We start from the raw sequence: 56,211 nt of genomic DNA, 5'->3' as shown, positions 1-56,211 counted from the left end.
TACTGCCCTTCCATATCCGCAAGGACGATGCGGTCGCACGCATCCGCCAGTTCGTCGACAAGCGCCGGATGTTCGCGCTGAAGGCCTTCAAGGACGAATTCACCCCGGAAAACGTGGTCGGCGTGTTCCTGCCGTACATGATCGTCGACAGCAATGTCAGCGCAGCCGTGGCCGGCCGGGGCGAGATCCAGACCCGGCAGTACACGGTCGGCACCGAGAAGAACAAGCGCACCGTCTACGATGCCGATGTCTACCAGGTCGAACGCCAGGTCGATTTCACCGTCGATGACCTGCCGCTGGAATCCTCGGCCGAGCGCGGCAACCTGGACACCCGCGCCAACACCAACAACATCATCAATACCATCCTGCCCTTCGACACCAAGAATGCAGTGAAGTGGAACGCCTCGTACCTGGCCGGCTTCACTTCGGAGAAGCGCAACCTGGATGTGGAGAAGCTGCGCCCGCGGCTGGAGGACCAGCTGCTGTCGATCGCCCGTTCGCAGGTGGAAGATTCGGTGAAGCGCTACAACCGCGGCGTGCGCTGGGAGCAGGAGCAGCTGGAAGTGCATGGCACCCGCTGGGTGTCGATGTACCTGCCGGTCTGGCTGTACTCGTACCATCAGCCCGGGAAGAACGGCGGCATGCTGCACTACATCGCAGTGAACGGCCGCACCGGCGAAACCATGGGCAGCGTGCCCGTGCAGCAATGGAAGATGCTGCTGGCGGCACTGGCCACCGGCACCGTCATTGAAGCCCTCGCAATTGCATTCCTGGTGGCATCGACATGAGCGACGACAGTGGCCTCTGGCTGTTGGCGGCAGGTCCGGCCGGCGCAACCGCGCTGTACTGGGCGCTGTACCGCTACTACCGCAACACCGACAAATCGCACTCGTTCGAGCACGAGACCGAGATCGAGGCCAAGCCGATCACCGGCTCGGACCAGAAGGTGGACCGGATCACCGGCACCGAGGAGAGGCGCATTCGCGGTGACAACGTGTATGAGTACCGCAAACGCGTTGTGCGGGTGAAACCCGACCCGTAGCGCCAGTCCGTGTGTGGCTGATCGACAACGCAGCAACGACGACGGTGAACGGCTTCAGCCGGGCAAAGGTGTACGCGCCCGCGACTGTGGCCTGCTTCGCAGATCAGCCTGTGTGCCATGCCTATACTACGGCCGCTTCCAGACAGGCCGAGCGTGCGCCTGCCTGTGGTGCGGCGGGGCTGGATAGCCCCGCCGGGCCGGCCGCCCAGCGGCCGCCGGCCCTGCCAGTGATTTGTAACCCGATGCGGTTCATCCAATCACCAGGGGGAAAGGACATGCGCTACTCACGTCGTGATTTTCTTGCCACCACTGCCAGCGCGTCGTTGGCGTCGCTGGTCGCGCCCGGCGCCTGGGCCAGCAGCGCCACACCGGCCGGCACGGCAGTGCAGGCACGCTACCATCGCTACAACGTCACAACGCCCGAGGGCCAGCGCATGCTGGCCAGCTACGCGCGCGGCATCAAGGCGATGCTGGCGCTGCCGGCGGACGACCCACGCAACTGGTTCCGCAATGCCTTTGTGCACCTGATGGATTGCCCGCACGGCAACTGGTGGTTCTATGTCTGGCACCGCGGCTATGTCGGTTACTTCGAGCAGACCATCCGCACGCTCAGTGGCGACCCCCAGTTCGCCATGCCCTATTGGGACTGGACCGAGTTGCCCAGGATCCCGCCGGCGATGTTCGATGGAGTGCTGACGCCGACCGACAGCGCCTATGCGCCCTATACGCGCAACCTGGCGGTCTTCACCGGTTTCATGCGCCCCGCACTGCAGCGCTACTGGGACCAGCTCGACGCCGGCCAGCGCGGCCAGTTGAAGTTCCGAGGTTACCTGACGGCGGACGATGTCTGGAACGATGTGACCGGCTACAGCGCCAAGGAACAGACTGGCATCTCGGGCAACGCGGCCTATGCCATCACCTGCGGCGCCCGCTACCTTTGGCGTGAGAATCCCGGCTTTGATGCCAAGACCGCCTCGGCCGTCTCGCCCGACACCATACGTGCCGGGCTGTCGCCCATCGATTTCTACAATGCCGATGTGAGCCGCAGCTTCACCAGCTCCCGCACCGCATCGCATGTGGTCCAGCCCGACGGCGCCACCAGGTTCTCGGTGCTGGAAGGGTTCCCGCACAACAAGGTGCACAACTGCATCGGTGGCGTCGGTGCGGTCGATCCAGGCCCCTACGGCAACATGACCAACTTCCTGTCGCCGCTGGACCCGATCTTCTATCTGCACCACGCCAACATGGACCGCCTCTGGGATGTATGGACGCAACAGCAGCGATCGCGGGGGCGACCGATCATGCCAACCGATCCCAACGAGCAGCGCCAGTTCATGAACGAGCCGTTCCGCTTCTTCGTCAACGCCCAGGGCAGATACGTTGGTGCGCGGCCAGCAAGTGAGTTCTTCTCCACAGCGGCGTTCGACTACGACTACGTCTACGCCCGCCGCACCGAACTGCTGGAAGCCACGGCACCGCCGGCCGCCGAAGGTACAGTGCGCCTGGTGCGAGGCACCCCGGCCGACGGCGCCGTCCGCGTCGCGGTTCCCAACGAAGCGGTGCGTGCGCATCTGGCCACCTCGGCGCCGCGCCAGCTGATTGCCGAAGTCACCCTCGAACGCCCCCGTGGATTGAACAATACCCGCGAGTTCGACGTGCTGATCAACGCGCCGGCCGGCACGGCGTCGGTCACCGCGGACAGCCCGTACTACGCAGGCACGGTGTCGTTCTTTGGTCCCAGCATGGCGGGGATGGACCACAGTCATCCCACCACGTTCGCCGTGCCTCTGCCTCCGCGACTCGGCGCGCTGCAGGCGTTGAGCGCCAGCACGGGAGGATCGACGACATTGGAGATCCGCCTTGTCGCGTCTTCCGGCCAGGCACCGCAGGCGCTCCCGGTGCTGGATGCCTCGATCCTGGTCTCGCCCCGCTAGAACACGCATCGATGCAGGGCAGGTGTCGCCCTCCGGCACCTGCCCGATCGGGTCTGGCAGCCCGCTCACTCACGCGCAGACCCGCCAGGCTCGGCGGCGCTGCTCGCCCCCGTCATGTCGCAGATTCTGCGACGCTGATCATGGTTTGGATTCATCCGGGGATGACATCCGGGCCCCTTCTCACACGGCCTCTGCGGCGGCTTCACCTGGCCCTCGGCAGACTCGGCCCGTTCCCTGCCCTCGCCTGAAACGCGCCATGGACGAAGCCGAACGACTGCTTGAGCTCGATCGCCTGCATCTGCTCGATACGCCGCCGGAGCCCGTGTTCGACGCCATCGTGGCCGCCGCTCGTGCCGCCACCGGCATGACCATGGGCTTGATTTCGGTGGTGGCCGACGAGCGCCAGTGGTTCAAGGCCAACATCGGGCTGGAGGGCGTCAGCGAAACCTCGCGCGAGATCTCCTTCTGCACGCACGCCATCCAGCAGGACGCGCTGTTCGAGATTGCGGACGCGCGCCAGGATCCGCGTTTCGCCGACAACCCACTGGTCACCGCTGGGCCGCGCATCCGCCACTACGCCGGCATTTCGCTCGGCTCTGCGCACGGCGCGCGCATCGGCACGCTGTGCCTGCTCGACCCGATGCCGGGCGTACTGTCGCCTTCGCAGCGCGAGCTGATGGTGCACCTGGCCCGGGTCACCACCCAGGTGCTGGAGCAGCGCAGCACCCTGATGGCCCAGGTCGGCCAGGCCAAGGCCCTGCATCGTGAACTGAAGCGCAGCGAGGACTTCCTGGAACGCACCAACCGCGCAGCACGGGTGGGCGGCTGGGAGCTGGACCTGGTCAGCCAGGAAGTCCGTTGGACCCGGGAAACCAAGCAGATCCACGGTGTCCGCGGCAACTTCCAGCCCACGCTGGAAAGCGCGTTGTCGTTCTATCGCGAGGACAGCCGCAGCATCATCCGCACCGCGGTGCAGCGCTGCATCGACGAGGGTACATCGTGGGAGGTACAACTGCCGATGACCACTGCCGACGACCGCGCCATCTGGACCCGGGTGGTCGGTGGCCGGCAGCAGGTGGACGGGCGGCCGCGACTGGTGGGCGCGATCCAGGACATCACCGAGGAGCGCGCCGCGCTGGATGCCCTGGAGGCCAGTGAAACGCGCTACCGGCGTCTGTTCCACTACAGCCTTGGGCTGATCTGCACGCATACGCTGGAGGGGGTGCTGACCTCGGTGAACCCGGCCGCGGTACAGTCGCTGGGGTTCGACGAGAGCCAGATGCTCGGGCGCAGCCTGTGCGACCTGATGCCCGCGGAGAAGCGCCCCGCGTTCCAGGCCTATCTCGCACGCATTGCCGTCAACCATACCGATGCCGGCGTGATCGAGCTGATCGCTGCCGATGGGACCCACCATTTCTGGGCGTACCACAACGTACTCGACAGCGAAGCCAATCCTCCCTATGTGCTTGGCCACGCACAGGACGTGACGGCGCTGCGCATGCAGGAACAGCAGCTGCGCGAAATGTCGTACAGGGATCCGCTCACCAAGAGTTACAACCGTCGGTTCCTGCCCCGCCTCGACGAGCTGGCCGACCAGCCGTGGGCCTGCCTGATGTTCGACCTCGATCACTTCAAGCAGATCAACGACAGCCAGGGCCATGCGCGCGGGGATACCGTGCTGGTGGAGTTCGCCGCCTTCCTGCGCGCGCCGCTCGGCCCCGCCGAAAGCGTGGTCCGCATGGGCGGCGACGAATTCATGGTGGTGCTGACCGCACCGGAACCGGGTCGGCTGGCCGCGCTCGAGCAGTGGTACGTACAGCAGGCGGCAAAGTCTCCCACCCCGTTCTCGCTCGGCGCAACCCATCACACACCCGGCGAGTCGGTCGCCGAGACGCTGCAGCGCGCCGACAGCCGCCTCTACAGCGAACGGGCGCGCGTGCGGAAGCATCCACGGGCACCGGGCTGACACCGCCCGCATCGCTCGGCGCTGCCTGTATCTGCGTCACCCGCACAGCGCTATGCTCGGCAGCGGCCACCACCGGCCTTCCTGGGAAACGGGCATGACCCGCAGCGCCTGCTTCGTCCTGCTGCTGTTGCTGCTTCCTTCAGTCGGCTCGCCGACACCGCCGCCGGCCCCCGTTGAAGCGCGGGTCCCCTTCGCACCGACGCCCTTTGTCGGCAGCGACGGCCTGCGCCATATGGCCTATGAACTGCACATCACCAACTACTACGGCGACACCGGCGCGCTGCAGCCGCAATCGTTGCAGGTGTTCGGCGACGATGCCGAAACCCCGCTGCTGAGCCTGGATGGCCCTGCCCTGCGCGACTGGGTACGGCCATCGCCTTCAGCGGAGAGCGCTCTCTCCATTGCGGCGGGAAAACGCATGGTGGTGTTCCTGTGGCTGTCACTACCGGCCACCGACACTGTGCCGCACGTTCTTCGCCACCGCATGCTTCTGGGCACCGAGCAGCACGGCAGCGTGGAACTGGATGGCGCCCACAGTGCGGTCAACGCGGCGCCGGTGATGGCGCTCGGTCCGCCCCTGCAAGGCGGTCGATGGCTGGCCCATGAAGGGCCCGGCGCGGCGCAGTCACACCACTGGGGCAGCCTGGTGGCGGTGAATGGTGATCTGACCATTCCGCAGCGCTTCGCGCTCGACCTGGTCGGCGTCGACGAACGTGGGCGCGCCGTGCGTGCAGCGGCCAGGGATCTGCAGCACACCCGTCATACCGACTGGATCGGCTATGCGGCGCCGGTGCTGGCCGTCGCCGACGGTGTCGTGCGTGCGGTCCGTGATGGGCAACCCGAGCATCCGCCGCTGACCGCCCAGCCTGAGCCCGGCTCACTGACGGCCGATGGCCTGTTCGGCAATTACGTTGTCCTGGAACTCTCGCCGGGCGTGTTTGCCAGCTACGCCCATCTGCGCACCGGCAGCATCAAGGTGAAACCCGGGCAAGCGGTCCAGCGTGGACAGACGCTGGCCCAGCTTGGCCAGTCGGGCAACTCCGCCGCCCCTCACCTGCACTTCCAGCTGTCCAACAAGGCCACGTTCGAAGGCGCCGAGGGTATTCCCTATGCCTTCCAGCGCTTCGACGATTTCGGGCCTGAAAGCGAAGCGCAGCTGTTCGGCCAGGGAGACATCTGGAAACCCGGCGTGGCCGTGCCGCGTGCGGATCAGCTGCCGCTCAACGACATCGTCATTGCCTTCCCGCCGCCAACAACGTCCCTGTAGAGCCGAGCCCACGCTCGGCTTATCGCGCGCAGCGCAGGGCGCTTCGTGGCCTGGCCGCAAAGCAGCCGAGCATGGGCTCGGCGCTACAGTTTCCGCAGTGCCGGTACCCTACTCCGCCGCCAGCGCCTGGATCGGGTCCAGCTGCGCCGCACTACGCGCGGGGAAGTAGCCGAAGCCCAGTCCGATGGCCGAGGAACACGCCAGCGCCGCCAGCACTGGCCCAGCACTGAACCGGAACGGCACCCCAAGCGACAGCAGGCTGGACAAGGCACCCACGGCGAAGGCGAGAAGCACGCCCAGCACGCCGCCGAACAGGCAGATCAACACGGCCTCGATCAGGAACTGGCGCAGGATATCGCCCTGCCGCGCGCCAACCGCGAGCCGCACGCCAATCTCGCGCACCCGCTCCTTTACCGATACCAGCATGATGTTCATCACCCCCACGCCCCCCACTACCAGCGCGACTGCGGCAATGGCAGACACCAGCGCGGCCATCGTCTGGCTGGACTTCATCACCGCCTTGCGGATCTGGTCGGCGTTGTAGATGAAGAAATCGCGCCGGCCATGCAGGCGCTGAAGCGATGCGGCCAGCGACGCCTCGGCGGCCTGGGTCGGCACGTTGTCGCGCACGCGTACGGTGATGCTCTCCAGGCGTTGGCTGCCCAGCAGCCGCGACGCAGCGGAGGTATAGGGCACGTAGACCGTCGGCGTGGCGCCGCCGGCGAAGCCGCTGGCACCCACCACGCCAATGACGTCCACCGGCATGCCGCCCAACAGCACCGTGCTGCCGATCGGGTCACCGGTGAACAGGGCCTTGGCCGCCTTCTGGTCCAGCACGCCGACCGCACGATGCGCCTGCACTTCCGCATCGGTGAAGAAGCGCCCGGCCGTCAGCCGCAGCCCGCGCACGCGCGGCAGATCGGCACCTACGCCCAATACCTGGGTATTGGCGCGACGGCTGCCCTGCAGCGCCGCCACCGATCCAGCAAGGTTGGGGCTGACGCTGTCGACATAGCCCAGTGCCGCCAGATGATCCGCGTCACCCACGACCAGTGACTCGATTTCCGCCGAACGTGGGTCGCCGAAGTCGGCGCCGGGATAAATTTCCAGAGTGCTCGCACCCAGTTCGTTGATCTGTGACTCGACCTGGGCCTGTGCCCCCTTGCCCAGTGCAACCACCGTGACCACCGCAGCCACGCCGATGATGATGCCAAGCATGGTCAACAGCGTACGCAGGCGGTGGGCCAGCATCGAGCGGGCCGCCATCCGTGCGGCTTCGCGTACCGCATCCCGCCGCGCCCGACGTTCACTGGACACGGACCCAGCACCGGCGCACGCGGCCGCGGCTACCGCTGGCGGCTGGCGGCCGCGCTCCATGCGGTCGGCGACCACACGGCCATCGGCGATCTCGATGACCCGTGCGGCATTGGCGGCAATCGCCGCATCATGCGTCACCAGGATCACGGTGTGACCCTGTGCGTGCAGTCGCTTCAGTTCGGCCATCACCTGCTGGCCACTGGCATGATCGAGTGCGCCGGTCGGCTCGTCGGCCAGCACGATGGCACCGCCATTCATCAATGAGCGTGCGATCGACACGCGCTGCTGCTGGCCACCGGACAGCTGGCTGGGCCGATGGCCGGTACGCTCGCCCAGGCCCAGGGTGTCCAGCAGGGCCTGCGCGCGCGCAGTGCGCGCGTCCACGCCCACGCCGGCATACACCGCCGGCAGCGCCACGTTTTCGGTCGCGCTGAGGTTCTCCATCAGGTTGTAGCGCTGGAAAATGAAACCGAAATGCTCGCGACGCAACCGGGCCAGTGCGTCCGGCGCCATCTGTTCGGTCGCCTCGCCGTTCACCCGGTAGCTGCCATCGGTCGGGCGGTCCAGGCAGCCGAGGATGTTCATCAGCGTTGACTTGCCCGAACCCGACGGGCCGATGATGGCGATGAATTCGCCCGCGTCGATGCGCAGCGAGACATCCTTCAGCACCACCACCTCGCCGGCGGCCGAGCGATAGGCGCGGGAAACCCCGCGCAGTTCAAGCAGAGCGTCGGCCATGCTCACATTCCCAGCAGGCTGGTCGGTTCGGCCTCTGCGCCGCTCGGCGCCTGGCCAATCACCACATTCTCACCTTCCCGCAGTCCCGACAGGATCTGCACGGCGGTTGCGGTGCGCAGGCCGGTGGTGACTGCGCGCTCGCGGGCACGGCCTTTGCCGTCGACCACCTGCACGGTCGCGTGGTTTCCGTCCTTGCCAGCGGACTCGGCCAGGGCGCTCAGCGGCACCTGCAGTGCATGGGCGACGTGCGCCAGCTGCAGGGTCACCTTCACCGTCATCGAGGGCTTCAGCGTGAGGCCGGGATTGGCGACGTCGAACAGGCCCGCGTAGTACACCGCCTTCGGTGTTTGGGCTGACCCACCTGCACTGCCGGTGGCGGCATCGGCAATCGACGACGGCGCCGGTTCCAGTTGCTGCAGATGCGATTCAAAGCGGCGCCCGCCCGGCCCCAGCGTCGAGAACCACAGCGGTTGCCCCGGCGCCACCAGCTCGACGTCAGCCTCGGCGATCTCGGCGCGCACAGTCATCGTGTCCATCTGCGCCAGCATCACGATGGTCGGCGTGGTCTGCATGGAGTTCAGGGTCTGCCCGGCCTTGGTGACGATTGCCACGATGTAGCCATCGCTGGGCGAGACAATGCGGGTGTAACCCAGGTTGATCCGCGCGGTTTCCACCTGGGTCAGCGCCTGGTCGATCTGTGCCTGCAGGGCGGCCACCTCGGAACGTGCGGTATCGCGTGCAACACGCGCGGTCTCGAAGCCCTCCTGCGACACCAGGCGCGAGGCCACCAACTGCGACTGCCGCTCGAACGCACGGCCGGCCTGCGCGTAGCGCGCCACGCTGGCCGCATGCTGGGCGCGCAGCGTGTTGGTGGCCGCCTCGGCACTGCGCAGCGCGATGCGCTGCGGTTGCGAGTCGACCTCGGCGATCAGGTCGCCGGCCCGCACGCGCTGGCCCAGCACCACATGCAACCGCTTGACCTGCCCGGACACCTGCGCGCCCACCGCCACCAGCTCCTTGGGATTGACCCTGCCGACCGCCTGCACGGTCTTCTCCAGGTCCGCCACGGTTGCCGGCGCCGTGATCAAGGCAGCGTCATCGCCACCGGCAAACAACCACCCGCCCGCGACGGCGGCCAGGGTGGCCGCGGCGGTGGCAATGATCCAGATCCTGCGAGTGCTCATCGAAACGCCCGGCTGCATGCGCTCACCCGGTGTGAGCGCCAGGCGTGCAGTCTGGTCGTCGCGGGTGGACGTTTCTTGGAGCCACTGTGGAGATTGCATGGAGACGTGTCGGCCGTTCAGGCACACGGCCCGCGCCTGAACGCCGTGGCGCGCATCCACCGAATCTCGACACAATCTCGACCAAGTCTCCATCATCGGTCGCTAGCCTCGTCGGCCTCGCCGACTGCCTGCTCACCGTGTCCCGTCCCTGTCCTGACCTGCCACCGATCGACGTACGCCGTGCCTACCTGGCGTGGTGCACGCCTTCGCCGTGGCTGATCGCGTTGGTGCTGGCAGCCACGACGGTGTGGATGCTGGCCAGCCGCTCGCTGGCTTCGCCACTGCTGGCGGGATTCGGCGCAGCCGCCTGGGTGGCCTTCCACAGCGATGGACCCGGCCACGCGGGCCGCGCCGGGACACCCTTGTCGCTGGTCTTGATCGGCCTGGCGGCATGGACCGCAACACATCCCGGCACCGGCATCGGGCTGCGCGTGCTGCTCGCCCTGACCGCTGCCGCGGTCGCTGTGCTGCTCGGCCTTCGCCTGCGCGCCATCACCGCGATGGCGGCGCGGCTGCAGGCCCGTGTTGACGCGACCCCGATGGCAGCGCGCTGGAGCAAGCTCCCGGCCGCGGTATCCACCCTGATGCTGCAGCTGCTGCGTAGCGCGGCCCCGCTCGAACCGCACCTGCAACGGGCACTGGTACTGGCCACCCTGGCCTGGGCCGCCAACGAGGAGGCGCTCGACATGGAACACCGACGATGACGCAGTCCCAGCCTCTCCCCTTCTTTCCTGCTCCTGCATCGAAGCCGCATCACGCAATGAAACACGATCTCCGCACCCGCCCAGCGCCGCTGGTCCTGATCGCCGAGGATGAGGGCGAAATCGCCGACATCCTCGGTGCCTACCTGGCCCGTTCCGGCCTGCGCTGTGCCCGTGCCGCAGATGGCGAGGCCGCACTCGCCAGCCACCGCCAGCTGCGCCCGGACCTGGTCCTGCTGGACGTGCAGATGCCGAAGCTGGATGGCTGGCAGGTCCTGAGTGAACTGCGCCGCCGCGGCAGCACGCCGGTGATCATGCTCACTGCGCTCGACCAGGACGTGGACAAGCTCACCGGCCTGCGCGTCGGCGCCGACGACTACGTGGCCAAGCCGTTCAATCCGGCCGAGATCGTGGCGCGCATCCAGGCGGTGCTGCGCCGCAGTGCCAGGACCGTGGCCGACGCCCCCAACGGTCTGATCCGGCAGGGACCGTTCGAGATCGACCTGCGCAGCCACGAGGTGACGGTGCGCGCCGGCGAACGGGTGCATGCCTTGAACTTCACCCTCACCGAATTCCGGCTGCTGGTGCACATGGCGCGCGCGCCACGCCAGGTGCACGCGCGCGTGGACCTGCTGCAGGCCTGCCTGCCCGAAGGCGATGCGCAGGAACGCACCGTTGACAGCCACGTCAGCAAACTGCGGCGCAAGCTGGAGGACGTCGGCGTGATCGGCATTCCCGCCACCATCCGCGGCGTCGGCTACCGTTTCCTGGACTGAATGATGACCTCGAAAGGAAAGAGCATCGGCCGCCAGATCACGCTGTCCATCACGGTGGCCTCGTTGTGTTCCACGGTGCTGTCGATCAGCGGTTTCTACCTGTTCTACTACCTGATGGAAGTGTTCTACCCGCGCTGGTATGACGAGCCGGAGACGATCATGCCATCCGGCCTGGAATGGCTGTGGATCGGATTGACCGCCACCGTCGTCGTCATCTTCGCCACGCTGGTCGCTTCGCGCCTGACCCGGCGCATCATCACCCCGTTGAACTCGGTGGCCGAAAGCCTGCGCCGGGTAGCCGGTGGCGATCTGGACGCGCGGGCGCGTGGTGGCGACACCTCGATGACCGAGGCTGCCGCGCTGGTCAGCGACTTCAATTCCATGGCCGAACGGCTCAGCCGCATGTCCGAGAACCGGGTGTTCTGGAATGCCGCGATTGCACATGAACTGCGAACGCCGATGACCATCCTGCGCGGCCGGCTGCAGGGCATCGCCGAGGGCGTGTTCGAGCCGGGGCCGGAGCAGTTCAACAGCATGCTCACCCAGCTGGAAGGCCTGACCCGCATCATCGAGGACCTGCGCGTGGTCAGCCTTGCCGAGAGCGGACATCTGGACCTGCGCCTGCAACGCAGCGACGTCCGCGTACAGGTCGCGGCGGTGGTGGAGGCCATGTCCGCAGCGTTGACTGAAAGCGGCTTCTCGATAACGTTCGACGCGCGGCCTGCGCTGGCCGACTGCGATCCCGCACGGATCCGCCAGGCTGTGTTGGCGCTGCTGGAGAACGCGCGTCGTCATGCCACCCCCTGCCCGCTGCAGGTGCATGTCACGCTGGCCGAGGGTCACTGCACCGTGGCCGTGGAAGATGGCGGTCCGGGCGTGGCGGATGAACTGCGCGACAGCATCTTCGAGGCCTTCCAGCGCACCGATGTCTCACGCTCACGGCAGAGTGGTGGTTCAGGATTGGGCCTTGCCGTCGTCCGCGCAATCGCCGTGGCCCATCACGGAACGGCGCTGTGCCGGGCCACCGAGCGTGGCGGCAGTTCGTTCGAGATCCGCTGGCCGGTGCATGCCCGCCGCTGACACGCTTCGGCGGACATGCCGGCGCACTCCCGCCTCGGCCACCCCCTTGTAGCGCCGAGCCCGCGCTCGGCAGCTGTTCGCGCACCCCGCACACGCGCCGAGCGCAGGCTCGGCTCTACAGGCCCCACCCAGCCATCCCCATGAAGCCCCCCCACGACCCAACCGCTGCCGCCGGCAGCATCGGCCAGCAGAATGCGGCGGCCACCCTGAAAGCCATCCTGCGCACCTATCCCTGGCAGCTCACCGGCACGTTCTCGCTGGTGGCGCTGGAGAACGCCCTGCTGTTGGCCTATCCGCTGTTCGCCGGCTTCGCGGTGGACGCGATCATCCGCGGCAACGTCGGTCACGCTATTTCCTACGCGGGCGTGGTGCTGTTGTTCTGGCTGGTCGGCGCGGCGCGCCGGGCAGTCGATACCCGCACCTTCACCCGCATCTATGCCGATCTGGCAGTGAGCGTGGTGCAGGCACAGCGTCGGCTCGGCCACGCCACATCCACCTCGGCCGCACGCGTGGTGCTGGCCCGTGAGTTCGTCGATTTCTTCGAAAAGCACGTGCCGATCATCGCCACGGCACTGGTCTCGATGTTCGGTGCGGCCGCCATGCTGCTGGCGATCGAGCCGCTGGTGGGTGCTGCCAGCCTGCTGGCGCTGCTTGGCGCACTGTTGCTGCTGCCCTCGTTCGCACGCCGCAACGAGCAGCTGCATGGTCGCCTGAACAACCGCCTGGAACATGAAATCCGCCTGGTCGACCGGGTCAGCCCTTCCGTGCTGCGCCGCCACTACACCACGCTGTCGCGGCTGCGCATCCTGCTGTCCGACCGCGAAGCCGCTGCCTTCGTAGTGGTCGGTGCGGCCGCTGCGGTGCTGTTCGCGCTGACCATTGGCCGCCTCGCCACCCGCGAAGGGGTTACCCCGGGCCACGTGTATGCGGTGATGACCTATCTGTGGACCTTCGTTGGCAGCCTGGACGACGCACCGTCGATGGTCGACCAGCTCGCACGCCTGAAGGACATTGGCCGTCGCGTCAGCCCGGGGATGGCCGACGCCGAGCGCGGCAGCGCGCCCTGAGCGGTGACGGCCGCCCCGGTGGGCGATGGCCCGGCGTGCCCGGTCAGCGCGCCGGTGACGGCGTGCGGCCACACATCGCCAGCGCACCAATGATCAATGCGTCCATGCTGCGGTCAAACTCGGCCTCGCGCTCAGCGGGGTCCAGTGGCCGCCGCACCGTGTCCACCACTGCATGCCGCGAGTACACGGTGTCGGCCAACGCCACGGCGTGATACGCCACGGTGGACAACAGCCACGCGGCCTGCTCCAGCGGCAGCCCATGCACGCGACTGAATTCGGCATGGTGGTGCTTGATGCGCGCCAGCATCTCCGGCGTCTTCGCACCGTGGCTGACCAGGAACGGCGCCAGGCCCGGATTGGCGTCCACAAGCGTCCGCAATGAACGTTGGAACGCGCGCAGATCATCCTCGATGCTGTGCCGGCCATCGGCATCCAGCGCCGGCGCCTGCCAACGGTCGAAGATCGCCTCGGCCACCAGCTCGCGTAGTGCCGCCAGGTTCGCCACATGCTTGTACAGCGCGATGTGGCTGACCCCCAAGGCCGCCGCCACACCCACGAAGCTCAGCCCCGGCAGCGTCATTGCAATGCCAGCGTCGGCAATGCGCTCGCGGGTGATGCTGGGCGGGCGCCCACGGGCAGAGGTTTTTTTCGGTACAGCCATGCGGTAACGGTTCCTGCGCGATGCGCGGGCAAGGGCTGTCATGGTGGTCCGCAGCGCCGCAGGGGTCAACGCGTCGCGGCCATCCACGGACAGGCCCGGGTTGCGGCTCGCTCAATTTAGTTTACTATGATGTAACTAATTCGCATTCGCACTACTCAGGATCGTTGTCGATGTCCGCGCCCCCTCCTTCAATCGCCCAGGCCGGGCCGCTGCGCGGCGCCGACCATGATCGCGGCCTGCAGGCGCTGCAGGTCCAGGTGGTCGCGGTTGAACAGCCGTGCGCCAGCCTGCTGCGCCTGGTGGTCCAGCTGCCGGCAAAGGCCGAGCTGACGCCGTGGCGGCGGGCCAACACCGCCGTGCGCATCCAGCTTGGCAGCGCCTTCGGCGATGTATCACGGATCTACACCGTACGCAGCGTGGACATGCAGACGCGCCGCTTCGTGCTGGACGTGGTGCTGCACGAGGCACCGGGGCCGATGCTGGCCTGGGTACGTGCGCTGCGCCGCGGTGATGCCTTCGATCTGACCGGGCCGCGGCCGCATCTGCAGATACCGCAGCGCGAAGGCAGCTGCGCCCTGCTGTTCGCAGACCAGAGCGCCATCCCGGCCCTGTTTACCCTGATGCAGCAGTGGCCCACCGGACTGCGTGCGCAGGCCTGGGTCGCTTCGGATGACGCGTTCCCGGTAAACGAGCTGCCCCTCGTCGAGGGCGTCTGCGTGCATCGCCTCGCCACCGGCGGCACCCCCTTGCTCCAACAGGCGCAGCAACTGCGCCTGGATGCCAAGACCACCGTATGGGCCGCCGGCGAGCGCGAGGAAATGCGCGCCCTGCGCCGCCACTTCATTGACACGGTCGGCCTGCCGCGCAGCGACGTTGCCGTTGCCGGCTACTGGAAGCGTGGCGAGACCACCACCGAGACCGACCAGCGTCGCCGCCGCAACTACGAGCGCGTACTGGCGCGCGGCGGTGGCCTGCACGACCTCGACGACCTCGCCGACGATATCTGATCCACCCCGCAGCATCCGCGCCCTGCGCTTCGTTCCACCCAGCCACAGATCGCCCACGCACCTCGCGTGCAGCACTGCCCCAGCGGCAGCGCCGTGCCCTCTGCCAGCCATTCCACAGCCCGCGTCGTCCTGCCCCCACAGGTCACCGACGGCGCCGTGCTGGCCGATCGCACGACCCACCACACGAGAACCGCCATGTCCGTCCCCCTGCGAACCCCTTCCCTGCCACGCCGCTCCGCGCTGTCCCTGGCCGCACACGCTGCGATGCTGCCCACCCTGCTGATCGCCATCGCCGCTCACGCCAGCGACGCAGCCGATGGCGCCCGCCAGTTGCCCACGGTGAACGTGCGCGCCGACAAGAGCGCACCCAGCGATGCCTATGCGGGTGGCCAGGTCACCCGCGGCAGCCGCGTCGGCCTGCTCGGCGAGCTCGACTTCATGGATACCCCGTTCAACACCACCCGCTATACCGCCGGATTCATCGACAACATCCAGGCGCCGGACCTGGTACGGGTCATCGCGCTGACCGACCCCAGCGTCTACAGCAGTGGCTCCAGCGGTGGCATCACCGACTACTTCAACATCCGCGGCTTCGGTGTCGCCTCGTCGGATATCGGATTCGGCGGACTCTACGGCCTGATCCCCTACTACCGGGTCACCCCGGAACTGGCCGAGAACATCGAGGTACTGAAGGGCCCCTCCGCGCTGCTCAATGGCATGCCGCCGGGCGGCTCGGTGGGCGGTGCGGTGAACCTGGTGCCCAAGCGGGCCGGCGACACGCCGCTGACCCGCTTCACCGCCAGCTACGGCAGCGACGCGCAGTGGGGCGGCCATCTGGATGTCGGCCGCCGCTTCGGTGCCGGCAAGCAGTTCGGCGTGCGCCTCAATGCCGTGCACCGCGACGGCGACACCGCAACCGACCATCAGCAGCACAGGACGCAGCTTGCATCGCTCGGCCTGGACTGGCGTGGTGAGCGCTCGCAGGTGTCGCTGGACCTGTTCAGCAGCCGCGACCATGTGGATGGCCTCAACCGTGGCGTCTCGCTGGCGCCCGGCCTGGCCGTGCCGCGTCCGCCGAAAGCCAGCACCCTGTTCGCACCGGACTGGACCTTCAGCACCGTCAAGGACCAGGCTGCCGCCCTGCGCTGGTCGTTCGACATCAGCGACCACCTGCAGGCGCATGCCAGCTACGGCCGCGGCCATACCGATTTCGACTCCATCGCCAGCGCCACCACGCTGATCACCAACACGGCCGGCGAGTTCCGCAACAACTTCGCCCACCAGCGCTTCATCTACAGCAAGGACACCGCCGAAGCCGGTCTGTCGGCGCGGTTCCGTACCGGCGCGGTCGATCACGCGCTGGCGATCAGTGCCGCCTGGTACCAGCACGATCAGAAGTTCGGTTTCAAGCGCAACCTGCTGGCCCGCGATTGGGTGACCACTCTCTACAACCCGCAGTGGGGCCCGGCCATCGACCGCAGCTTCAGTGATGCTTCGCTTCCGAAGACCGCGGAAGTGCGTACCACCAGCTTCGGCATCGCCGATACGCTGTCCTTCGTCGATGATCGCGTGCAGCTGACCCTGGGCATCCGCCATCAGGCCGTGCTCAGCGATACCTTCGATGGCAGCACCGGCAAGCGCACCGCACGCTACGACGCCAGCGCCAACACCCCGGCAGCTGCGCTGCTGTTCAAGGCCAACGAGCGCCTGTCGCTGTATGCGAACTACATCGAAGGCCTGAGCCAGGGCAGCACCGCGCCGGCAACAGCCGCCAACGCTGGCGACGTGTTTCCGCCGTACAAGACGCGCCAGCGCGAGGTCGGCGCCAAGTTCGACTTCGGTCGCCTGGCCAGTGTGCTCAGCGTATACGAGATCGAGAAGCCCGGCTCCTACACCGACCCCGCCAGCAACGTGTTCTCGTTCGGCGGCCAGCAGCGAAACCGTGGCGTGGAGTGGACCGTGTTCGGCCAGGCCACTGAACAGCTGCGCGTGCTCGGCGGCATCGGCTGGCTGCAACCGAAGCTGACCCGTACCCAGGGCGGCATCAATCAGGGGCGCCTGGCCACGGCCACGCCACAGTGGCAGGGCAAGCTGGGCGTGGAATGGGACGTTCCGGCCGTCGCCGGCCTCACCCTTACCGGCAATGCGGTCAGTCTGTCCAAGGGCTACATCAATGCCGACAACAGCCAATGGGTTGCCGGGCGCACCGTGTTCGATCTCGGAGCCCGCTATGCGCTGCAGGCGGCCGGCCATCCGCTGGTACTGCGCGCCAGTGTCCAGAACCTGACCAACAAGGCGTACTGGGCCGGCAGCCTCGGCTCCGGACTGGGCACGCCGCGCACCGCGCTGCTGTCGGCCACCGTCGATTTCTGATGCCTGATGCACGGGCGTCATGCCGTCGCGCATGGCGCCCCGGAGAACTGATGTGAGCGTTTCCCGTACCGCCTCCGTGCTGGCCTGGCTGCCATGGGTCTCACGTATCGCCGCCGCGCTGTTCGGCGGCTATGCCCTGGCTGCGCTGTGCAGCATCGCCGCATTGGCGCTGCCCATCGATGGCCGCCAGGCCGTGTTCACCGGTATGCTCGCCAGCTTCCTGCTGTATGCCGGCGCCGTGGTCTGGGTGTTCGCGGTGCGCTCGGCGTGGCGCGCATGGCTGGGCCTGCTCATCACGGCATTGCCCCTGTGGCTGGTCGCACAGACGGTCGGTAGCGGAGGCGCAGCATGAGCAAGGTCGATCGCACCCCCAGGCCACGCGGCATCCGCCAGACCATGTCCGACCTGCATATCTGGGTTGGGCTGCTGGCCGGCTGGATCCTGTACGCGATGTTCCTCACCGGCACCGCCAGCTACTTCCGCGACGAGCTCTCGCGTTACACCCGCCCGGAAATCGCCACACCGTCAACGATGCCGGACGCCGCAGCGGTCGCACAGCGTACCGTCAGCGCACTCATGGCCGACACCCCAGCAGCCAACCAGATCAACCTGAGCCTGCCGAGCACGCGCATGCCGTGGGTGTCGGCGATGTGGGCCAGCCCGGGTGGACGTGGCCGGCACGGCTTCGACTCAGGACTGTTCGATGCCAGCACCGGTGCGCCGTTGCAGGCCCGCGACACCGGCGGCGGCGACTTCTTCTACGCGTTCCACTTCAACCTGCACTACATGCCGGCGATGTGGGGCCGCTGGATCGTCGGCCTGTGTGCGATGTTCATGCTGGTGGCCATCGTCAGCGGCGTGATCACCCACAAGAAGATCTTCGCCGACTTCTTCACCTTCCGCTGGGGCAAGGGCCAGCGCTCGTGGCTGGACGGTCACGCGGCGGTATCGGTGCTCGGGCTGCCGTTCCATTTCATGATCACCTGGAGCGGCCTGGTGATGCTGGCGGTGCTGTACATGCCGTGGGGCCTGGCCAAGTTGCCGGACAAGCGCCAGCAGGCCGAGGTGGTCAGCGAGATGCGCCTGTTCCTGCCGCCGCAGAAGGCCGCCGGCCAGCCTGCTCCGCTCGCCGATGTCGGTGCGCTGGTGCACCAGGCCGAACAGCGCTGGGGACCCGGCACTGTAGGCAGCGTACAGGTACAGAATCCCGGCGACGAGAACGCACGCGTGGCCGTGGTGCGTGCACAGTCCAGCCGTGTGTCCACCACCCCGAACTATCTGCTGTTCGATGGCAGCGACGGGCAGCTGCTGCAGATCAAGGAGCACTCAGGCGTTGCCGCCGACACCCAGGGCGTGCTGTATGGCCTGCACCTGGGCCGCTTCGCCGACGCCACCCTGCGCTGGCTGTACTTCATTGTCAGCCTGGCCGGTACCGCCATGGTCGGCACCGGGCTGGTGCTGTGGACGGTCAAGCGCCGCGCACAGCTGCCCGATCCGCAACGCCCCTACTTCGGCTTCCGCCTGGTCGAGCGGCTCAACATCGCTACGGTTGCGGGCCTATCCGTGGCGATGGTGGCCTATCTGTGGGCGAACCGCCTGTTACCCGCGGCCCTGCAAGGGCGCGCGGCGTGGGAGGTGCATGTGTTCTTCCTGGCCTGGGCGGCCATGTTCGTGCACGCCACGCTGCGCACACCGAAGCGCGCCTGGATCGAACAGTTCCTGCTGGCGGCCCTGCTGTTGGCGCTGCTGCCGGTGCTGAGCGCAATGACCACGGCGCATCCGCTGTGGTGCACGCTGGCCGCAGCCGATTGGGCATTTGCCGGCACCGACCTGACCCTGCTGGCATTGGCCGCCCTGCACGCGCTGCTGGCCTGGCGCACCTGGCGGCATGCGCCGAAGGTGAAGCGCGCACGGCCGTCTGCTGCGTCACCCAATGCGGCACCGGAGGCCAGCGCATGATCCACCTCATCCTGTTCGTGCTGTCACTGGCCGCATTCGCCTGCCTGGCACTGGCGATGGAGCGCCATCAACGGGACATACTGGGTCGAGCGTTGCCCGCGCAGTCAACCCAGCAGCTGCGTGCCCTGGGTTGGGCGCTGCTGGTGTTCAGCACCGTGTTTGCGCTGCGCGGGCTGGGGGTGGGTTCTGGTTTGGCCGCATTGTCCGCGCACACCAGCGTGGCCGCCGGCGTAGTGGTACTGGCGATGGTGGCGCATGGGCGATGGAATCGGTAGATGGCCACCCTGGTGGGTGCCGACACGTTGCGGTGCCCACCAAGGTGGGCGGCTACCCGGGCAACGTACCGCACCATGCCGGGAACGGCCGCGGGTCGAGGGTGATCTCGATGCGCTCCACACCCTTGCCCTGGTTCTTCCGTTTCAGCGAGAGCGCGCCAATCTCACCGGTGCGGCGTGGATGGGTGCCGCCACACCCCATCTGCGCGAAGCCCTCCACCCGCCAGTAGCGGCGGTGGTTGGCCTCATCGGAAAAGGCTGTGACGATCGGCAGGTCGGCCGCCACCAGGGCGGCGGACTGGGCCAGCAACGCGTCAAACAACGCCGAAATGCTGCCAGTGCGCGCGAAGTCGATCCGGGCCCTGGCCGGGCCGATATGCGCGCCAACCTTGCTGATGCCCGGCTCCAGCGCATACACCAGCTGCAGGATCATCTCCACCGCGAAATGGTGGCGCATCAGGCCGTAGCGGCGCGGACCATCAATCTCCACCGCCACCACATCGCCCGCAGTCAGGCCATGCCCTTCGGGCAATCGATAGGTGATGTCCAGGCCGCCTGCGCGGGCGTCCAGCACCGGATGACCGTCGATGGAGCCAGCGTCGCTTTCCTGGCCACCGGAGAACGCGAAGAAAATGGTCTCGTCCAGCTGGATCTCATCACCTGAGACAGCACTGACCCGCGCCTCATGGCGCAGCCGGTAGGGATCGTCCCAGAATGCCTTGATCGTCATCGTGAGCTCCAACCCGGCAACGCGCGCACGGCGAATGCGCGCCGACCCGCTGGCAAGCGCCCCCCTACCTGTGCGGGATGATCATCATTGCAGGCACGCCATCGATGGCCACGGCCCCGGTACATGCCCACCCTGGTGGGCGCCGTTGCTTTGGGCGCTACAGGAAATCCGCCATGCGCTGCAGCTCGTCTTCCAACGCGCCACGGAATACCTTGTCGCGGGCCAGTGACTTGCCGGCGTAGCCCACGCTGGACGCCAACGCACCGTCACGGGCGCTGAGATTGGCCCAGCCCACCACCTGATCGTGCCACAGCACCGGCAGGGCGTAGTAACCGTACTGGCGCTTCGGTGCAGGCGTGTACGCCTCGAACCTGTAGACCCAGCCCCACAACAGCTCGAAGCGGCGGCGGTCCCATGCCACCGGGTCGAACGGTGCCAGCAGGCGCACCTGCTCGTCCGGCACATACCGGCGCGAGCGCGGGTTCTCGTCGGCGGGCCAGTACCAGGTCGTGCCATCCAGCGTGCAGCTGGCCAGTTCCTGCTTGGCCCGCTTCAACGCCTGCCGGGTCTGCTCGGCCAGATGCGGTGCGCCGTAGCCCAGCAGCCGCACCAGGTAGGTCAGGCTGGCCGACGGCAGTGGCGCGTACTTGCGCACCACCAGGTCGATCAGGGCAGCGGCGCGTTCAATCTGCGCCTGCTCGCCGGCATCTGTGTCGGCATGGTCGGCCGCAGCGTAGATGCGGGTTCCACTGTCGCGCCGCTGCACGCGCAACAGGCCCCGATAGTGCATGCCATCCAGCAGGTGCGTGCTGGCATTGCTGGTGCCGCCCCAGTAGTTGGTTACCCGGCCATGCGCGAACGCCTGATCGACCTCGCGCGGATGCACGCTGCCACGCTCGCGCACGAAGGCCAGCACGTCCATCGCCCGGCGCTGGGTTTCGGTATCCCATGCTCGCCTGGACACGCGCGGATGCATCAACGCCAGGTGTTCGCGCGGCAGGAAGCCGTAGTTCACCAGGCAATCTTCCTCCACCGGCAGGCGCGCATAACGCCGCTCCAGGTCACCGGCGCGGTAGTCCTTCACCCGGTGGCGCAGGGTCAGGTCCTGTGCGCGTGCCGGCGCGCGGATCGGGTCGGCCTGCACGAAACCCAGGCGCCGGATCGCCGCCAGCAGCGTGGTGGGCCTGAACAACGTGCGCGCAACCGCGTAGCGGCGCAGATCATCGAGAGTGGGCGTGGCAGGCATGGCCGCATTGTAGATCCACGCCGTGCCTGGATGGGGCTGTGCCGAGCCGTGCAACGGCCGCCACGCAGGGCGTGGATCTACCGAAGCGCCAATACTTCCAGCGACCCGATCACCAGCGCACGCATGCCCTGCTTGAACTCGGCGATCACTTCCTCATCCTGCACGCGGCGGCCGGTCAGCACTTCGGTCTCGTCATCGACCAGCCCATAGACGGTGTCCGCACCGGCAATGCAGTAGAACGCGATGGTCGCCAGCAACCAGCGCGCCTTGTCCAACGGCAAGCCGAACACCTCCGCCACATGGGCCTGGTGCGAAGCGATCTTCTCCAGCATCGGTGCGGTCGCGACCGACCGTCGCAGCAGATACGGCGGCAGCCCCGGGTGAGCCTTCACCACCGTGCACAGCGACTCGACGAATCCCGTCAGGTAGGCCTGCAGTCCGCCCGGTGCGTCGGCCGAAGCCAGTGGAATCTGCCAGCGCTGGAACACCGTGTCGGCCACCAGCCGTTTCAGCGCCTCCAGGTTGGCCACGCGCTTGTACAGCGCGGCCTGGGTCACCGCCAGCTCGGCGGCGACGCTGGCCATGGTCAGGTTCGGCAGGCCCAGCTTGATGCCGACGTCGGCCAGCCGATCGGGAGTGATGGTCGGTGGGCGGCCTCGGGCCGCCGCCGGGATGTCAGGTTGCATGTTCATACCGTAGCGAGGGTGCCAGCAAAAGGACCCTCTTGTCCGCTTGATCCAATTTAGTTTAATTTACTCAACTAATTCGGAATGCGTCTGGTTCGCACCCCAGCGCGGTCCGCACTCGAGCCCGTGGCTCCCTTCCCGCCAGGTCCCCACCCAGCCGACAACCCTGCGCTGCGCCCTCTCACGTGCTTGCCGCCGGCAGCGCGCCAGGCGCGCTCGCACCTGCGATTCACAGGAATCTGGCATGACCGTGTACGACCTCTCCTCTCCGTTGCAGCGCGCCGCAGCCGGCGCGCCCCGCGTTCTGGCGCATTCTCCGGGCGCGATCCGGCGCTGCCGGGTGTCGGCCCTGGCACTGGGGCTGCTGGCCTCGTCGGCGGCGCTTGCCGAGTCCGCGCCGTCCACCCTGCCCTCGGTGCAGGTGCAGGAACAGCGCCGCGTGACCGGTGACTATGCCGGCGGCCAGGTGGCCTCCGGTGGCCGGGTCGGCCTGCTCGGCGACAAGGACTTCATGGACACGCCGTTCAGTACGGTCAGCTACACCGAGGCCTTCATCCGCGACCGCCAGGCCAAGGACCTCACCGACGTCATCGCCGCCACCGACCCCACGGTGTTCAGCAACGGCGTGACCGGCGCCTGGAGCGAGAACTACGCCATCCGCGGCTTCGCCTCCAGCACCAGCGATACCACCTTCAACGGCCTCAGCGGCATGGCGCCGTACTACCGCACCTCGCCGGAGATGTTCGAACGCATCGAAGTGCTGAAAGGCCCGTCCGCCTTGCTCAACGGCATGCCGCCGGGCGGTTCGGTCGGTGGCAGCGTCAACCTGGTCCCCAAGCGCGCGGGTGAGCAGCCGCTGCTGCGGGTCAGCGCCAACTTCGCCTCTGATGCGCAGTTCGGCACGCATGTGGACGTGGGCCGTCGGCTGGGCGCGGACCAGCAGTTCGGCATCCGCTTCAACGGCGCTTACCGTGATGGCGACGGTGCAGTGGGCAAGCAGAGCAAGAAGGTGCAGCTGGGCTCGCTGGCGCTGGACTGGCGCGGCGAGCGCGCCCGCCTCTCCGCCGATCTGTACAGCGCAGATGACCGCGTCGATGGCCCCGCACGAGGTGTCGGCCTGGCACCGGGCGTGGCGATTCCGCGCCCCCCGCGCGGCGACACCCTGATCAACCCGGACTGGGCCTACGTCGACAGCCAGGACAAGGGCGCGATGCTGCGCGGCGAGCTGGACATCAACGATAGCCTGATGGCCTATCTGGCCTATGGCGCCAGCAAGACCGACTACCGCTACAACGGCTCGATCAGTGCGCAGATCCTCAATCCGGCTGGTGACTTCACGACCGTGATGGGCCAGCTGGCGTTCGACATCAGGAAGCAATCGGGAGACGCTGGCCTGCGCGGCAGCTTCCGCACAGGCAAGGTCGGTCACCAGTGGGCGGCCAACGTGACCCACTACCAGCACACCCAGAACGACTATGGCCGCCGCAGCGTGCCGGGCTGGGACTGGACCACCAACCTCTATAACCCGGTGTGGGGCCCGGCTGCACCGTTCGTGGCGCCGCACATCTCGCATACCGAGCTGCGCCTGGACAGCATCGGGTTCGCCGATACGCTGTCCTTCGCCGACGACCGCGTGCAGCTCACGGTAGGCGTGCGTCGCCAGCAGGTGGTCAGCGAGACCTTCAACGTGGTCACCGGCGCGCGAACGTCCCGCTATGACGAGAGCGCGACCACCCCGGCCGCCGCAGTGCTGGTGAAGGCCACCGATGCGCTCTCGGTCTACGCCAACTACATCGAGGGCCTCAGCCAGGGCGCCACCGCGCCAATGACCGCGGCCAATGCCGGCGATGTGTTCGCCCCGTTCCGCACCAAGCAGAAGGAGCTGGGCCTGAAACTGGACCTGGGCAGCTTCGCGCATACCTTCAGCCTCTACGAGATCAAGCGTCCGAGCAGCTACACCGACCCGGTCACGAATATCTTCTCGTTCGGTGGCGAACAGCGGAACCGCGGCGTGGAATGGGGCTTCTTCGGTTCGCCGCTGGACGGCGTGCGCCTGCTGGGCGGCGTGGCCTATGTGCAGCCGAAGCTCACCCGCACCACCGGTGGCGTGAACGAAGGCCGCATTGCCACTGCCGTTGCGCAGCGGCAGGCCAAGCTGGGCGTGGAGTGGGATGTGCCTGCACTGCAGGGCCTGACCCTGACCGGCAATGCCACGGCGATGTCCAGGCAGTACATCAGCGCCGACAACCGCCTGTCGGTACCGGGCCGAACGGTGTTCGATCTGGGTGCACGCTACAGCACCGCGCTGGCAGGCCGCCCTCTTGCACTGCGGGCCAGCGTGAACAACGTGACCAACAAGGCCTACTGGGGCATGCCGCTGCTGTCCAGCCTGGCGTTGGGCGCACCGAGAACGTTGCTGTTGTCGGCCACGATGGAGTTCTGAGCAGGCATCCGCAGCGCTGCCGGGCCGGGCCCTGCCCGGCTCATCCGGCAGCACCACGGCATGCGTGGAGGCCGCCTGCGGCGTGGTTCACGCCAGCAGGCGGGCTGCAGTGGCCAGCACCGCCAGATGCCCCACGTAGTACCCGTAGAACGCCCAGCGCCAGCGTGGCAGCCGCCACTGCACCCGCGCCACCGCCAGCACCAGCGGAATGGCCAACAGGGCCCAGCCGTTGTGGTTGCCCCAGCACAGCGCGCCGAACGCCACCAGCAACAGCCACCAGGCACGGTGGCGGAACGCCAGCCAAGCCAGCACCACGAAACCGACGCCCGCCCATTGATAGTCCACCAGCATCGGCAGGACGCCCGCCACCAGCAGCAACAGCAACGCCCGGTTGCTCACCAGCGCCTGCACCGCCACGGCGGCCAGCAGGAAGGTGAGCAGGATGTTGAGCGGCAACCAGGCGCCGAACGCCCAGGCATGCACTGGCTGCGCGATCACTCCCCATAGCGCCAGCCGACGGATCGACCTGCGCAGGTCCGCACCCGGCTGCGCCAGGTTGCAGGCCATCACCAGGGCAAACAGCGGAAAGGCGATACGCCCCAGTTCGCTGACGACCGGCAGATAGCCGCCGAACACCACCTTGGCCACATGGTCGCCGGTCATGGCCAGCAGTGCGAGCCACTTCAGCAGCTCGCGCGCGCCGCTGCTGAGGCCGGGGTTGAGTGCGGACGTCCCAGACGTGGTCGCTTGCATCGCGGAAGCTTATGCGCATCGGCCAGCCCATTTCCAGCGTCAGGAAAGCATGTGCCACTGCAGACACCAGGCTGCAGCGCTATGCTGGCCGCCCCTGCTTGTGAGGCATGCACCATGCGCACCCTGTACCCGGCGATCGAACCGTACCGTGAGTTCACCCTGCCGGTGAGCGAACTGCACACCCTGCATGTCGAAGAGTGCGGCACGCCGGACGGTATCCCGGTGGTGTACCTGCACGGCGGCCCGGGCGCGGGCATCTCGCCGACCCATCGCCGCTTTTTCGATCCGGCGCGCTACCGCATCGTCCTGATCGACCAGCGTGGCAGCGGCCGCTCGACACCATTCGGCGAGCTGCGCGGGAACACCACCCAGGATCTGGTGGCCGACATCGAGAAGGTCCGCGAGCACCTGGGCATCGATCGTTGGCTGGTCTATGGCGGTTCCTGGGGTTCGACGCTGTCGCTGGCCTACGCGCAGGCCCATCCCGCGCGTGCGACCGGCCTGATCGTGCGTGGCGTGTTCCTTGGCCGCGGGATCGAGAATCGCTGGTTCGCCGAGGCCAGTGGCGGTGCACGCTGGATCTTCCCGGAACGCTGGGATCGCTACGAGGCCTACATCCCGGTGGAAGAACGCGACGACATGATCGCCGCCTACTGGAAGCGCCTGGACAGCGCCGACCCGGCAACCCGGATCGAAGCCGCGCAGGCCTGGCTGGGCTGGGAAGACAACGCCGCGACCCTGCAGCATGACGTCGATGCCGTGTCCACGGACGACCCGCTCGACACCCTGGCCAAGGCCCGCATAGAAGCCCACTATTTCCGCAATGGCATCTTCCTGGAGCCCGACCAGCTGCTGCGTGATGTCGAGCGCATCCGCCACCTGCCGTGCGTGATCGTGCAGGGGCGCTACGACATCATCTGTCCGCCACGCAGTGCGTGGGATCTCGCCAAGGCATGGCCGGAAGCCCGCCTGGAGATGGTGACCTCCGGCCACAGCGCCAACGAGCCGGCCACGGTCGATGCGCTGGTGCGGGCAACGGACGCATTCGCCGACCGGTTCTGAAGACACGGGGCGGTGCCGGCCGCTGGCCGGCATCCTGACGCTTGCGTGCTGGTAGAGCCGACTGTCAGTCGACTGCTTTTGGCAGGAAACCGAAAACCCCGCGCTGCGCGCGCGTCGACTCTCCCCTGCGCCCCGCGTGGGTGAATGACGCCCCACCGCTTGCCTGCGGGCCGTGGATTCTTCGCACGTCCCTTACAGGCAGGTGCCGATGATCCGGCCATGGGCGCCACGGTGGCGATCCCAAGCCCTCACAGGAGCCTGTCATGACCGGAGTCCGCTACCTTCCCGCTGCCCTCGTCGTTGTTGCCGGCCTGCTGCTGGGCGCCTGCTCCAAACCGCAGGAGGCCAGCAAGGCCACCGCCGCCGAGGATGTGACCGAGGTGAAGCTGATCCCGTCCTACGAGTCGCTGGACAAGGACAAGGACGGGATCGTCACCCTGGCCGAAGTGGATGCGGTGGCACCGGACTGGGCCGAACGCCTGCACGCCTGTGATACCGACCGCGACCAGAAGTTGAGCCGCGGCGAATACGACGTCTGCAAGCAGACCACGTCCAAGGCGCATTGATCGTCCCAGCCGGCGCCTCTTGCCCGGCCTCCCGCCAGCGCCGCAGTGGTCGGCGCTGGCGGCGCTTCCATCAACACGCCCCTGATCACGCGCCGACGGCTGCGGCAGGCACGGCCGCGCACCCGCAGGGTGCGCATCCAGACCGTCGCTATACCAAGGTATAGCCGGGCTAACCCACGAGCCTCTAGGACTGCCCCATTCAGGGGCGGACAATAGCGCCACTGGCCGGGCCACACCTGGCCGGCCCCGCCCCTCATGGAGACGCAGATGGACCCCGACCCTGCCGGGCGCTACGCGCCCCTCGTGCCCGCTTCCTGCCTGTTCCTGGCGCCTGTCCGCCGGTCCCTGCCTGCCTGAGTGACGGGGGATCGCCAGGTGCCGCCTGCCTGGAGATCGCCCCCATGTCCTACAAGATCCTCTACATCACCCTGCGCCGCCTGATCGGTGAGCGTGATGTCGCCGCCCTGCGCAGCCAGCTGCTGCAGCATGGCCCGGTCATGTTCGCCCGTTCGTTGTCGCTCGGCTCGCCACGCGTGGTCGCCGACGCGCTGTCGCTGCTGCCGATCAGCGAGCGCATCAACGTACTGCGCCACCTTCCCTACCCGCTGCGCGATGCGATGAAGCCGCTGTGCATCGGCGGCAGCCAACGCCTGCACATGCAGCCATGGTCACCGGCCGTGCTGGCGATGCGCCACGCCTGACCTGTTCCGTTCATTCCGTTCGTGTTCCGGCCCCGGCCGGCTCTGACATTCGAGGAGAGTCCCATGAGCCTGCTCAACGCCTGGTTCAACGCCTTCCTGCGCAGCCGCCGCGCAGGCAACCTGTTCCGCCGCCGCGCGATGCCCGAGGCTGGTTTCGGCCCTGGCAGCGCCGAGGCAGCGCCGTTCGCGCTCACCACCGGCCTGGTCACCCTGGCCCAGCAGGATGAAGCTGTCCTGCTGGATACGCTGGGCTCGCATGCCGATGGCCTCAGCCCCCACGAGGCCGAGGAGCGCCTGGCCACGCTCGGCCCCAACGAAGTCGATCACGAAAAGCCGCTGCCGTGGTGGCGCCATCTGTGGCAGTGCTACCGCAACCCGTTCAATCTGTTGCTGACCGTGCTGGCCACAGTGTCCTGGCTGACCGAGGACATCAAGGCAACGATCGTGATCGGCGCCATGGTGGCGCTGTCGACGCTGATCCGCTTCGTGCAGGAAGGCCGCTCCAACCGCGCCGCCGAACGGCTGAAGGCGCTGGTAGGCAACACCGCGCGCGTGCTGCGCCGCAACCCCGGCACCGAAGCCGCCGATGTCGCGGACCAGTACTTCGGTGCGCACCTGCACAGCCGTCGCCCGGCGCGCCTGCTCGACCTGCCGATCCGCGAACTGGTGCCCGGCGACCACATCGTATTGTCGGCCGGCGACATGATTCCGGCCGACTGCCGCGTGCTGACCGCCAAGGATCTGTTCGTGGCACAGGCGGCGATGACCGGCGAATCGCTGCCGGTGGAGAAGTTCGCGCATCCGGGCGACAGCCTGGCCGGCCTGCTGGAACAGCACAACCTGCTGTTCATGGGCACCAACGTGGTGTCCGGCACCGCTACTGCAGTCGTACTGGCCACCGGCAACCGCACCTACTTCGGCACGCTGGCCCAGCGCAGCACTGCCACCGACCGCGCGCCGACCGCATTCCAGGCCGGGGTCAACAGCGTCAGCTGGCTGTTGATCCGGTTCGCACTGGTGATGGTCCCGTTCGTGCTGCTGATCAACGGCTGGACCAAGGGCGACTGGACCGAGGCCTTCCTGTTTGCGCTGTCGGTGGCAGTGGGCCTGACCCCGGAAATGCTGCCGATGATCGTCACCTCCACCCTGGCCAAGGGCGCGGTGCTGCTGTCGCGGCGCAAGGTGATCGTCAAGCGCCTGGATGCCATCCAGAACTTCGGCGCGATGGAAGTGCTGTGCACCGACAAGACCGGAACCCTTACCCAGGACAAGATCGCATTGGAACGGCACACCGATGTGTTCGGCCACGATTCGGAGGATGTGCTGAAGTTCGCCTACCTCAACAGCCACTTCCAGACCGGGCTGATCAACCTGCTGGACCGTGCGGTGCTGGAGCACGTGGAGCTGCAGAGCTCGCTGCGGCTGTCGCAGGACTATCACAAGGTGGATGAGATCCCGTTCGACTTCGAGCGCCGTCGCATGTCGGTGGTGGTCTCCGAGCGCGAGGACCACCACGAGCTGATCTGCAAGGGTGCCGTCGAGGAAATGCTGGCGGTGTGCAGCACGGTGCGCGAGAACGGGCAGGACATGCCGCTGGACGAGCGCCGCCTGGCCCGCGTCCGGCAGACCACCGAGGAGCTGAACGAACAGGGGCTGCGCGTGGTCGCGGTGGCGATGAAGGAAACCGCTGCCAGCCAGACCGTGTACTCGCAGGCCGACGAATGCGGATTGACCCTGGTCGGCTACGTGGCCTTCCTCGACCCGCCGAAGGAATCGGCCGCCCAGGCACTGCAGGCGCTGGCCGCGCATGGCGTGGAGGTCAAGGTATTCACCGGCGACAACGAGCTGGTGACCGCCCGCGTCTGCGCCCAGGTCGGCCTGGACGCCGACACCATCCTGACCGGACCGCAGGTCGAGCGCATGGATGACGGTGCACTGTCGCGCGCGCTGCATCAGCATCGGGTGTTCGCGCGCCTGACGCCGCTGCACAAGGAGCGGCTGGTGCGCGCGCTGCGCGCCCAGGGCAAGGTGGTCGGCTTCCTGGGGGACGGCATCAACGATGCACCGGCCCTGCGTGCAGCCGACATCGGCATCAGCGTGGACAGCGCGGTTGACATCGCCAAGGAGGCGGCCGACATCATCCTGCTGGAAAAGAACCTGATGGTGCTGGAGGAAGGCGTCATCCAGGGCCGGCGCACGTTCAACAACATGCTCAAGTACATCCGCATGACCGCCAGCTCCAACTTCGGCAATGTGTTCTCGGTGCTGGTCGCCTCGGCCTTCCTGCCGTTCCTGCCGATGCTGCCGCTGCAGCTGCTGGTGCAGAACCTGCTGTACGACATCTCGCAGATCGCCATCCCGTTCGACAATGTGGACGAGGAGCTGGTACGCAGGCCGCTGAAGTGGAACCCGGCGGACATCGGCCGCTTCATGGTGTTCTTCGGGCCGATCAGCTCGATCTTCGACCTGACCTGCTTCGCGCTGATGTGGTACGTGTTCGATGCGCGCACGCCGGCCGACCAGGGCCTGTTCCAGTCGGGCTGGTTCGTGGTCGGCCTGCTGACCCAGACCCTGATCGTGCACATGATCCGCACGCCCAAGGTGCCGTTCCTGCAGAGCATCGCCGCCCCCCCGCTGCTGCTGATGACCGGCCTGATCATGGTCATCGGCGTGGCCCTGCCGATGAGCCCGCTGGCCGGCTATTTCAAGCTGCAGGCACTGCCGCCCGGCTACTGGCCGTTCCTGGTCGCGATCCTGTTCGGCTATGCAGTGCTGACCACGGCGCTGAAGAAGTTCTACATCCGCCGCTACGGCTGGCAGTAGGCGCGCCACGTCCTGCACAGGGAGAAAGGGATGCTCGACATCACACCAAACCTGCCAGCGTTCAACGCCGGCGCCACCCTGAGCTCGCTGATCAGCCTGTCGGTGGCCTTCGTGCTGGGTGCCATCATCGGCCTGGAGCGGCAGTTGCGCCAGCGCACCGCCGGCCTGCGTACCAACACGCTGGTGGCGGTGGGTGCGGCGGTCTTCGTCGACCTGGCCGTGCGCTTCCACGACCTTTATGGCGGACCGCCCTCGCCGCTGCACGTGGTGGCCTATGTGATCTCCGGCGTCGGCTTTCTCGGTGCCGGCGCGATCATGAAGGACGGTGCGCAGGTGTCCGGCCTGAACACCGCCGCCACCCTCTGGGGATCGGCGGCGGTGGGCGCGTGTGCCGGTATCAAGCTGCTACCGGAAGCGGTGATGGCGGCGGTGTTCGTGCTGGCCGCCAATACGCTGCTGCGGCCGGTGGTCAACCGCATCCAGCGCCAGCCGCTGCCGGAGGCCTTCAGCGAGGCTACCTATGCAATCAACGTGGTCTGCCAGCGCGAGCAGCAGGCCGAGGTGCTCGACCAGCTGTTGCTGCTGCTTGAGCAGGCCCAGTATCCGGTGCGCGCGGTGGACCAGCGCCCCTTCGGCGAGCGCGACGTGGAGATCGAAGCGGTGTTGTATGCCACGACGGTCGATGCCGGCGAACTGGATGCCGTACTGGCCACGCTTGCGACCACACCGGGCGTGCTGCAGGGGTTCTGGAACGCCAGCCTGGAGGAGTAGCGCCCAGTACCGTGCATTGCTCTGGTGGGTGCCGACCGTTGGTCGGCACAAGCTGCAGAATCCCTGCCCCTGGGCTTCGTGCCGACCAACGGTCGGCACCCACCAAGGGTCGAGATCCACCAAAGGTCGAGATCCACCAAGGGCCGGGATCCACCCAAGGCGGCTTTGCTATCCTTTCCGCCTACGCTAGGGAGCTGTTTCGATGCCATCGCTGTCGCCCCGCCGCCCGCTGGTGCTGCTGGCCCTGATCGTCGTGATGGCGGCGATCTTCCTGATCGACACCGTCACCGACTATGCGGTCGCTGCGGCCTGCTTCTACGCCGCCGTCATCCTCGCCGCGTCGCGCGTACTGGGCGCGCGCGGCTTGATCACACTGGCCGTTGCCTGTATCGCGCTGACCGGGCTGAGCTTCTTCCTTACCCGTTTCGGCACCTATCGCATCGGCCTGGTCAATTCGGTGATCGGCATGCTGGTGATCGGCATCACCACCTACCTGGCGCTGAACATGGAAGCGGCCAAGGCTGCCGTGCAGGAGGCGCAGGGCCGTCTGCTGCGGGTCGCGCGGGCCTCCACCGTTGGTGAGCTGACCACCTCCATCGCGCATGAAGTGAACCAGCCGCTGGCCGCCATCGCCAGCAGCGCCGAGGCCTGCCAGCGCTGGCTCGCACAGGACCCGCCGAACGTGGACAAGGCACGACAGACCGTGGCCCGCATCCTGGCCGATGCACATCGCGCCGGTGACGTGATTGCCCGCATCCGTGGCCTGACCCAGGGTGCGGCACCGGAGCGGCGTGCCTTTGACCTCAACCAGGCCGTCGAAGAGATGCTGGCACTGTCGCGCAGCGAGCTTGACCAGCACGGTGTCAGCGTGGCCCTGCTGCTGGCGCCGGACCTGCCTCCGGTGCAGGCCGATCGCGTGCAGGTGCAGCAGGTGATCGGCAATCTGATCCTCAATGCCGTCGATGCGATGGAAGCGGTGCCCGCCGCCGATAGACGCCTGTCCCTGCTGACCCGGCGTGATGGTCCGCGCATCAGCCTCAGCGTACGTGACCGCGGTGTCGGGCTGCCCGCCGATCAACCCGAGCGCGTGTTCGATGCGTTCTGGACCACCAAGTCACATGGGCTGGGTCTCGGCCTGAGCCTGAGCCGTTCGATGATCGAAGCCAACGACGGCCAGATCCGTGCCGAGCGACCCGCCGGCGGCGGTGCCTGCTTCGTGTTCGACCTGCCCATCGCCACGGATGTCCCGCATGCCTAAGTCCGCCACACCCGTCACCGAACCGGCGCCGGTCGTCTACGTCGTCGATGACGATGCCTCGGTGCGTGCCGCGCTCGAAGACCTGCTGGCATCGATGGGCCTGCAGGTGCGGGCCTTCGCCTCCACCCAGGCGTTCCTCGAACATGCGCTGGAGGATGCTCCGGCCTGCCTGGTGCTGGATGTGCGCATGCCGGGCCAGAGCGGCCTGGACTTTCATCGCACGATGGGCAGCCATGGCCTGCAGGTGCCAGTGGTCTTCATTACCGGCCATGGCGACATCGCAATGGGGGTCAACGCGATCAAGGACGGCGCCATAGAGTTCCTGACCAAGCCCTTCCGCGACCAGGAACTGCTCGACGCCATCCACAAGGGCATCGAGATCGACCGCCAGCGCCGCCGCGAGGGCGAGGCACTCGGCGCCCTGCAGCAACGCTGGAAGACGCTCAACCCAGGCGAACGCGAAGTGGTCGATGGCGTGGTGCGTGGCCGCCTCAACAAGCAGATCGCCGGCGACCTCGGGGTGAGCGAGATCACCGTCAAGGTGCGCCGCGCACAGGTGATGCGCAAGATGGGGGCGCGCACCCTGGTTGACCTGGTGCGCATCTACGACCGCCTGCAGGCGGGCAACGGTTGATCGCCGGCCCGCCTATGCCGGGCCGGGCAATGCGTACAGCAGCCGGTACTCATGCCGGCCATCGCTGAGGGTGATGTGCAGCGTGCCGCTCAGGCCCAGCAGGCCCTCGCTGCCGGAATCGGGCACCACCACGACGCTCAGCTGCGGCTCGCCACGGGTCATCACTCCGTTGTGCTGCAGGGTGAAGGCCCCCTGGCGCCCGGCCAGCGTGGCCGTCACCCGCTCCATCGCCACGTAGCCGGCCGAACCCTCCACCGGGGTGCGGAACGCCAGCATCCGGCCGACACTGCGGCCCTGCAGGTCGCCGTGGAAGTGCTTGTCGATCGACATCAACCCGATCGGGCCCTCGTTGCCGCCGATCGGCTGCAGCGTTACCTCGAACGTACCGCGGGCTTCACCGTGCATGCTGCCTCTCCTGTCGCTTGCGCTGGATGCCACTGTTTCACCTCTTCGTCGCCAGCACGATCACCCCGGCCAGCACCAGCCCGATGCCGCTCCATTCGCGCAGGCTGGGCCGCTCACCCAGCAGCAGATAGGCCAGCACGATCACCAGCACCACGCTGAACTTGTCGACCACCGCCACCTTGGCCAGCTCACCGCTCTGCAGTGCACGGAAATAGAACAGCCACGACGCTCCCGTGGCCAGTGCCGACAGCACCAGGAACAGCTGGGTACGTCCCGGCAGCAGCAGCGGGTTGGACCATTTGCCGGAGACCACCACCAGCGGCACGATCACTGCCGCCACCACCAGGGTGCGGATGGCCATGGCCAAGTCCGAATCCACGCCCCTGACGCCAACCTTGGCGAACAGCGCGGTCAGCGCGGCGAAACAGGCTGACAGGCCGGCCCAGGCCAGCCACTGCGGAACGTTCTGCATGCTGCGCCACTCCCGGTTCCCAGAGCCCCCACTGCCAACGCTACTCCCATTGCCCGCCTGCGCAAGCAGTACCGATCGCCATGCAGATCAGACGCGCTGCAGGCGCCGCTTCAGCCGCGTATCCGCCAGGCCCACACCCAGCAGCACCGCGCTGGTCAGCCATCCCGCCGCCAGCAGATGCATGCGCGGCAGCAGCAGGCCCAGCAGCAGCAGCGCGACTGCGCCCAGCAGGTGTGATCGCGGTGCATGGCCATAGACCACCCGCTTGTACAGTGCACTGCCCAGCAGGTAGATCAGCGGGCCGGCCACCAGCACGCTGGCGTACACCGGCGTGACCGCTGCAGCCGGGTGGTCCATCACCAGATCGTTGCCAACCGCGGTGGCGATGATGCCGGCGATCAGCAGCGCGTGCACATAGTGGAAGTTCGCGCCCATCCGGCCGGGGTCCTCGGCATGGGTGATGGCCTCGGTGGCATCGCGGCTGGAAATGCCGAAATAGAGCCACCACATCGCGATCGTGCCGGCGAAGGTCGCCAGCACCGCCGACACCACCGCGCCGCTCCACTGCCCGACCTCGCTCAGTACGCCACCGGTGGCCAGCAGCGTCTCGCCCAATGCGACGATGACGAACAGCTGGCAGCGTTCGGCCAGATGCCCGCCTTCAATGGTCCAGTCACGGGTGTGCGAGCGGCCCATGCCGGGGAATGCGAAGCCAAACATCGGCGAGATGTACTCGCAGGCCACCGCCAGCGCCCACAGCGCCAGGCGCAGCTGGCCTTCGGCCGCCGCGCCGGCCAGCCAGAAGCAGGCCGAGACACTGACCCAGGCCAGCATGCGCCGGAAGTTGGACGCCAGTGGATGGTCGCGACCCACTTCGATCAGGACGAACGCGGTGCGCCCGACCTGCATCGCGGCATAGGCCCCGGCGAACACCCAGGCGCGATCGGCAAACGCTTCGGGAATGGACGAGGACATCAGCAGCGCCAGCAGCATGGTGGCGAACAGCAGGCCGCGGATGCGCGGCGCCTGCGGATCGAACCAGTTGCTGACCCAGCAGGCATACTGCCAACCCAGCCATACGGCGAACCACAGCACCAGGGTCTGCAGCACGCCGGCCAGGTCCAGATGGTGCAGCAGGTGGTGGCTGAGCTGGGTGACCGCGAAGACATAGACCAGGTCGAAGAACAGTTCTTCGTAGGTCACCCGCGCATGGTGGCCATCGCGGTGACGCAGTGCCGGCTGGCGCAGTCGCGTACTCATGGCACCCCTTCAGCGCGCCAGGCGCCAGTACAGGACGCCGGCCAGCAACACCGGCACCGCGAACACCAGCAGCAGGATCGGCAGCTCCTCGCGTACCGCGTAGCCGGCCTTGCTGACGCCTACCCACATGTTGGCCACGGCCAGCAGCAGCCATGTGGCGATGAACGCGACCAGCGCCGTGGGCAGCTGCGAGCTGCCCACGCTCCAGAGATGGCCGAACAGCAGGAACACCCCCAGCAGCAGGATGCCCGCAGTGATCACCAGAAGCACATGCATGTATCGATCTCCTTGGGCCTGCAGGCAGGCTAGCCCGGGCCGATTCTGCGCTCCAGCCGATGATCGTGGTTTCACCTTCCAGCTGCCGCGAACAATCGGCAGGATCCGCCGCGCATAGCAAACGCGAACGGTTCCCATTAGTATTACGTCATCGCGCAGGGATCTGTTCCCGGCGCCCCTCCTCCGCCCTCGTGCCTGTCCGGATGTCCCAGCGCCCCCAACCCGACCCGCCCGCGTTGCCGCTGGTGTCCTCGCTGGTACGTCACTACGAGGAACTGGTGGACTACCTGCGCCGTCGCTTCCGCTCGCCCGGGCTGGCGCGCGAGGTGGTGCACGACGTCTGCGTGCGCCTGCTGGAGCGGCCGGCCGTGCCCGACGCGCGGCAACCGATCGCACTGCTGCGCCGCATCGCCCACGATGCGGCCGTCGATCGCTGCCGTGCCGAGGATCTGCGCCGGCACTGGGCGGAGCCGCGCGCCGAGCTGCCCGAGGCGCCCTGCCCCTGCCCCGGTCCGGAGCAGCAGGCCCAGGGGCAGCAGGCGCTGCAGCGGTTGAGCGCCACCATCGAGCGGATGCCCTGTCGTCGCCAGCAGGTTTTCATCCTGCACAAGATCCATGAGCTACCGCAGGCAGAGGTCGCGCGGCGGATGGGCATCGGCCTGAAGGCCGTGGAACGCCACCTGCGCCTGGCCCTGGCCGACTGCCGCCAACAGGCGCCGCGGCCATGAAGCGCACGCCCGGGGCGCCTGCGCGCTCGCCACCCGCACAGGCGCCGTCCACCGACGAGGTGCTCGACCAGCATCGCGACGCCCTGAAGGAACGCTTTCCATTGCCGGACCCGCAGGCGCTCCAGCGTCGTCGCGGCGGCCGCACCGCCAGGGTTGTGCTGCCGGCACTGGCGCTGGTGATCAGCGCCGTGCTGCTGGTCGATCCGGCCTGGCAGGTGCAGGACCACCGCACCGCCGTGGGCGAGCGGCGCGAACTGGACCTGGCCGACGGCAGCCGCCTGTTGCTCGACGCCGGTACCCATCTCCAGGTCCGCCGCCATCTGCGCTCCCGGCAGGTCCTGCTCATGCAGGGTCGTGCGCGTTTCGAGGTGCGGCATTCCGCCTGGCGGCGCTTCGAGGTGGACGCCGGGCCGGTGCACGTCCGCAACTACGGCACCGTGTTCGATGTGGACCGCCAGGGCGATCTGAGCGAAGTGACACTCTGGCGCGGCGGCGTCGGCGTACGGGTGGACGGAGGCGCCGCCGAGCAGCGCCTCGCGCCCGGCCAACGCCTGCTGGCCCAGCCAGGCTCGATCTCCCCAGCCGAGGCGATCGGCCTCGATCAGGCCGATTGGACCCAGGGCCGGCTGCAGTTCGATCGCCTGCCGCTGGTCGAAGTGCTGCGGATCCTGCAGCGCTACCACGACCGCCCGATCGTGCTGGACGATCCGGAACTGGGCTCGCTGCAGGTCTCGGGTGTGTTCGATGCGGATCGCGCCGAAACCGCGGTGATGCTGTTGCCGGACATCCTGCCGGTACGGGTGCAGGCCGCTGCTGACGGCAGCCTGCACCTGCGCGCACGCCATTGATCGCCGCAGCGAGGGTGGGTTGCGCGCCGTTCCATCCGGCAGGTGCTGGAACCCCTTTGAAGGACCCCGCATGACCCGCCCCGTTTCGCCCGCCGCCCTGCGCCGGCTGGTGCCTTCCCTGCTCGCCGCCTGTCTTTGCGCCGCACTGCCCCCCCTGGCCCAGGCCGCAGCGCCTGCTGCGGTCGAGCTGCACCTGCCCGCGGGCCCGCTGCAGGCGTCGCTCAACACCCTGGCCCGGCAGAGCGGCATCCAGCTGCTGTTCGCGGCCGACAGCGTAGGCGGTCGCAGCGCGCCGGCGCTGGATGGCCGCTATACCGCCCGCGAGGCCCTGCAACGCCTGTTGGCCGGGCATGGCCTGGACTGGCAGGAGCGTTCGCCGGGTGTCTTCGTGGTCAGCGCTGCCGCTGCGCCAGCAAAGGCCAAGGCTCCGGCCGCGACGGCTGCATCGGCCGCCCCGACCTCGCTGGCCCGGGTCACGGTGTCGGCCTCGACCGCGCGCATGCCGCAGGGCGAGACCGCCATGCCCAACACCATCACGGTACTGACCCGCGAGGACATCGCCCAGCAGCTGGCACTGGGCTCGGATGTCTCGCGCGTGTTGTCGTCGCAGATTCCGGCATTCGCACCGGCGCGCGAAAAGATGTCCAACTACGGCGAAAGCATGCGTGGCCGCGGCATCCTGTACATGGTCGACGGCGTGCCGCAGTCGACGCCGTTGCGCGATGGCTCGCGTGACTCGCACACCATCGATCCGGCGATGATCGAGCGCATCGAGGTCATCCATGGTGCCAATGCGCTGCAGGGCATCGGTGGTACCGGTGGCATCGTCAACATCATCACCCGCAGCGCCCCCAGTGAACCCGGCGCCTTCCTGCTCGATACCAACCTCAGCTACAGCTCCGCACTGCCCGGCCGCCGAGATGACGACGGCCAGCGCGGATCGGCGCTGGTCGGTATGCGTGGCGAGCAGTTCGACCTGGTGGCAGGCCTGGCCTACGAGAAGCAGGGCCTGTTCCATGACGGCTGGGGCCGCTCGATCGGCACCAATGCGCAGGGCGAGCTGATGGATTCGACCTCGTCGAACGTGTTCGCCAAGCTGGGCTGGAACATTGCCGAGGGCCACCGCCTGCAGCTGATGGCCAACCGCTACGAGCTGCGCGGGCTGGACAACTACCTGGCGGTCAACGGTGACTACCGCAGTGGTCGCCCGACCATTTCGGTGCCCGGCGACACGCCATTGGATCCGCCGATGAACCGCTCGCGCTCGTTGACGGTGGACTACAGCGCGGCCGACCTGCTGGGCGGACGCTTCCAGGCACAGGCCTTCGCGGTCGACTTCGAAGGTCGCTACGGCGCAAGCCAATGGGACCCGTGGGGCAACACCGGTGCCAATGCCGCGTGGGACCAGACCCAGAACGAATCGGACAAGCGCGGCTTCAAGCTGACCCAGAGCTGGGCCCGCATCGGCGATTCCACGCTCGACGTGACCCTGGGCCTGGACGGACTGCGCGACCGCACCCACCAGGTGCTGCTGGCCAGCGGCATGAACTGGGTGCCGCAAACCACCTACCAGAGCCTCTCGCCGCTGCTGCAGCTGCACTGGTGGCCTAGCGACCACCTGATGCTGTCCGGCGGGCTGCGCTACGAGAAGGGCGAACTGGAGGTAGGCGACTACACCACCCTGCCCCGCTATGGCGCGCGCAAGGTGGCCGGCGGCAAGCCGACCATGAGCGAGACCCTGCCCAACTTCGGCGCGGTCTGGTACATCAATGATCGCCTCAACGCGTACGCCTCGTACTCGGAGGGCTACACCGTCGCCGACGTCGGCCGGGTACTGCGCGCGATCAACCGTGACGGCCAGCGCGTGGACAGCCTGGTGGACCTGTCACCGGTGGTGTCGGACAACCGCGAGATCGGCCTGGAGTACGACGATGGCCGCTTCAGCGGCGACATCGCCTACTACACGTCCGAATCGAAGCTCGGCTCGGTGCTGGTCTACGACCCCGGCATCGATGCCTATGCCGTGCAGCGCCAGGCCACCCGCGTCGAGGGTTTTGAAAGCAATCTGCGCCTGCGGCTGGGCGACAGCCGCCTCGGCCTGGGCTACGCCCGTGCCAACGGCCGTTACGACGCCGACCTCGACGGCCGCCTCGACAGCGACCTGGCCGGCGTCAACATCGCCCCCAACCGCCTGACTGCGTTCTGGGAACAGAGCTGGACGGCGCAGCTCAGCACCCGCCTGCAGGCCAGCCGTGCCTTCAATCGCGACTTCGACCTGCATGGCGCGCGGGTGGCGGAATTCCACGGCTACACCACGGTGGACCTGGTCGCCCGCTATGCGCTGGACAAGCACAGCTTCACGCTGGGCGTGCAGAACCTCACCAATGCGCAGTACATCAGCTACTACTCGCAGACCACGCCGTCGAATCCCAGCTACTTCTCCGGCCGAGGCCGGGTGCTGACCCTGGGCTGGCAGTACCGCTACTGATGGCACAGCGCGCCCGGGACAGTTTCGTCCCGGGCGCATGCTGCAGGCTGCCGATCAGGCAGAGTAGCGTTGCTCTCCCTGCAGCCAGGTTTCCATCACCTTCAGCTCGATGATGCGGGCCGGGTCGATCGCCAGCGGGTCGCGATCGAGGATGACCATGTCGGCGTACTTGCCGCGCTCCAGGCTCCCGACGATGTCATCCGACCGGCACTGCCATGCCGCATCGATGGTCACCGCACGCAGTGCCTGCTCGACGCTGATGCACTCTTTCGGATTCAGCACCTGGCCACCATCGCGCATGCGCCGGTTCACGGCGTTGTCGATATAGCGCAGGGGCTCGATGGTGGTGACATTGAAGTCCGAGTGCAGCGAGATGCGCAACCCACGCTCGAGCGCCGACTGGCATGGATCGTAGAAATCGGCACGCTGTGGCCCCAGGATGTTGTCACGGAATGCCTTCCCCCAGTAGTACACGTGCCCGATCAGGAACGAGGGCGAAACTCCCGATTTGACCATAAGGTCCATCTGGTCGCCGTGCAGCACGCTGCAGTGCTCGATGCGGTGGCGATGATCGGCACGCGGCGTCTTCTCCAGCACCTTCTTGTAGACCGCCAGGGTGGTATCGATGGCTGCATCACCGTTGGCATGGATGCCCACCTGCCAGCCCAGGTCATGCGCACGCTGTACACCGGCAGTCAGTTGCGCCTCGGTGTAGTTCAGGGAACCCCGCTTGTCCGAGCCCAGGTAGTTCTCGCGCTGGTAACCGGTCTGTGCCTGGTTGGAGCCATCGGACCAGAACTTGATGCCGGTCAGGCGGAAACGATCATCGCCATCTCCCGGCTTGATGCCCAGCCTGATCCAGTCGTCCATCAGGTCCGAGGTGAGGAAACCCGAGTAGCGCACCGGCGGATTGTTCGCCATCACGCGCTTGAGCACCTCCAGGTCACCGACACCCCCGGTGCCGATGCCGGCATCGTGAAGGCTGGTGCAACCGGCCTTGGTCGCATCGGAGAACAGCTGGTGGATCAGCTCGGTGTAGCGTTCCTCACTGGGAATCGGCATGACGGTCAGGAACGGCTTCATCGCCGGAGACTCCTGCATGCGCCCGGTCAACGTCCCATCTTCGCGATCGTAGCGCCCCTGCTCGGGATCGGGCGTTGCGTCAGTCACCCCGGCCTTGGCGAACCCTTTGCTGTTGCTGTAGGCGACGTGGCCATTGGACTCAAGCACGAACACCGGATTGTCCGGAGCGACCACATCCAGCGCTTTCATGGTGATCGGCACACCCGGCATCAACGACGGATCGATGCCCTGTGCCACAACCCAATCACCCGGCTTCATCGAGCGTGCCGCAGCACCGATCTTCGACAGTGCATCAGCCAGCGTCGCGGTACTGAACGGGGTGACGTCCAGCCAATCGGACAGCATCGCCATCGCCGAGTGCATATGCGGGTCGATGAAACCCGGCAGCAGCGACCGGCCACGCAGATCGATGATTTCGGTGCGACGCCCACGGTGCAGCATGACCGCCTCGCGGCTGCCGGTCGCCAGTACCCGCCCCTGCCGTACGGCAATGGCCTGCACCTTGCCCTGCGGGCCCAGCGTGTGGATCGGTCCACCATGGAAGATCCGATCTGCCGGCCCGTCCAGCGCGGGTGTCGGCATTGCGGCGTTCGCCTTCAACGGCACGGCCGCACCGGCCAACGCAACCACACCCAACCCCGCCAAGCCAGCGAGAAACTCCCGGCGCGCCTGCAGAAATGCTGCGGCTCCCGGGTTGCACACAATGCACATGCGCCTGCTCCTTCCTTGAGGTCCGCGCAGGCTAGCCCACGCCATGCGAACACCTTGCGAACTGCAGCGCCCTCTCGCCGCGCCTGGCCGCGTCAATATTCCGGCACCCGCAATCCAGGCTCATGGCTGGCATGAGGAATCGTCGAAACGGCATCCGGAACCTGCGTGCTAGCCTCGTTTCACCTTCCCGAGACCCCTTTCACATGCGCCTGCACCTGCTCTTCTTCACGCTTGCGATGGCCCTCCCGATCACCCACGCCACCGCTGCCACCGGGTCGGCGCCGCTGCCGCAGCTGCGTGCCTACACCGTGGACAGCTCGTGGCTGCAACCGATGCCACCGCTGCAGATCGCCGATCACACCTGGCAGATCGGCACCGCGAACCTGACCGCGCTGCTGGTGCAGACCGCCGAGGGTGCGGTGCTGCTGGATGGCGGCATGCCGCAGATGGCCAACCACCTGCTGGACAACATGAAGGCGCGCGGCGTGGCCCCGCAGGATCTGCGGCTGATCCTGCTCAGCCATGCGCATGCCGACCACGCCGGGCCGGTGGCCGAACTCAAGCGCCGCACTGCCGCGCACGTGGTGACCAACGCCGAATCGGCGGTCCTGCTGGCGCGCGGCGGCAGCGATGACCTGCACTTCGGTGATGACATCACCTACCCGCCGGCCAGCGCCGACCGCATCATCATGGATGGCGAAGTGGTCACGCTGGGCGGCATCGCGTTCACCGCGCACTTCATGCCGGGCCACACCCCGGGCAGCACCGCCTGGACCTGGACCGATACCCGCAATGGCAAGCCGGTCCGCATCGCCTACGCCGACAGCCTGAGTGCACCGGGCTACACGCTGCAGGGCAACGTGCGCTATCCGCAGCTGATCCAGGATTACAGGCGTACATTCGCCACCGTGCGCGGCCTGCCCTGCGATCTGCTGCTGACCCCGCATCCGGGCGCCAGCCACTGGGACTATGCAGCAGGCGACAACGCGGGCGCCAAGGCACTGAGCTGCAAGGCCTATGCGGATGAAGCCGAGAAGGTGTTCGACGCGCAGCTGGCCAGGGAAACCACGGGCACCCGCTGACGCCACCGCACATTGTGTAGAGCCGAGCCGATGCTCGGCTGCGCGCCACCAACAAGCCGAGCATGGGCTCGGCTCCACCTGGGACGCGCAAACGGGTGCCGGTCAGAATGACCGGCACCGCCGTCACCGATCAGCCGCCCTGGCCATGCTCGGCGAAGGGCGCGCTACTGCCATCGTTGCGCACCAGCTCTACGGTGTAGGGCTGCACATAGCCATCCGGCATCTCCATGCCCGGCGAACCCGCCGGCATGCCCGGCAACACCAGGCCGCGCGCCGCCGGGCGCTCGGCCAGCAGGCGCTTGATGTCCTCGGCGGGGATGTGACCCTCGACCACATAACCGCCGATCTCGGCGGTATGGCAGGACGCCTTGCCCACCGGCACCCCCAGCCTGACCTTGATCGGGTTCATGTCATCGGTATCGCGAACATCCACCTGGAAGCCTTCGGCCTTCAGATGATCGACCCAGATGCCGCAACACCCGCAACTGGCGGTCTTGTGCACGATGGCGATGGGCAATGCCGGGTCCACGAAGGCGGGGCGGCTTTTGTCCGGGGCCGCCGCGGCTTCGGCCGCGAGCGATGCGGCCGGTGCTTCGTCGGCAGCGCGGGCGCAGGCGGCCGTGGCCAGCACGGTCCCCAGCAGCAGGCCCAGCGAGAGAGAATGGTTCATGGCGTTGATTCCTTTGCAGATGCGGGCAACACAACCCGCCGCCTGCGCGCGGCGCACGCAGGCAGGTTCGTGATCGGGACGAGCAGCTTCGGCAGGCGCTGGAGGCCTGCAGGAATCACCCGATGGGGGGCCGCAGCGGGTCGTTCAACGGCGGCGGCGCACGTTGCCGGGCATGGCCGGCAGGAGGCACTTCGCGCCAGGGTGACAGCAGCGTTGCGGCCCGGGTGACCGCCAGGCCGAGGCACGCCGGCGGGCATTCGCACTCCCCGGTTTCGCAGCCCGCCGATGTCGAGTCATCGCAGCATCCCGGCAAGGCAGAGGAATGCAGGGCGCTGCAATGATCCGGACCGGACGCGAAGGCGTACGGCGATGAGGCGCGCGCCAGCGCCGGTGCGTTCAGCACCAGGGCAACAAGCAGCATCCATCGCAGCAGCAGGCCAGGCAGGTTCACGCGTGGATGATAGCTGATGCACGCACCGACCCATCACAGGTGTGCCGCTGTCCCTGTAGCGCCGAGCCGATACTCGGCTGCTGCACATCGCGACCCGCCCCCAAGCCGAGCATCGGCTCGGCTCTACAGGGGGGTGCTGCGCTGCATCCGCACCGGGATCGACTTGGCCGCGGGCGTGCCGCTGATCCGATCGTAGTAATCGAGCGGCAGCAGTGGGTTCAGTTCCGGGTAGTAGCCGGCCAGCGCGCCGCGCGGCATCGGGTAGTCCAGCACGGTCAGGCCATCGATGCGACGGTTCACACCATCCCCGCTGATCGTCTCCAGGCTGACCAGCGCTTCCTTCTCCAGCCCGCGCGCCAGCCGGTCCTCGATGTTCATGAACAGCACCATGCGGTCGTTGTACACGCCCCGGTAGCGATCGTTGTAGCTGTAGATGGTGGTGTTGTACTGGTCGTGCGAGCGCACCGTGGCCAGCCGCAGCATGTCCGGATCATGCACCGGGTCGTCCACGTCCAGGCCCGGCATCACCAGGATGTTGGCCTTGCCGTTCGGTGTCGGCCAGACCCGGCGGCGCGGCGGAATATCCAGGTGGAAGCCATGCGGCTGCTGGATACGGTCATTGAAGCCGGCATAGATCTCCGGGTACACCGCCGCGATCAGGTCGCGGATCAACGCGTAGTCGTGGATGCAGCGCGCCCAGTCGACCCGGCTGTGCGGCAGCGCGGCCATTGCCATGCGGCAGACGATCTCCACCTCGGGCAATGCCTCCGCGCTGACCGGCTCGAGCACCCCGCGCGACGCCGTCACGTTCGACATCGCATCCTCGATGGTCACGAACTGCTCGCCGGCCGCCGTGACGATCCGCTCCGAACGCGCGACCACCGGCAGGATCAGGGCGTCGCGTCCGTGCACCAGATGCCCGCGGTTGAGTTTGGTCGCAATGCCCACGGTCAAGTCCAGCCCGCGCATGGCCTCGTAGGCGCGCGGCGTGTCCGGCACGGCATGGATGAAGTTGCCGCCCAGGCCGATGAACACCCTGGCAGTCCCGGCCAGCATCGCCTCGATGGACTCGACCACGTGGTGGCCGTGTTCACGCGGCGGATTGAAGCCGAATACCTGCTGCACGCGGTCCAGGTACGCGGGCTTGGGCTTCTCGTCGATGCCGACGGTCCGGTCACCCTGTACGTTGGAGTGGCCACGGATCGGCCCGATGCCCGCGCCGGGCTTGCCGAAGTTGCCGCGCAGCAGCAGCAGGTTGGCCACCTGCTGCAGCAACGTCGAACCATACTGATGCTGGGTCAGGCCCATGCCATAGCAGATCACGGTGGCGTTGGAGCGGATGTAGATCTCGGCACAGCGGCGGATCTGCGCCTGCGTGATGCCGGAGACCTGCACGATGTCCTCCCACGCCTGCGCCATCACATCCTCGCGCAGCGCCTCCAGACCCTCGGTGTGTTCAGCCAGGAAGTCATGGTCGAGCACGCGCTCGCCCTGCGCTTCGCGTTCGAACATCACCTTCATCATGCCCTTGATCAGCGCCAGATCACCGCCGATGCGGATGTGCACGAACTCACTGGTGATCTCGGTCGAGCCGAACGTGGCCATCTGCACCACGTCCTGCGGCTCGGCGAAGCGGATCAGCGCGCGCTCGGGCATCGGATTGACCGCCACGATCGGAATGCCACGCTTGCGCGCTTCCACCAGGTTGCTCATCATCCGCGGCGAGTTGGTGCCGGTGTTCTGGCCGATCACGAAGATCGCCTCGGCATGTTCGAAATCCTGCAGGACGATGGTGCCCTTGCCTACCCCGATGGCCGGCGGCAGGCCACGGCTGGTCGGCTCGTGGCACATGTTCGAGCAGTCCGGGAAATTGTTGGTGCCGAACTCGCGCACGAAGATCGAGTACAGGAACGCGGCCTCGTTGGGCGTGCGCCCGGAGGTGTAGAACTCGGCCTGGTGCGGGCTGTCCAGTGCCTGCAGGTGATGGCCGATCAGCGCGAACGCGTCATCCCAGCTGCAGGGCACGTAGTGATCGCTGGCCGCGTCGTAGCGCATCGGCTCGGTCAACCGCCCCTGCATCTCCAGCCAGTAGTCGGTCTGCGCCATCAGCTCGGTGACGGTGTGCTGTGCGAACAGCTCACGACCGGCCCGGAACCGGGTGGCCTCCCAGGCCAGCGCCTTGGCGCCGTTCTCGCAGAACTCCAGCTTCTTGCGCTCGTCGGCATCGGGAAACGCACAGCTCGGGCACTTGAAACCGCCAGGCTGGTTCATCGCCAGCAGGGCCTTGGAGCCCTTGCCGATCACGCTCTGCTGCAGCAGCACCTTGGCGGTGGCGCCGGCAGCACCCCAGCCACCGGCTGGCTGGTTGTAGGGCTTGTATCGTGGCGGCTTCTGCTCGGACATGTTCGGGTACCTGGCGGGAGGAGCGCAGCAAGCAACGGCAGCAGGGAACGACGGCATGCAGGCCGGCTGCCCGCTGGGCAGCGCGCCAGCCCCACAGTCAAGCACGGCCCTCGCCACTTCGCCAGAGGGCACCTGCCGTTTTCAGTGCAGCCTGGCATGGCAACGGTTACACCCACGTCAGCACACTGCCACTGCGCTATCCTCGAAAACGCAGGTGGTCGGCCATCTGCACATCTCCCTTGCCCGGACGCGCTGCATGCCTGATTCGCTACCGCCGCCTACCCCGCCTGCCGGCACCGCGCAGCGCCCGCTGCAGCGCTGGCGCGCCGAGGGGCCGCAGCAGCAGATCGATGTGGTGGCCGAGGAAGTGCCGGTGGCGCTGCGCTACAACGGCGCCGCCTTCGCGGTGATGATGGCCACGCCCTGCGACCTGGAAGACTTCGCGCTGGGGTTCTCGCTCAGCGAAGGGCTGATCAACGCCCCCTCGCAGCTGCTGTCCATCGACGTAGTGCCGCAGCTGGAGGGCATCGAGCTGCAGATGGCGGTCAGCGCAGACGCCCCTGGCGCCGACCTGGATCCGGCCAACGGTCGCCTGCTGCCCGGTCGCGGTGGCTGTGGCCTGTGCGGCACACGGCAGCTGGAGGACGTGCTGCGGCCTCTGCCGCAGATCCGCGAGCGTCGCAGCTATCCGCATTCCGCATTGCAGCGCGCGCTCGCCGCGCTGGCACAGCATCAGCCGATGAACGCGGTGAGCGGATCGACCCACGCTGCGGCCTGGGCCGATGCCAGCGGGTGCATCGGCTGGGTGCGCGAGGACGTGGGCCGCCATAACGCGCTGGACAAGCTGATCGGTGCCCTGCACCACAACGAGCATGCGATCGACGGTGGCCTGCTGGTGATTTCCAGCCGGGCAAGCTACGAGATGGTCAGCAAGGCGGTGCGCGCTGGCGCCAGCGTGCTGGCGGCCGTGTCGGCACCGACCGCACTTGCGATCGACCTCGCCCGCAGCGCCGGGCTGTGCCTGGTCGGGTTCGCCAGGGACAGCGGCTTCAATGTGTATACCCATCCCGAGCGTTTGCGCGCGGACGATCGGTAGCGCCATCCCGGCCCGTCGTCTCCACGCCAACCAGCCCGGGCAGCGGATTGCCACCCGGGCCATACCCCGCCTCAGCGCAACGCCACCCTGGGGAAGTCCACCGGCACGTCGAAGGCCACGTTGACGTAGTTGGTGAACAGGTTGAGCGCCACATGGGCGAGGATCTCGACGACCTGCTCGTCATCGAAGCCGGCCTCACGCAGCGCCTGGACGTCGTCGGCGGCGATCTGTGCGCGCTGCTCAACCACCTTCAGCGCGAAATCCAATGCGGCCGCGGTGGCCGGATCGCTGGACTGGCCAATCTGCGCAGCAGCCATCTGCTCGCTGCTGGCGCCGGCCTTGCGGCCCAGCGCCGTATGCGCAGCCAGGCAGTATTCGCAGGCGTTGCGATTGGCGATGGCCACCGCAATCTGTTCGCCCAGCAGCGGAGACAGGCGGCCAGCGCCCAGCGCGCCAAATGAACGCCACATGCTCTGCAGCGCAGCCGGGGAATTGGCCACGGCGCGGAACATCGCCGGAGTGGCACCAAAGGCGGCGTGGACCTGGCCCAGCAGGGCCTGGCGGTCGGCGGTGGTGGCGGAGGCATCGATCAGGGGGACACGGGACATGGTGGATCTCCTTGGGAAAGCGCCCAGGATTGGACGACCCGGCCATCCTAGGTAGACTCGCTGGACGCCTTGCACCTTATAAGCCGGTCATATTGTCCATTCGTCCATGAATGCCGCCCCTGCCCCCGCAGACACGTTCGCCCCCGATCGCCTGTCCTCGCTGCTGGAACGCTTCCGCGTCCAGGCCGCGCTGTTCCACAGCGGCCCGCTCTGTGGGCGCCATGTGTTCGCCCCCCGCCCCGGACGTGCGTTCCTGCACATCCTGCGCCAGGGGGCGATGGAGGTCCGGCATCCCGACGGCAATGCCGTCGTACCGCGAATGAAGATCGACACGCCCAGCCTGCTGCTGTACCCGCAGCCGTTGCACCACGTGTTCCACAACGCGCCGCTGGATGGCCCGGACTTCACCTGCGCGACGCTGGACTTCGATGGTGGTGCGCGCAATCCGATCGTGCAGTCACTGCCGCCTGTAATGGTGGTGCCGCTGGCGGCGATCGCCGAACTGGATGACACCCTGCACCTGCTGTTCGCCGAAGCCGACCGTCAGCGTTGCGGCTCCCGCTTGCTGACCAATCGCCTGTTCGAGGTGGCCCTGATCCAGATCCTGCGCTGGGTGGTGGATCATCCGGACGCTGCCGGTGTCAGCCACGGGCTGATGCGCGGGCTGTCCGACGCGCGCCTGGCGCGCACGCTGGTGGCGATGCACCAGGCTCCGCAGCAGGCGTGGGCACTGCCCCGCATGGCAGCGACCGCTGGCATGTCACGCAGCGCCTTCGCGGCAGTGTTCAAGGAGGTGATGCAGGCCACCCCGGCAAGCTACCTGCTGGACTGGCGGCTGAGCCTGGCGTGTGCACAGCTGCGTGCAGGCGTGGCCGTCAAGCAGGTCGCGATCGAGGTCGGTTTTGCCGATACCGCGTCATTGTCGAAGGCATTCCGCAAGCGCCTGGGCGCTTCGCCACGGGCATGGCTGGCCGATCCCGCGCAGCAGCCCGGGTAGGGTCGGCGTTTGCTCGAGGTCCGTGTGAGGCCCGGGATCATTGAGGCAGCCGGCCAGCGGCCGGCTCTACCGGCGTCTAGAGGCAGCGGGCCAGCGGTTGGCCCTGCGGTGGGGTCAGCCGGCAGGGCCCTTTCCCGTCGTGCTGGCAAGCAGGCCCGCGATCCGCTCCGCGACCCGGGCGCGCACGCCTTCATCCAGCTGCCCTTCGTACATCGCTTCGTAGATCCACAGCCCATCGGCGGCCAGTCGCGCCACGAAATTGTCGAGCGCGGCCGGATCATCCTGACCCACCGAAGGCGGCAGCGGCGCCCAGCGCCGCATCGCTGGTCCCCAGGGACGCTCACCGGCATCCGGGTCGGCCGATTCCAGCATGAACATCAATTCGGCACGGGTGGCGCTCTGCGCCGACACACGCACGAAGGTCTGGTAGCGCTCCAGCGAGGTCGCCTCGTCGGCGCGCTTGCCCAGCAGCGCTTCCATCGACGTTTCCCAACTCTGCACCAGGTGCTCGTCGATGCCGCGCAGCAGCGCTTCGCGCGACGGGAAGTGGTACAGCAGGCCGCCACGGGTCAGCTCGGCCTCCGCTGCCACCGACTCGAAGGTCACCGCGCGCACGCCGTCACGATTGATCACGTTGACGGCGGCGTCGAGGATGCGTTCGCGCTTGCTGGTTCTCATCCGGTCATTTTACGCGATCGGCCGCACCTTCGCGGCTGCCGACACGGCCGCGCAGCAGGCGCGCGATGATGCCCGCGCCTGCGGCCAGCACCACGGTGATCACCAGCAGCACGATCTGGTAGCCGCGGTCATAGGCCGCCGTGGCCAGCGCGAACCATTCGGCCTGGCCGCTTTCGCGCGCCACATGCAGCGCCTGGGTGAAACCTTCGCGGGCCACTGCCGGCATGTCCGCCGAGGCCGGCAGGAACGCAGCGTACATCGCCGCACTCAGGCTACCCAGCATCGCCACCGCGAGCAGGCCACCGAACTCGTAGGACACCTCCTCCACCGACGAGGCCATGCCCGCGCGGTGTGCCGGTACATTGTTGAGGATTGCGGTGGACGCCACCGAGATCGCCGACCCCATGCCGAAGCCGGTGATCGCCATGCCAGCCACCACCCAGCCCAGGCCGTGCGGGAAGCCGAACGCGACCACGCCTACACCGACCGCGCCGGCGGCCAGGCCGCCGCAGATCAGCGGACGCAGGCCGACCCGGTGCAGGATGCTGCCCCCGAGCAGCGCACTGGGCAGGCTGCCCAGCGCGGCCACCGAAACCAGCAGGCCGGCCTGCAACGGGCTGAAGCCGGCCACCAGCTGGAAGCGCTGGGTCGTGACCAGCTGCAGGCCGGCCATTGCGAACAGGGTGAACACCGCCGACAGCGTGCCGGCCAGGAAGGCCGGATTGCGGAAGATCGCGAAATCCAGCAGCGGGTACGGCAGCTGCTGCTGGCGGCGTGCGAACGCCACGCCGCTGACCACGGCCAGCAGCAGTGCACCCGCGCCCAGCGCATACGACGGCGGCGTGGCGATCAGCGACTTGATCGCCAGTACCAGCCCGGACAACGCCGCCAGCGCCAGCAGCGAGGACACCAGGTCCCACGGCCGCGCGGTATCGCGCTGGCCTTCCGGCGCCAGCAGCAGGGTGGCTGCGAAGGCGATCACCACCACCGGCACGTTGATGAGGAAGACCGAACCCCACCAGAAGTGCTGCAGCAGCCAGCCGCCGATGATCGGGCCAAGTGCTGCGCCCACGATCGCCACCGAGCCCCAGATCGCGATGGCGATGTTGCGCTCGCGCGCTTCATGGAAGCTCAGCCCGATCAGCGCCAGGGTGGCCGGCATCATCGCTGCTGCACCGACCGCGAGGAAGGCACGCGCGGCGATCAACTGCGCGGCGCTGCCCGCGAACGCCGCCGCCAGCGAAGCCACCCCGAACACCACCAGGCCGATCAGGAACATGCGGCGGTGGCCGATGCGGTCACCCAGCGTACCGGCGCCCAGCAGCAGGCCAGCCATCACCAGCGGGTAGGCGTTGATGATCCACAGCGCCTGCCCGGCACTGGCCGACAGCTCCTCGGTCAGCGTGGGCAGTGCGGTGTAGAGCACGGAGTTGTCGAGCGTGACCAGCAGCAGGCCCGCGGCAACGGTGAACAACAGCGCCCAGCGACGGGCACGCGACAGGGCCGGAGCACCGGCCAAGGGCTGTGAGAGAGCCATTGGGAGAACCTGGTGGGGATGGAGTACGGCCATAACTATACAGGATATCCTGTATAGTTATGGCCTTCGAGCGCCACCGGTTCAGCATCTGTAGAGGCGCGCTTGCGCGACTGAACCGCCCGCCAGCCAGCCAGGCATGGCCTGGCTTTACCGGGTCGGGCGACGCGTGGCACCGGGACCGCCGCTATCGGCAGTCGTCCGGCAACGCGGCCATCGCCGCCACCACGGCCGCCTGCATGCCCTGCCCCACGGCCATGTCCAGTTCGCCGCCGGTCCCGCCGTGCTGACGCCGCAGTTCGTCTTCGCACAGCCCGCGCACCCGGGCCCGTGCATTGGCACGCAGACCGCTGCAACGCCAGTCGGTACCCCCCAGTGGCAGCACCGAATACACCACGCTGTTGCAGGCGTTGCCCGCCCGCTGCTGCAGCGACAGGCCAGCGAAGTCGCGCGGCTCACTGCTGCGCTGCGGATCGAAATAGCTGTCGGGAAACGTGCGTGCGTACTGTTCGATGTCCACCTGCATGTTGCGGCCTGCCCCCAACGGCATCTGCAGCGGCTGGCCACACCGCAGGCCATCGGCACGATGCTGGATGTACTGGTAGATCGGCCGGTCGAGCGCTGGATCCTGCCGGGTCACTTCGCTGACCGCCGCCAGCACCGGCAGCGCGGCGCGGTTGGCCATGCGCGCCAGCAGCCCCGCCTGCGCCGGTTGGCAGCGATCACGCAGCGTGGCCGCCAGCAGGAACAGCACGTCGTTGCGAAAGGCCGGCGCTTCGACAAGACGCTGCTCGATGCGCTGGCGGGCGTCCGCCGCGGGCGCCGGGAACGGGATCGCTGGCGGCTCGGAGACAGCAGCGCGGCGCTGCCAGCACAGGGCCGTCACCAGGCCGGCGACCAGCACCGCCACAACGATGATCCGGCGCGCGCGCATCAGTTGCGGATCGCCGTCAGCGTCGCCGCCGCCGCGTCATACGAGGCGCTGGCAATATCCGCATCGAAGCGCTTCACCTGCAGCCGGCCCGCCAGCCGGTACGGGTCCCACAGGTCACCCAGTGCGATCGGCGTGGCCAGGCTCACGTGGATGATCTGGTTCGGCGGCGGTGGCGGCACATGGATGCAGGCCCCGTAGAACGGCACGAACAGCAGTTCATCGACCAGCCCTGCATCATTGGTGCCCAGCGGCACCACGTAGCCATCCAGATCCACTGCGCGGCCATCGGCAGCATCGACCACCTGCGAAGAACCGAACTGCCGCGCCCGGTCCGGACTGGAGTGATCGATCTCCTGCCCCGGCGGCGTACCCGAGCCGGTGTCGTCGATCAACCCACCCACGCCCTGCATGCCGTTGCGGGCCAGACCAATCTGCGGCGGTGGCCGCTGGTAGCTCTCGTCGTCGGGCCGCAGCGCGTCCCAGCGGTCGATCGGGGTGCCGCTGGCCGCCGGCTGCGTCACCGCCTCGTCGGCAGCCTGGGGTGCCGCGGTGTGCCCGGGCTGCGTGCAACCGGCCAGGCACAGGCAGGCCAGCAGTGCGGCGATGGCGTCACGGTTCATACGGCCTCAGTTGCGCATCGCGCATGGTGTAGGCGGAGCCGGCCAGTTCATCGTCCAGACGCTCCGCTCCGAGGATGCCGGTCAGGAAGAACGGCGAGTACATGTCCGGCATCTCGATCGGGCGTGACAACCGCACATGCACGATCTGGTTGGGCGGCGGCGGGGGCACGTGGATGCAGGCACCGTAGTAGGGCACGAACAGGAACTCGGACAGCCGCCCATCCTGCGCATTGGCCAGCGGTACCACGTAACCCGGCAGGCGCACCGGCCGCTGCAGCACCGAATCAACGGTGCGGAAGGTGCCGAACTGCGGCATGCGACGATTGCCGTTGTGCTCTACTTCGGGACCCTCGCCCCGCTCCAGCGCGGCCAGCTCGTCCTTCGGCATCATCTGCAGCCAGTCCAGTTCCTGCTGTTCGGCAGCGCCCGTTGCGCTGGCATCGCCCACCCCCCGATCGATCACCGGCGTCGCCGGCAGCGCCCGCACGCCGGTGTCGACCGGCCTTTCGCAGGCGGCCAGGGCCAGCAGCAACGGTAGGCACAGCAACCCGCGCATGCTCAGCCTCCCGCAGACAGGCCATCGGCCAGCGTGCGCCGGTAGGCCAGCACCGCAGGCACCAGCCCGGCCACTGCACTGATCGCCAGCACGCCCGCCACCCACGCCAGTTCACGGCCATCCGGCCAGACGTGGATGATCGACAGGCCGAAGTTGGCCAGCGCCCAGGCACGCCCGCCCAGACTGCAGAGCACCAGCACCGACAACGCCAGCCCGCAGGCCAACGCGCTGGTCGCCACCGCTTCCACCACCAGCAGGACGCCGATGTAGCCCGGGCGCGCGCCGATGGCACGCAGTACCGCCATCTCGCGCCGCCGCTCCTGCAAAGTCGAAACCAGCAGCGCCACCAGCGAGACCATGCCCAGCAGCACCACCATCGCACTGATCAGCCGCAATGCGCGCTCGGCGGTACCCAGCGACTGCCATAGCTGCTGCAGGGTCACCCCCGGCAGGATCGCCAGCATGGCCTCGTCCGGGTACTCATTGATCGCGCGCTGCACCGAGAAGGTGGCGATGCGCGAGTTCAGGCCCAGCATGAAGGCCGTGATGCTGGTCGGGGTCAGGTCCAGCTGCCGCGCCTGCTCGGCACTCACGTGCTGGCTGCGCAGCTGCATCCCGGAGCGCCAGTCCACATGGATCGCCTCGATCGCCGCCAGCGACACCAGCAGCGACGAATCCACCGGCGTGCCGGTGCGCTGCAGGATACCGACCACCCGGAACGGTTTGTCGGCATGCGTTGCCAGGGTGACCGCGCCGGTGCCATGCGCGAGCACGATCCCGCTGCCCAGGCCGACCTTCTGCGCATGCGCGACCTCCGCCCCGATCACCACGTCATACAGGTCGTCGAAGCGCTGCCCCTGTGCGAACGCGAGCGAATGGCCCGCGCCGTAGCGGTAATGATCGAAGTAGCCGCCTTCGGTCCCGATCACGCGGTAGCCGCGCCACGAATCCCCCAGAGACAGCGGCACCGCCCACTTCACCTGCGGCAGCGACGACAACGCCTGGTAGGACGGCCAGGACACGTTGTTGGTCGGGTCGCCGATATGGAACACCGAGTACAGCAGCAGATTCACCGGTCCCGAACGTGCGCCGACGATCAGGTCAGTGCCCGAGACCGTACTGGCGAAGCCCTCGTGCGCCTGTGTGCGCACGCGCTCGACGCCCAGCAGCAGGACCACGCTGAGGGTGATGACCAGGACCGTCAGGCCCACGCTCAACGCGCGGCTGCGCAGGCTGGCCCAGGCAAGCTCAAGCATCGGCGCCTCCCGCCTGGTTGATCTCCGACAACGCAATGGTGCGGTTGAACAACGGTTGCAGGCTGTCGTCGTGGCTGACCACCACCACCGTGGTCCCGGCTGACTGGCACTGCGCGGACATCAGCTGCAGGAACGCGCTGGCCGCATCACGATCCAGGGCGGAGGTCGGCTCGTCCGCCAGCAGCACTGCCGGGCGGCCGATCAGCGCGCGCGCAGCGGCGACGCGCTGCTGCTGGCCGACACTCAAGGTGCCAGCGCGTCGCGGCATCAGGCCGGGATCCAGCTGCAAGGCACGCAGCAGGCGCGCGATCTCGGCGTCCAGCGGGCCACTGATGCGCTCACTGCGCCGACGCGAGAAGCGCAGGCCCAGCGCCACGTTATCGCGCACGCTGAGGAACGGCAGCAGGTTGAACTGCTGGAAGATCACGCCCAGATGGTCGGCGCGGAAGCGATCGCGTGCCGGCCCGGGCATCCCCTGCAGCGCATGCCCTGCCACCTCCACGCGGCCGCTGCCAGGCAGCAGCACCCCGGCGAGCAGGCCCAGCAGCGTGCTCTTGCCGCCACCACTGACGCCACGCAGCAGCACGCTGCTACCCTGCTCAACCAGCAAGCGCGGGATATCCAGCACGCGTCGTGGGCCATAACCGAAGCGCACCTCATCCAGCCGGATCACCGCCGTGCCGCTCACTGCGCCAGGACCACGCGCAGGTTGGCGGCGTTCAGCACGCTACGCCCCTGCCCGCTGCCGGTCGCGCTGTTGACGATGACCTCATGCAGGCCCGGGAACAGCGTCGGCAGGCGCATCACCAGGGCGCGCAGCGCCGCCGGGTTGGCGCAACGGTACTCGAGGCTCGCGCTGAATCCAGCATGGCGATGCTGCCCGGCCGCAGGCGCGCTGGCCGCCGCATCAAAGCCGTCGGCGCTGGCCTCGCTGCGGACCAGGCGGCAATGGGCCGCCGTGGGCAGGGTGATCCAGCTGCCGCTCTTCAACAGCGCAGTAGCGCGGGCCACTGACGCCCGCTCGGCGGCAGTGGCCGGCGGTCGCTCGAAATCGAGGATGCCGATGCCCGGGGCCTGCAGGGAAAACTGCAGGGCCCCCTGGTCAAGCGCAAGATCGACCGTGGCCTGACCGTGCACGTGCGCACCCAGCTGGCGGATTTCGTGGGCCTGCGCGGCGTTGGCAGCCAGCAGCAGGAAAAGCGCAGCAAGACGTTTCATGGGGATGCTCCAATTGTTACTATGTAACATTATGGACCACATCCCCACGACGCCCGCAAGGGCCCTGGCCCAGCCGCCAGCTTCGGCACGCTGGCATCCCCGCTTCGATCTTGCCGGTGCCTGGCTGTCGCTGGCCTGCGCGGCCCATTGCATCGCCCTGCCCCTGCTGCTGGCCTTCGTGCCTGCGGCAATGATGGCGCTGCGCTCGTTCCAGCACCCGGGCCATGGCCTGATGACCGTGTTGCTGGCGATGTCACGCTGGGAATGGCTGTTCGCCCTGCTGGCATCCATGCTGGCCCTGGCCAGCACCACGCTGGGCGTACGCCGGCATCACCAGCGGTGGCCGCAGCAGCTCGCCGCCGTCGGCGCCATCCTGCTGCTGGCCGCGTCGCTGTACCCCTCGTTGAAGGAATCGCTGCTGTGGCATGGCGTGGCGACCGCCTGTGGCGGCGTGCTGCTGGCCTGCGCGCACATCGGCAACCGCAGCGCCCTGCGCCGCCGGTAGCACCTGCCCATGCCGGCCAGCGGCCGGCGCTACCTGGATGGGTCGAACACAGCAGCGACGGCCTGCAGGCACCGCATCCGGTAGTGCCGGCCGCTGGCCGGCAATCCGGCGTGCCGGACCGCCTGCCCGTACCGGTCTGCGGCCGGTATTACCGGGCCGGGTCGAACACAGCAGCGACGGCCTGCAGGCACCGCATCCGGTAGTGCCGGCCGC

General features: G+C 67.8%; 53 protein-coding genes (1 of these 53 only partly in view). 29 read left to right on the top strand and 24 right to left on the bottom strand.

The window, feature by feature from the left end; all coding sequences use genetic code 11:
- From Q0P60_RS08025 to Q0P60_RS08005, 5 genes are all read left to right on the top strand, one after another.
- Nucleotides 1–788, top strand: partial view of a TFIIB-type zinc ribbon-containing protein gene (locus tag Q0P60_RS08025; RefSeq protein ID WP_294990788.1) — the 3' portion only. Its footprint begins 565 nt before the window's first position; the window shows 788 of its 1,353 coding nt (coding positions 566–1,353); its start codon lies off the left edge, out of view; its stop codon occupies nt 786–788.
- A complete protein-coding gene (locus Q0P60_RS08020; RefSeq protein ID WP_294990785.1) occupies nt 785–1,042 on the top strand; it encodes a hypothetical protein in 258 nt (85 codons plus the stop codon). The genes Q0P60_RS08025 and Q0P60_RS08020 overlap by 4 nt, the downstream gene beginning before the upstream one ends.
- Before the next feature lie 11 nt (nt 1,043–1,053).
- Nucleotides 1,054–2,976 carry a tyrosinase family protein gene (locus Q0P60_RS08015; RefSeq protein ID WP_294990783.1) on the top strand — a complete coding sequence of 641 codons (1,923 nt, stop codon included), beginning with the start codon at nt 1,054–1,056 and terminating at the stop codon, nt 2,974–2,976.
- 256 nt (nt 2,977–3,232) lie between these two features.
- A complete protein-coding gene (locus tag Q0P60_RS08010; RefSeq protein ID WP_294990780.1) occupies nt 3,233–4,942 on the top strand; it encodes a diguanylate cyclase in 1,710 nt (569 codons plus the stop codon).
- A 94-nt stretch (nt 4,943–5,036) separates the two neighbouring features.
- Nucleotides 5,037–6,209 carry a M23 family metallopeptidase gene (locus Q0P60_RS08005; RefSeq protein WP_294990777.1) on the top strand — a complete coding sequence of 391 codons (1,173 nt, stop codon included), beginning with the start codon at nt 5,037–5,039 and terminating at the stop codon, nt 6,207–6,209.
- 108 nt (nt 6,210–6,317) lie between these two features.
- Here the strand turns inward: Q0P60_RS08005 and Q0P60_RS08000 are convergent, their stop codons facing one another.
- Together Q0P60_RS08000 and Q0P60_RS07995 are read right to left on the bottom strand one after the other, a co-directional pair.
- Entirely contained in the window at nt 6,318–8,264 is a 1,947-nt protein-coding gene (locus Q0P60_RS08000) for a MacB family efflux pump subunit (protein ID WP_294990774.1), read from the bottom strand.
- 2 nt (nt 8,265–8,266) lie between these two features.
- Complete coding sequence (locus Q0P60_RS07995) at nt 8,267–9,448, bottom strand: efflux RND transporter periplasmic adaptor subunit (protein ID WP_294990771.1); 1,182 nt, start codon at nt 9,446–9,448, stop codon at nt 8,267–8,269.
- 236 nt (nt 9,449–9,684) lie between these two features.
- Between Q0P60_RS07995 and Q0P60_RS07990 the strand changes: the two genes are divergently transcribed.
- From Q0P60_RS07990 to Q0P60_RS07975, 4 genes are all read left to right on the top strand, one after another.
- The gene (locus tag Q0P60_RS07990; protein WP_294990768.1) at nt 9,685–10,251 is read left to right on the top strand and encodes a hypothetical protein; all 567 of its coding nucleotides are present in this window, start codon (nt 9,685–9,687) and stop codon (nt 10,249–10,251) included.
- Between the two features lie 56 nt (nt 10,252–10,307).
- Nucleotides 10,308–11,024, top strand: a complete 717-nt coding sequence (locus Q0P60_RS07985; RefSeq protein WP_294990764.1) for a response regulator — start codon at nt 10,308–10,310, stop codon at nt 11,022–11,024.
- Nucleotides 11,025–11,027: 3 nt separating this feature from the next.
- The gene (locus Q0P60_RS07980) at nt 11,028–12,104 is read left to right on the top strand and encodes an ATP-binding protein (RefSeq protein ID WP_294990762.1); all 1,077 of its coding nucleotides are present in this window, start codon (nt 11,028–11,030) and stop codon (nt 12,102–12,104) included.
- Nucleotides 12,105–12,244: 140 nt separating this feature from the next.
- Entirely contained in the window at nt 12,245–13,171 is a 927-nt protein-coding gene (locus Q0P60_RS07975; RefSeq protein ID WP_294990758.1) for an ABC transporter six-transmembrane domain-containing protein, read from the top strand.
- A gap of 43 nt (nt 13,172–13,214) precedes the next feature.
- On the opposite strand, the gene Q0P60_RS07970 is transcribed toward Q0P60_RS07975, so the two are convergent.
- Nucleotides 13,215–13,832 (bottom strand): TetR/AcrR family transcriptional regulator, encoded by a 618-nt coding sequence (locus Q0P60_RS07970; protein WP_294990755.1) that lies wholly within the window; start codon nt 13,830–13,832, stop codon nt 13,215–13,217.
- Between the two features lie 170 nt (nt 13,833–14,002).
- On the opposite strand from Q0P60_RS07970, the gene Q0P60_RS07965 reads away from it, so the two are divergent.
- The 5 genes from Q0P60_RS07965 (at nt 14,003) to Q0P60_RS07945 (ending at nt 19,446) form a co-directional block, all read left to right on the top strand.
- Nucleotides 14,003–14,839, top strand: a complete 837-nt coding sequence (locus Q0P60_RS07965; RefSeq protein WP_294990752.1) for a siderophore-interacting protein — start codon at nt 14,003–14,005, stop codon at nt 14,837–14,839.
- Between the two features lie 195 nt (nt 14,840–15,034).
- Nucleotides 15,035–17,212 (top strand): TonB-dependent siderophore receptor, encoded by a 2,178-nt coding sequence (locus tag Q0P60_RS07960; protein ID WP_294990749.1) that lies wholly within the window; start codon nt 15,035–15,037, stop codon nt 17,210–17,212.
- 52 nt (nt 17,213–17,264) lie between these two features.
- Nucleotides 17,265–17,564, top strand: a complete 300-nt coding sequence (locus Q0P60_RS07955; RefSeq protein ID WP_294990745.1) for a DUF3649 domain-containing protein — start codon at nt 17,265–17,267, stop codon at nt 17,562–17,564.
- Complete coding sequence (locus tag Q0P60_RS07950; RefSeq protein WP_294990742.1) at nt 17,561–19,171, top strand: PepSY-associated TM helix domain-containing protein; 1,611 nt, start codon at nt 17,561–17,563, stop codon at nt 19,169–19,171. Before Q0P60_RS07955 ends, Q0P60_RS07950 begins: the two co-directional genes overlap by 4 nt.
- A complete protein-coding gene (locus Q0P60_RS07945) occupies nt 19,168–19,446 on the top strand; it encodes a DUF3325 domain-containing protein (RefSeq protein ID WP_294990738.1) in 279 nt (92 codons plus the stop codon). Before Q0P60_RS07950 ends, Q0P60_RS07945 begins: the two co-directional genes overlap by 4 nt.
- A 52-nt stretch (nt 19,447–19,498) precedes the next feature.
- On the opposite strand, the gene Q0P60_RS07940 is transcribed toward Q0P60_RS07945, so the two are convergent.
- The 3 genes from Q0P60_RS07940 to Q0P60_RS07930 all read right to left on the bottom strand — a co-directional run bounded on the left by Q0P60_RS07940 (nt 19,499) and on the right by Q0P60_RS07930 (nt 22,114).
- A complete protein-coding gene (locus tag Q0P60_RS07940) occupies nt 19,499–20,176 on the bottom strand; it encodes an alanyl-tRNA editing protein (protein WP_294990736.1) in 678 nt (225 codons plus the stop codon).
- A 157-nt stretch (nt 20,177–20,333) separates the two neighbouring features.
- Nucleotides 20,334–21,422: a crosslink repair DNA glycosylase YcaQ family protein gene (locus tag Q0P60_RS07935; RefSeq protein WP_294990733.1), complete on the bottom strand. Its 1,089-nt coding sequence runs from the start codon at nt 21,420–21,422 to the stop codon at nt 20,334–20,336.
- A 77-nt stretch (nt 21,423–21,499) separates the two neighbouring features.
- Nucleotides 21,500–22,114 carry a TetR/AcrR family transcriptional regulator gene (locus tag Q0P60_RS07930; RefSeq protein ID WP_294990730.1) on the bottom strand — a complete coding sequence of 205 codons (615 nt, stop codon included), beginning with the start codon at nt 22,112–22,114 and terminating at the stop codon, nt 21,500–21,502.
- A gap of 238 nt (nt 22,115–22,352) precedes the next feature.
- Between Q0P60_RS07930 and Q0P60_RS07925 the strand changes: the two genes are divergently transcribed.
- Complete coding sequence (locus tag Q0P60_RS07925; protein ID WP_294990727.1) at nt 22,353–24,551, top strand: TonB-dependent siderophore receptor; 2,199 nt, start codon at nt 22,353–22,355, stop codon at nt 24,549–24,551.
- 87 nt (nt 24,552–24,638) lie between these two features.
- On the opposite strand, the gene Q0P60_RS07920 is transcribed toward Q0P60_RS07925, so the two are convergent.
- Complete coding sequence (locus Q0P60_RS07920) at nt 24,639–25,304, bottom strand: TraX family protein (RefSeq protein WP_294990724.1); 666 nt, start codon at nt 25,302–25,304, stop codon at nt 24,639–24,641.
- Between the two features lie 114 nt (nt 25,305–25,418).
- Between Q0P60_RS07920 and pip the strand changes: the two genes are divergently transcribed.
- From pip to Q0P60_RS07885, 7 genes are all read left to right on the top strand, one after another.
- Nucleotides 25,419–26,366, top strand: coding sequence for a prolyl aminopeptidase (gene pip / locus Q0P60_RS07915; RefSeq protein WP_294990721.1), 948 nt, complete (start codon nt 25,419–25,421; stop codon nt 26,364–26,366).
- A 263-nt stretch (nt 26,367–26,629) separates the two neighbouring features.
- On the top strand, nt 26,630–26,932 hold the full coding sequence (locus Q0P60_RS07910; RefSeq protein WP_294990718.1) for a hypothetical protein: 303 nt from the start codon (nt 26,630–26,632) through the stop codon (nt 26,930–26,932).
- Nucleotides 26,933–27,333: 401 nt separating this feature from the next.
- Nucleotides 27,334–27,633: a hypothetical protein gene (locus Q0P60_RS07905; protein ID WP_006447714.1), complete on the top strand. Its 300-nt coding sequence runs from the start codon at nt 27,334–27,336 to the stop codon at nt 27,631–27,633.
- A gap of 63 nt (nt 27,634–27,696) precedes the next feature.
- Entirely contained in the window at nt 27,697–30,456 is a 2,760-nt protein-coding gene (gene mgtA / locus Q0P60_RS07900; RefSeq protein WP_294990712.1) for a magnesium-translocating P-type ATPase, read from the top strand.
- Nucleotides 30,457–30,486: 30 nt separating this feature from the next.
- Complete coding sequence (locus Q0P60_RS07895) at nt 30,487–31,227, top strand: MgtC/SapB family protein (RefSeq protein WP_294990709.1); 741 nt, start codon at nt 30,487–30,489, stop codon at nt 31,225–31,227.
- Between the two features lie 202 nt (nt 31,228–31,429).
- Nucleotides 31,430–32,485 (top strand): ATP-binding protein, encoded by a 1,056-nt coding sequence (locus Q0P60_RS07890; protein ID WP_294990706.1) that lies wholly within the window; start codon nt 31,430–31,432, stop codon nt 32,483–32,485.
- Nucleotides 32,478–33,119, top strand: a complete 642-nt coding sequence (locus tag Q0P60_RS07885; RefSeq protein WP_294990703.1) for a response regulator transcription factor — start codon at nt 32,478–32,480, stop codon at nt 33,117–33,119. The genes Q0P60_RS07890 and Q0P60_RS07885 overlap by 8 nt, the downstream gene beginning before the upstream one ends.
- Before the next feature lie 12 nt (nt 33,120–33,131).
- Here the strand turns inward: Q0P60_RS07885 and Q0P60_RS07880 are convergent, their stop codons facing one another.
- The 4 genes from Q0P60_RS07880 to Q0P60_RS07865 form a co-directional block, all read right to left on the bottom strand.
- Nucleotides 33,132–33,524, bottom strand: coding sequence for a DUF3224 domain-containing protein (locus Q0P60_RS07880; protein WP_294990700.1), 393 nt, complete (start codon nt 33,522–33,524; stop codon nt 33,132–33,134).
- Between the two features lie 37 nt (nt 33,525–33,561).
- The gene (locus tag Q0P60_RS07875; RefSeq protein WP_294990697.1) at nt 33,562–33,996 is read right to left on the bottom strand and encodes an EamA family transporter; all 435 of its coding nucleotides are present in this window, start codon (nt 33,994–33,996) and stop codon (nt 33,562–33,564) included.
- Between the two features lie 87 nt (nt 33,997–34,083).
- Nucleotides 34,084–35,256 (bottom strand): low temperature requirement protein A, encoded by a 1,173-nt coding sequence (locus Q0P60_RS07870; RefSeq protein ID WP_294990694.1) that lies wholly within the window; start codon nt 35,254–35,256, stop codon nt 34,084–34,086.
- Nucleotides 35,257–35,265: 9 nt separating this feature from the next.
- Nucleotides 35,266–35,532 (bottom strand): hypothetical protein, encoded by a 267-nt coding sequence (locus tag Q0P60_RS07865; RefSeq protein ID WP_294990691.1) that lies wholly within the window; start codon nt 35,530–35,532, stop codon nt 35,266–35,268.
- Between the two features lie 203 nt (nt 35,533–35,735).
- On the opposite strand from Q0P60_RS07865, the gene Q0P60_RS07860 reads away from it, so the two are divergent.
- The 3 genes from Q0P60_RS07860 (at nt 35,736) to Q0P60_RS07850 (ending at nt 39,596) form a co-directional block, all read left to right on the top strand.
- The gene (locus Q0P60_RS07860) at nt 35,736–36,260 is read left to right on the top strand and encodes an RNA polymerase sigma factor (protein ID WP_294990688.1); all 525 of its coding nucleotides are present in this window, start codon (nt 35,736–35,738) and stop codon (nt 36,258–36,260) included.
- Entirely contained in the window at nt 36,257–37,108 is an 852-nt protein-coding gene (locus Q0P60_RS07855; RefSeq protein WP_294990685.1) for a FecR domain-containing protein, read from the top strand. Before Q0P60_RS07860 ends, Q0P60_RS07855 begins: the two co-directional genes overlap by 4 nt.
- A 70-nt stretch (nt 37,109–37,178) precedes the next feature.
- Nucleotides 37,179–39,596, top strand: coding sequence for a TonB-dependent receptor (locus Q0P60_RS07850; RefSeq protein ID WP_294990682.1), 2,418 nt, complete (start codon nt 37,179–37,181; stop codon nt 39,594–39,596).
- 54 nt (nt 39,597–39,650) lie between these two features.
- Here Q0P60_RS07850 and Q0P60_RS07845 read toward each other — a convergent pair whose 3' ends face one another.
- Nucleotides 39,651–41,261 carry an amidohydrolase gene (locus Q0P60_RS07845; RefSeq protein ID WP_294990679.1) on the bottom strand — a complete coding sequence of 537 codons (1,611 nt, stop codon included), beginning with the start codon at nt 41,259–41,261 and terminating at the stop codon, nt 39,651–39,653.
- 332 nt (nt 41,262–41,593) lie between these two features.
- On the opposite strand from Q0P60_RS07845, the gene blaL1 reads away from it, so the two are divergent.
- Nucleotides 41,594–42,472, top strand: a complete 879-nt coding sequence (gene blaL1 / locus Q0P60_RS07840; RefSeq protein WP_294990676.1) for a L1 family subclass B3 metallo-beta-lactamase — start codon at nt 41,594–41,596, stop codon at nt 42,470–42,472.
- Between the two features lie 130 nt (nt 42,473–42,602).
- Here blaL1 and Q0P60_RS07835 read toward each other — a convergent pair whose 3' ends face one another.
- The 3 genes from Q0P60_RS07835 to Q0P60_RS07825 form a co-directional block, all read right to left on the bottom strand.
- Nucleotides 42,603–43,142 carry a DUF411 domain-containing protein gene (locus Q0P60_RS07835; RefSeq protein ID WP_294990672.1) on the bottom strand — a complete coding sequence of 180 codons (540 nt, stop codon included), beginning with the start codon at nt 43,140–43,142 and terminating at the stop codon, nt 42,603–42,605.
- A 115-nt stretch (nt 43,143–43,257) separates the two neighbouring features.
- A complete protein-coding gene (locus Q0P60_RS07830) occupies nt 43,258–43,593 on the bottom strand; it encodes a hypothetical protein (protein ID WP_294990669.1) in 336 nt (111 codons plus the stop codon).
- Between the two features lie 123 nt (nt 43,594–43,716).
- Complete coding sequence (locus Q0P60_RS07825) at nt 43,717–45,996, bottom strand: FdhF/YdeP family oxidoreductase (protein WP_294990666.1); 2,280 nt, start codon at nt 45,994–45,996, stop codon at nt 43,717–43,719.
- Between the two features lie 256 nt (nt 45,997–46,252).
- On the opposite strand from Q0P60_RS07825, the gene fdhD reads away from it, so the two are divergent.
- Nucleotides 46,253–47,092: a formate dehydrogenase accessory sulfurtransferase FdhD gene (gene fdhD / locus Q0P60_RS07820; RefSeq protein ID WP_294990663.1), complete on the top strand. Its 840-nt coding sequence runs from the start codon at nt 46,253–46,255 to the stop codon at nt 47,090–47,092.
- 71 nt (nt 47,093–47,163) lie between these two features.
- On the opposite strand, the gene Q0P60_RS07815 is transcribed toward fdhD, so the two are convergent.
- A complete protein-coding gene (locus tag Q0P60_RS07815) occupies nt 47,164–47,700 on the bottom strand; it encodes a peroxidase-related enzyme (RefSeq protein ID WP_294990660.1) in 537 nt (178 codons plus the stop codon).
- Between the two features lie 106 nt (nt 47,701–47,806).
- Here Q0P60_RS07815 and Q0P60_RS07810 point away from each other — a divergent pair, with 106 nt between their 5' ends.
- The gene (locus tag Q0P60_RS07810) at nt 47,807–48,697 is read left to right on the top strand and encodes an AraC family transcriptional regulator (protein ID WP_294990656.1); all 891 of its coding nucleotides are present in this window, start codon (nt 47,807–47,809) and stop codon (nt 48,695–48,697) included.
- A gap of 114 nt (nt 48,698–48,811) precedes the next feature.
- On the opposite strand, the gene Q0P60_RS07805 is transcribed toward Q0P60_RS07810, so the two are convergent.
- From Q0P60_RS07805 to Q0P60_RS07770, 8 genes are all read right to left on the bottom strand, one after another.
- Nucleotides 48,812–49,375, bottom strand: coding sequence for a TetR/AcrR family transcriptional regulator (locus tag Q0P60_RS07805; protein ID WP_294990653.1), 564 nt, complete (start codon nt 49,373–49,375; stop codon nt 48,812–48,814).
- Nucleotides 49,376–49,379: 4 nt separating this feature from the next.
- Nucleotides 49,380–50,912, bottom strand: a complete 1,533-nt coding sequence (locus Q0P60_RS07800; RefSeq protein ID WP_294990650.1) for an MFS transporter — start codon at nt 50,910–50,912, stop codon at nt 49,380–49,382.
- Nucleotides 50,913–51,096: 184 nt separating this feature from the next.
- Nucleotides 51,097–51,843 (bottom strand): hypothetical protein, encoded by a 747-nt coding sequence (locus Q0P60_RS07795; protein WP_294990647.1) that lies wholly within the window; start codon nt 51,841–51,843, stop codon nt 51,097–51,099.
- Nucleotides 51,843–52,463, bottom strand: coding sequence for a DUF3299 domain-containing protein (locus Q0P60_RS07790; protein WP_294990644.1), 621 nt, complete (start codon nt 52,461–52,463; stop codon nt 51,843–51,845). The genes Q0P60_RS07795 and Q0P60_RS07790 overlap by 1 nt, the downstream gene beginning before the upstream one ends.
- Nucleotides 52,453–53,019 (bottom strand): DUF3299 domain-containing protein, encoded by a 567-nt coding sequence (locus tag Q0P60_RS07785; RefSeq protein ID WP_294990641.1) that lies wholly within the window; start codon nt 53,017–53,019, stop codon nt 52,453–52,455. Before Q0P60_RS07785 ends, Q0P60_RS07790 begins: the two co-directional genes overlap by 11 nt.
- Nucleotides 53,020–53,021: 2 nt before the next feature.
- A complete protein-coding gene (locus Q0P60_RS07780; protein ID WP_294990638.1) occupies nt 53,022–54,275 on the bottom strand; it encodes an ABC transporter permease in 1,254 nt (417 codons plus the stop codon).
- Complete coding sequence (locus Q0P60_RS07775) at nt 54,268–54,963, bottom strand: ATP-binding cassette domain-containing protein (RefSeq protein ID WP_294990635.1); 696 nt, start codon at nt 54,961–54,963, stop codon at nt 54,268–54,270. Before Q0P60_RS07775 ends, Q0P60_RS07780 begins: the two co-directional genes overlap by 8 nt.
- Entirely contained in the window at nt 54,960–55,493 is a 534-nt protein-coding gene (locus Q0P60_RS07770; protein ID WP_294990632.1) for a DUF2796 domain-containing protein, read from the bottom strand. The genes Q0P60_RS07775 and Q0P60_RS07770 overlap by 4 nt, the downstream gene beginning before the upstream one ends.
- A gap of 31 nt (nt 55,494–55,524) precedes the next feature.
- On the opposite strand from Q0P60_RS07770, the gene Q0P60_RS07765 reads away from it, so the two are divergent.
- Nucleotides 55,525–55,998 (top strand): MerC domain-containing protein, encoded by a 474-nt coding sequence (locus Q0P60_RS07765; RefSeq protein WP_294990629.1) that lies wholly within the window; start codon nt 55,525–55,527, stop codon nt 55,996–55,998.
- The last annotated feature ends 213 nt before the right edge of the window (nt 55,999–56,211 follow it).

It is taken from the genome of uncultured Stenotrophomonas sp., from assembly GCF_945952405.1.
Classification (GTDB): Bacteria; Pseudomonadota; Gammaproteobacteria; order Xanthomonadales; family Xanthomonadaceae; genus Stenotrophomonas.
This window is presented reverse-complemented; position numbering and strand designations above follow the sequence as displayed.

Excerpts from the sequence above, each read along its gene's own strand:
- Q0P60_RS07995 (WP_294990771.1), bottom strand. The coding sequence starts at position 9,448 with ATGAGCACTCGCAGGATCTGGATCATTGCCACCGCCGCGGCCACCCTG.
- Q0P60_RS07975 (WP_294990758.1), top strand. The coding sequence starts at position 12,245 with ATGAAGCCCCCCCACGACCCAACCGCTGCCGCCGGCAGCATCGGCCAG.
- Q0P60_RS07835 (WP_294990672.1), bottom strand. The coding sequence starts at position 43,142 with ATGAACCATTCTCTCTCGCTGGGCCTGCTGCTGGGGACCGTGCTGGCC.
- Q0P60_RS07795 (WP_294990647.1), bottom strand. The coding sequence starts at position 51,843 with ATGCGCGCGCGCCGGATCATCGTTGTGGCGGTGCTGGTCGCCGGCCTG.
- Q0P60_RS07875 (WP_294990697.1), bottom strand. The coding sequence starts at position 33,996 with ATGCAGAACGTTCCGCAGTGGCTGGCCTGGGCCGGCCTGTCAGCCTGT.
- Q0P60_RS07950 (WP_294990742.1), top strand. The coding sequence starts at position 17,561 with ATGAGCAAGGTCGATCGCACCCCCAGGCCACGCGGCATCCGCCAGACC.
- fdhD (WP_294990663.1), top strand. The coding sequence starts at position 46,253 with ATGCCTGATTCGCTACCGCCGCCTACCCCGCCTGCCGGCACCGCGCAG.
- Q0P60_RS07825 (WP_294990666.1), bottom strand. The coding sequence starts at position 45,996 with ATGTCCGAGCAGAAGCCGCCACGATACAAGCCCTACAACCAGCCAGCC.
- Q0P60_RS07810 (WP_294990656.1), top strand. The coding sequence starts at position 47,807 with ATGAATGCCGCCCCTGCCCCCGCAGACACGTTCGCCCCCGATCGCCTG.
- Q0P60_RS08010 (WP_294990780.1), top strand. The coding sequence starts at position 3,233 with ATGGACGAAGCCGAACGACTGCTTGAGCTCGATCGCCTGCATCTGCTC.
- Q0P60_RS07855 (WP_294990685.1), top strand. The coding sequence starts at position 36,257 with ATGAAGCGCACGCCCGGGGCGCCTGCGCGCTCGCCACCCGCACAGGCG.
- Q0P60_RS07765 (WP_294990629.1), top strand. The coding sequence starts at position 55,525 with ATGGACCACATCCCCACGACGCCCGCAAGGGCCCTGGCCCAGCCGCCA.
- Q0P60_RS07905 (WP_006447714.1), top strand. The coding sequence starts at position 27,334 with ATGTCCTACAAGATCCTCTACATCACCCTGCGCCGCCTGATCGGTGAG.
- Q0P60_RS07860 (WP_294990688.1), top strand. The coding sequence starts at position 35,736 with ATGTCCCAGCGCCCCCAACCCGACCCGCCCGCGTTGCCGCTGGTGTCC.
- Q0P60_RS07890 (WP_294990706.1), top strand. The coding sequence starts at position 31,430 with ATGCCATCGCTGTCGCCCCGCCGCCCGCTGGTGCTGCTGGCCCTGATC.
- Q0P60_RS07910 (WP_294990718.1), top strand. The coding sequence starts at position 26,630 with ATGACCGGAGTCCGCTACCTTCCCGCTGCCCTCGTCGTTGTTGCCGGC.
- Q0P60_RS07930 (WP_294990730.1), bottom strand. The coding sequence starts at position 22,114 with ATGAACATGCAACCTGACATCCCGGCGGCGGCCCGAGGCCGCCCACCG.
- Q0P60_RS07985 (WP_294990764.1), top strand. The coding sequence starts at position 10,308 with ATGAAACACGATCTCCGCACCCGCCCAGCGCCGCTGGTCCTGATCGCC.
- Q0P60_RS07790 (WP_294990644.1), bottom strand. The coding sequence starts at position 52,463 with ATGAACCGTGACGCCATCGCCGCACTGCTGGCCTGCCTGTGCCTGGCC.
- Q0P60_RS07780 (WP_294990638.1), bottom strand. The coding sequence starts at position 54,275 with ATGCTTGAGCTTGCCTGGGCCAGCCTGCGCAGCCGCGCGTTGAGCGTG.
- Q0P60_RS07815 (WP_294990660.1), bottom strand. The coding sequence starts at position 47,700 with ATGTCCCGTGTCCCCCTGATCGATGCCTCCGCCACCACCGCCGACCGC.
- Q0P60_RS07850 (WP_294990682.1), top strand. The coding sequence starts at position 37,179 with ATGACCCGCCCCGTTTCGCCCGCCGCCCTGCGCCGGCTGGTGCCTTCC.
- Q0P60_RS07885 (WP_294990703.1), top strand. The coding sequence starts at position 32,478 with ATGCCTAAGTCCGCCACACCCGTCACCGAACCGGCGCCGGTCGTCTAC.
- Q0P60_RS07770 (WP_294990632.1), bottom strand. The coding sequence starts at position 55,493 with ATGAAACGTCTTGCTGCGCTTTTCCTGCTGCTGGCTGCCAACGCCGCG.
- Q0P60_RS08000 (WP_294990774.1), bottom strand. The coding sequence starts at position 8,264 with ATGGCCGACGCTCTGCTTGAACTGCGCGGGGTTTCCCGCGCCTATCGC.
- Q0P60_RS07895 (WP_294990709.1), top strand. The coding sequence starts at position 30,487 with ATGCTCGACATCACACCAAACCTGCCAGCGTTCAACGCCGGCGCCACC.
- blaL1 (WP_294990676.1), top strand. The coding sequence starts at position 41,594 with ATGCGCCTGCACCTGCTCTTCTTCACGCTTGCGATGGCCCTCCCGATC.
- Q0P60_RS07805 (WP_294990653.1), bottom strand. The coding sequence starts at position 49,375 with ATGAGAACCAGCAAGCGCGAACGCATCCTCGACGCCGCCGTCAACGTG.
- Q0P60_RS07925 (WP_294990727.1), top strand. The coding sequence starts at position 22,353 with ATGACCGTGTACGACCTCTCCTCTCCGTTGCAGCGCGCCGCAGCCGGC.
- mgtA (WP_294990712.1), top strand. The coding sequence starts at position 27,697 with ATGAGCCTGCTCAACGCCTGGTTCAACGCCTTCCTGCGCAGCCGCCGC.
- Q0P60_RS07945 (WP_294990738.1), top strand. The coding sequence starts at position 19,168 with ATGATCCACCTCATCCTGTTCGTGCTGTCACTGGCCGCATTCGCCTGC.
- Q0P60_RS07800 (WP_294990650.1), bottom strand. The coding sequence starts at position 50,912 with ATGGCTCTCTCACAGCCCTTGGCCGGTGCTCCGGCCCTGTCGCGTGCC.
- Q0P60_RS07920 (WP_294990724.1), bottom strand. The coding sequence starts at position 25,304 with ATGCAAGCGACCACGTCTGGGACGTCCGCACTCAACCCCGGCCTCAGC.
- Q0P60_RS07785 (WP_294990641.1), bottom strand. The coding sequence starts at position 53,019 with ATGCGCGGGTTGCTGTGCCTACCGTTGCTGCTGGCCCTGGCCGCCTGC.
- Q0P60_RS07935 (WP_294990733.1), bottom strand. The coding sequence starts at position 21,422 with ATGCCTGCCACGCCCACTCTCGATGATCTGCGCCGCTACGCGGTTGCG.
- Q0P60_RS07960 (WP_294990749.1), top strand. The coding sequence starts at position 15,035 with ATGTCCGTCCCCCTGCGAACCCCTTCCCTGCCACGCCGCTCCGCGCTG.
- Q0P60_RS08005 (WP_294990777.1), top strand. The coding sequence starts at position 5,037 with ATGACCCGCAGCGCCTGCTTCGTCCTGCTGCTGTTGCTGCTTCCTTCA.
- Q0P60_RS07865 (WP_294990691.1), bottom strand. The coding sequence starts at position 35,532 with ATGCATGTGCTTCTGGTGATCACTGCGGGCATCCTGCTGCTGGGGGTG.
- Q0P60_RS07970 (WP_294990755.1), bottom strand. The coding sequence starts at position 13,832 with ATGGCTGTACCGAAAAAAACCTCTGCCCGTGGGCGCCCGCCCAGCATC.
- Q0P60_RS07870 (WP_294990694.1), bottom strand. The coding sequence starts at position 35,256 with ATGAGTACGCGACTGCGCCAGCCGGCACTGCGTCACCGCGATGGCCAC.
- Q0P60_RS07980 (WP_294990762.1), top strand. The coding sequence starts at position 11,028 with ATGACCTCGAAAGGAAAGAGCATCGGCCGCCAGATCACGCTGTCCATC.
- pip (WP_294990721.1), top strand. The coding sequence starts at position 25,419 with ATGCGCACCCTGTACCCGGCGATCGAACCGTACCGTGAGTTCACCCTG.
- Q0P60_RS07940 (WP_294990736.1), bottom strand. The coding sequence starts at position 20,176 with ATGACGATCAAGGCATTCTGGGACGATCCCTACCGGCTGCGCCATGAG.
- Q0P60_RS08020 (WP_294990785.1), top strand. The coding sequence starts at position 785 with ATGAGCGACGACAGTGGCCTCTGGCTGTTGGCGGCAGGTCCGGCCGGC.
- Q0P60_RS07845 (WP_294990679.1), bottom strand. The coding sequence starts at position 41,261 with ATGCCGACACCCGCGCTGGACGGGCCGGCAGATCGGATCTTCCATGGT.
- Q0P60_RS07880 (WP_294990700.1), bottom strand. The coding sequence starts at position 33,524 with ATGCACGGTGAAGCCCGCGGTACGTTCGAGGTAACGCTGCAGCCGATC.
- Q0P60_RS07965 (WP_294990752.1), top strand. The coding sequence starts at position 14,003 with ATGTCCGCGCCCCCTCCTTCAATCGCCCAGGCCGGGCCGCTGCGCGGC.